Here is a 56,643-nt window from a genome sequence, read left to right as displayed (position 1 = left end):
CGGTGACATCGAGTCGCAGCCGTTCATCGAGTCGGCGCGGCAGATCCGCCACGAGCTCGGCCGCGACAACGTCTTCTTCGTTCACGTCTCGCTCGTGCCCTTCATGGGCGCCTCGGGGGAGCAGAAGACCAAGCCCACGCAGCACTCGGTCGCGATGCTGCGCTCCATCGGCATCCAGCCCGATGCCCTGGTCCTGCGCAGCGACCGCCCGGTGACGGAGTCCAACAAGCGCAAGATCGCGCTCATGTGCGACGTCGACGAGGACGCGGTGATCAACACCGTCGACCTGCCGAGCATCTACGACATCCCCTCGACGCTGAGCGATCAGGGCCTCGACGCCTACATCGTCCGCCGCCTCGGCCTCGGCGCGAAGGCGGGCGACATCGACTGGACCCGCTGGAACAAGGTCCTGAACGCCGTCCACAACCCCAAGCACGAGGTCACCGTCGGCCTCGTCGGCAAGTACATCGACCTGCCCGACGCCTACCTCTCGGTCACCGAGGCGCTGAAGGCCGGCGGTTTCGCGCAGGAGACGAAGGTCCAGATCGTGTGGATCCCCTCGGACCTGTGCGAGACGCCCGAAGGCGCCGCGAAGGCGCTGTCGGCCGTCGACGGCATCGTGATCCCCGGCGGCTTCGGCATCCGCGGCATCGAGGGCAAGCTGGGCGCCCTGAAGTTCGCCCGCGAGCAGGGCCTGCCGACGCTCGGCATCTGCCTCGGCCTGCAGTGCATGGTGATCGAGTACGCCCGCCACGTCGCCGGCATCGAGGGCGCCTCGTCGAGCGAGTTCGACCCCGACACCCCGCACCCGGTCATCGCGACGATGGCCGAGCAGGTCGACATCCTCGACCGCGGCGACATGGGCGGCACCATGCGCCTCGGCCTGTACGAGGCCGCGCTGGCCGAAGGATCGCTCGCGGCCGAGCTGTACGGATCGAACCGCGCCACCGAGCGTCACCGCCACCGCTACGAGGTCAACAACGCCTACCGCCGGCAGATCGCGGATGCGGGCCTGTGGTTCTCGGGCCTCAACCCCGACCTCGACCTCGTCGAGTACGTCGAGCTGCCGCGAGACGTGCACCCGTACTACATCGCGACTCAGGCGCACCCCGAGCTCCGCTCGCGTCCGACCGAGGCCAACCCGCTGTTCCGCGGCCTCATCGCCGCCGCTCTCGAGCGGCACCGCGCGAGCGAGCTGTTCGACGTCGAGAACGAGGACTGACCCGTGACGGATGCCGCCGCCCTCCAGGACGACGCCGTCGCCGTCACGGTGACCCGCAGCGACACGGTCTACGAAGGCCGCGTCTGGAACCTGCGCCGCGACGAGTTCACCTACGGCGACGGGACGATCGTGCGGGAGTACGTCGACCACACCGGCGCGGTCGCCGTGCTCGCTCTCGACGAGGAGGGCCGTGTGCTGCTGATCCGGCAGTACCGGCATCCCGTCGGGTTCCGCGACTGGGAGATCCCGGCGGGCCTCCTCGACGTGCCGGGGGAGGACCCCCTCGAGGCAGCCAAGCGCGAGCTCGCCGAGGAGGCCGATCTCACCGCTCAGCAGTGGAACGTGCTGTCCGACTTCTTCACGAGCCCCGGCGGGAGCGACGAGGCGATCCGCATCTACCTCGCCCGTGGCCTCGCCGACGCGCCCGAGGCGTTCGCCCGCACCGACGAGGAGGCCGACATCGAGGTGCGGTGGGTGCCCCTCGACGAGGTCGTGGACGCGGTCCTCGCGCGCCGGCTGCAGAACCCGTCGCTCGTCGTCGCCGCCCTCGCCGCCGCTGCCGGTCACGCACGCGACTGGACGACGCTCGGTGCGCCGGACGCTCCCTGGCCGGGGCGATCGCGCCCCGTGGGCGCGGACCGACCGCAGGACTGAGAACCCGTGAGGCTCGCGCGCGCCGTCGACGCGTTCCTCCGGCACATCACGATCGAGCGCGGTCTGTCCGCGCACACGGTGGCCGCCTACCGGCGTGACCTCGCGGGTTACCTCGACTGGCTCGCCTCGCACGACGTCGAGGACACCGATGCGGTGACCACCGAGCTCGTCACGAGGTTCGCGTCCGAGCGGGCGGCATCCGATCCGCCCCCGGCATCCACCTCTCTCGCCCGCCTGCAGTCCGCCGTCCGCAGCTTCCATCGTTTCCTCGCCCGCGAGGGGATCGCGACGGAGGATCCGACGAGCCGGCTGCGACCCCCGAAGGCGCCGATGCGCCTGCCGAAGGCGCTGCCGGTCGACGACGTGATCCGGCTGTTGGATGCCGCCGGGCCCGCGCCCGAGGACGCCGCACCGGGCGAGCTCATCGGCCTCCGCGATCGGGCGCTGCTCGAGCTGCTGTACGCGACCGGCGCACGGGTGTCGGAGATCGTCGACCTCGACGTCGACGACCTCCGGAACGGCGAGGTGCTGCGGGTGCGGGGTAAGGGGTCGAAGGAGCGGGTCGTGCCGGTCGGGTCGTACGCGCGGGCGTCGGTCGATGCGTACCTGACCCGGGCGCGACCCGAGCTCTCCCGGCGCGGCCGGGCGACGCCGCGCGCGTTCCTGGGTGCGCGCGGCGCGCCCCTGTCGCGGCAGAGCGCGTGGCTCGTGATCCAGCAGGCGGCGGAACGCGCGAACATCACCGCGCACGTCTCACCGCACACGCTGCGGCACTCGTTCGCGACCCACCTGCTGCAGGGCGGCGCCGACGTCCGAGTCGTGCAGGAGCTGCTCGGCCACGCCTCCGTCGCGACGACGCAGATCTACACCCACGTCACGGTCGACGCGCTGCGCGACGTGTACCTCACGTCGCACCCGCGCGCCCGCTGAACCCGGGTCACGCTCCGCGGGGGAGTCGCTCCCTCGTCGGGGCCGCGGCGGTGACTAGACTCGGGTGAGCACGGCGAAGGCAGGAGATCAGTGGCGAGCAAGCGGAGCACGGCGGAGGCCACCGGCGCATCGACGGCGGCGGGTTCGGCGACCGACACCCCGATGGGGCCGACGGGACGTCCGTACCACGGCTTCCCGACCCCGCCGAAGCTCGACGGCCACGGGCCCGCGCGTATCATCTCGCTGTGCAACCAGAAGGGCGGCGTCGGCAAGACGACGACCACCATCAACCTGGCGGCCGGTCTCGCGTCGTACGGTCGCCGCGTGCTGGCGGTCGACTTCGACCCGCAGGGCGCGCTGTCGGCCGGGCTCGGCGTGCAGACGCACGAGACCGCGACGATCTACGACCTGCTGCTCGACCCGAAGCGCGACCCGAACGAGGTCATCGTCTCGACGTCCGTCGACGGTCTCGACATCCTCCCCGCCAACATCGATCTGTCGGCTGCCGAGGTGCACCTCGTCAACGAGGTCGCCCGCGAGACGATCCTCGCCCGCGTCCTGCGCAAGGTCGCCGGGGACTACGACGTCATCCTCATCGACTGCCAGCCCTCGCTCGGGCTGCTCACCGTCAACGCGCTGACCGCGAGCCACGGCGTGCTCATCCCGCTCGAGTGCGAGTTCTTCGCGCTCCGCGGCGTCGCACTGCTCATCGAGACCATCGACAAGGTGCGTGACCGGCTGAACCCCGCCATCCAGCTCGACGGTGTGCTCGCCACGATGTACGACCCGCGCACGCTGCACTCGCGCGAGGTCCTCGAGCGGGTCGTCGATGCGTTCGGCGACGACGTGCTCGAGACCGTGATCGGCCGCACGGTGAAGTTCCCCGACGCCTCGGTCGCCGGTGTGCCGATCACGAAATTCGCCCCCGAGCACTCCGCCGCCCAGGCGTACCTGCGCCTCGCGCGGGAGCTGGTCGCCCGTGGCGCCGTCGCCTGAGGACGTCCCGGACGCCGACGCCGCGCCCTCCGAGGCGGACACGACCGAGACCGGCGGCGACCGGTTCCGCGTCTCCCTCGGCAACTTCGACGGTCCCTTCGACCTGCTGCTGACCCTGATCTCGAAGCACGAGCTCGACATCACCGAGGTCTCGCTCAGCAAGGTGACCGACGAGTTCATCTCCTACCTGAAGGGCCTCGACGACGACGCCGAGCTCGATCAGGCATCCGAGTTCCTCGTCGTCGCGGCGACGCTGCTCGACATGAAGGTCGCGGGGCTGCTGCCGCAGGGCGAACTGGTGGATGCCGAATCGGTCGCCCTCCTCGAGGCGCGCGACCTGCTGTTCGCGCGTCTGCTGCAGTACCGCGCGTTCAAGGAGGTGTCGGCGTGGTTCGCGCGCTGCCTCGAGCGCGAGGGCAAACGTCACACGCGTGCCGTGCGGCTCGACGAGAAGCACCGCCGGGCGGTTCCCGAACTCGTCTGGACGCTGTCGCCCGAGGACTTCGCCGCCACAGCCATGCTCGCCTTCGCGCCGAAGGAGATCCCGCACGTCGGCCTCGACCACCTGCACGCTCCGCTCGTGTCGATCCGCGAGCAGGCCGCCGTCGTGGTGACGCTGCTGCGCGACGCGGGCCAGCTCAACTTCCGCGACCTCGTCGCCGGGGTGACGCAGACCGGCGTCGTCGTCGCGCGCTTCATCGCCGTCCTCGAGCTCTACCGCCACGCCGCGCTCTCGTTCGAGCAGCTCGAGCCGCTGGGGGAGCTGACCCTGCGCTGGACCGCCGAGCGGTGGTCCGAAGAGAACCTCGCCACCCTGGGAGCCGACTATGACCGATGACACCGCCGGCGTCGACGCCGCCGAGGCCGAGGCGCCGCCCCGTTCGCAGGAGCCCGCCGACATCGCGCGGCGTCTCGAGGCGATCCTCATGATCGTCGACGAGCCGCAGAGCCTCGTCTCGCTCGCGGCGGCCGTCGGTGCGCCCGTCGCTTCGGTCCGCCGGGCGATCGAGGAGCTCGTCGCCGACTACGACGGGGAACGGTCGGGGCCGCGCCGCGGCTTCGAGCTGCGCGAGGTCGGCGGGGGCTGGCGGTTCTACGTCCGCGAGGAGCACGACGACCTGGTCGCCGAGTTCGTCAACGGTCAGGCGCCGTCGCGGCTGTCGCAGGCCGCGCTCGAGACCCTCGCCGTCATCGCCTACAAGCAGCCCGTGTCGCGCAGTCAGGTCGCCTCGATCCGCGCCGTTAACGTCGACTCCGTCGTCCGGACGCTCCTCGCGCGCGGCCTCATCACCGAGGCGTTCACCGACCCCGAGACGGGCGCCATCAACTACCGCACCACCGACGCGCTGCTCGGACACCTGGGGATCAACTCCCTCGACGAGCTGCCCCCCATCTCCCCGCTGCTGGACGACGGCTCCGCGGGATTCGAAGGAGAGACCATCCGATGAACGACCAGTCCGACGAGAACCGGGTCCGGCTGCAGAAGGTGCTCGCGGGCGCGGGCGTCGCCTCGCGGCGCGTCTGCGAGCAGTACATCGTCGAGGGTCGGGTGCGGGTGAACGGCGTCGTCGTGACCGAACTGGGCTCGCGCATCGACCCCGCGCACGACCTGGTCGACGTCGACGGGACCGCGGTCCAGCTCGACACGAGCAAGCGCTACGTCATCCTCAACAAGCCGACCGGCGTCGTCTCCTCGATGAAGGACGACCAGGGTCGCCCCGACCTCCGGCGCTTCACGAAGGACTGGCCCGAGCGCCTCTACAACGTGGGCCGATTGGATGCCGAGACGAGCGGCCTGCTCGTCCTCACCAACGACGGCGAGCTCGCCCATGTCCTCGCGCACCCTTCCTTCGGCGTCACGAAGGTCTACATCGCGAAGGTCACCGGCCGCGTGCTGCCGCAGACGATCGCGCAGCTGACGAAGGGGATCGATCTGGAGGACGGCCCGATCGCCGCCGACAAGGCCCGGCTGCTCGACGCGAGCGGCGACACGAGCCTCGTCGAGCTGACCCTGCACTCGGGCCGCAACCGCATCGTCCGCCGCATGATGGCCGCGGTCGCCCACCCGGTGCAGGAGCTCGTCCGCCGCCAGTTCGGCCCGTTGCACCTGGGCACGCTCCCAGCGGGACGGGCGCGCGAGTTGACTACAGTGGAGCGTGGTGCGCTGTTGACTCTCGCGCGCCAGGCGGACACCCCGCCCGGGGATCCCACTCAGGAGCAGTTGTGACCGACGCCATCGACGCGCGCGCCCGCGCGGTCCGCACGAGCGGTCTCGTCCGCATCGTCGGTGCGGGCCTGCTGGGTTCGAGCATCGGGCACGCGCTGCGCGCCCTCGGCGTCGACGTCGTCCTCGCGGACGCCTCGCCCGCGCAGCTGCGTCTCGCCGTCGATTACGGCGCCGGGCGACTGGCGCGCGACGACGACCGGCCGGACCTCGTCGTCGTGGCGGTGCCGCCGGACGTGACGGCGGACGTCATCGAGCGTGAGCTCGGCGCCTTCCCCGACGCGGTCGTCACCGATGTCGCAAGCGTCAAGCTCGAGCCGCTGCTGACGCTCCGCGAGCGCGGCGTCGACCTCTCGCGCTACATCGGCTCCCACCCGATGGCCGGACGCGAACGGGGCGGCGCGATCGCCGCCCGCGCCGACATCTTCTTCGGCCGGCCGTGGGTCATCTGCCGCGATGAGGAGACCTCCGCGCGCGACCTCGCCGTCGTGGAGGGCCTCGCCCTCGATCTCGGCGCCAGCCTCATCGAGATGACCCCCGAGGAGCACGACCGCTCGGTCGCCCTCGTCTCGCACGTGCCGCAGCTCGTGGCATCCCTCCTCGCCGGCCGATTCGTCGGGGCCGAGGACGCCTCGCTGCGCCTGGCCGGGCAGGGAGTGCGCGACACCACCCGCATCGCGGCATCCGCCCCCGAACTGTGGGTGCAGATCCTGGGCGCCAACGCCGACCCCGTCGTCGAGGTGCTCGACGCCCTCGCCGCCGACCTGGCAGGTGTCGCCCGTGCGCTCCGCGACCCGGATGCGCCCGGCGCCCGCCGCGCAGTCGCCGACACGATCCGTCGCGGCAACGAAGGCGTCGAGCGGCTCCCCGGCAAGCACGGTCAGAACCGCCGTTTCGAGACGGTCGTCGTCATGGTCGACGACACCCCCGGCCAGTTGGGGCGCCTGTTCGGCGACCTCGGCGAACTCGACGTCAACGTCGAGGACTTCCGTCTCGAGCACTCGCCCGGAGCCCAGTTCGGCCTCGGCGAGATCAGTGTCGTCCCGTCCGCCGTGACCGTCGCCACCGATGGACTCGCGGCGCGCGGGTGGAAGATTGCGAGCCTCAATGACTGACCCGATCACGATCGCCATCGACGGACCCGCCGGCAGCGGCAAGTCCAGCGTGTCGAAGGAAGCCGCGCGGCGGCTCGGCTACGGGTACCTCGACACGGGGGCGGCCTACCGCGCGCTCGCCTGGCATGTCCTCGAGCACGGCGCCGACACGTCGGACGCCGCGGCCGTCGTGGACGCCGCCGGCGACTTCGACTACGCGATCTCGCTCGACCCGGATGATTACTGGGTGCGCGTGGGGCAGGCCACGGTGACCGAGGCGATCCGCGAACCGCGCGTCAGCTCCGCCGTCAGCGGTGTCGCGCGGGTGCCGGTCATCCGCGAGCAGGTCAACGTCCTGTTCCGGCGGCTCGTGGCCGAGTCCGGCCGCCCTGGCGTCATCGTCGAGGGCCGCGACATCACGACGGTCGTCGCCCCGGACGCCCCGGTGCGGATCCTGCTGACCGCCGCCCCCGAGGTGCGCGCCGCCCGGCGCAGCGCCGAATTGACCACTCAGGATGCCGCGGCTGTCGCCGCCGCGCTGCACAAGCGCGACGCATCCGACTCCCAGGTCGTCGACTTCCTCACCGCCGCACCCGGCGTGACGGTCGTCGACTCGACCGACCTGGACTTCGCACAGACCGTCGACGCCGTCCTGGCCGTCGTGCGGTCGGGAACGGAAGGCTCACGATGAGCGCCGAAGACGAATACGAAGGCGGCCCCGACCAGATCGAGGAGAAGCTCGCCAACCTCGACGAGGAGCTCGCCGAGCAGCGCGCCGCAGCCCTGCGCGCCTCGCTGGCCGACTACGAGCTCGACGAGGAGGACGACGACCTGCTCGCCGGTTTCACCGCCGGCGGCGAGGTCGTCGAGATGCTGCCGGCACTGCCGGTGGTCGCGATCGTCGGGCGGCCGAACGTCGGCAAGTCGGCGCTCGTGAACCGCATCCTCGGCCGCCGCGAGGCCGTCGTCGAGGACACGCCGGGTGTCACCCGCGACCGCGTCAGCTACAAGGCCGAGTGGATGGACCGCCGGTTCACCCTCGTCGACACCGGCGGGTGGGAGCCCGATGCGAAGGGCATCGATCGTTCCGTCGCCGCGCAGGCCGAGGTCGCGATCGAGCTGTGCGACGTCGTGATGTTCGTCGTCGACGCCATGGTGGGCGCGACCGCGACCGACGAGCAGGTCGTCCGGCTGCTCCGCAAGACCGACAAGCCGGTCTTCCTCGTGGCCAACAAGATCGACGACGCCCGCCAGGAGCCCGAGGCTGCAGCGCTCTGGAACCTCGGCCTCGGTGAGCCGCACCCCGTCTCGGCCATCCACGGCCGCGGCGTCGCGGACCTCCTCGACGAGGTCATGAAGGTGCTCCCCGAGATCTCGGCGGTCGCGAAGAACGAGCTCGGCGGACCCCGCCGGGTCGCGATCCTCGGCCGGCCGAACGTCGGCAAGTCCTCGCTGCTGAACAAGGCCGCGGGGGAGGAGCGCGTCGTCGTCAACGACCTCGCCGGCACCACCCGCGACCCCGTCGACGAGGTCGTGGAACTCGGCGGCAAGCTGTGGCGCCTCGTCGACACCGCCGGCATCCGTCGTCGCGTGCACCTGCAGCAGGGCGCCGACTTCTACGCGTCGCTGCGCACGAGCGCGGCGCTCGAGAAGGCCGAGGTCGCCGTCGTCGTGCTCGACGTGACCGAGTCGATCAGCGTGCAGGACCTCAACATCATCGACCTGGTGCTCGAATCCGGCCGCGCGCTCGTCCTCGCCTTCAACAAGTGGGACCGTCTGAACGACGACGACATGGACAACGCCGACCGCCGTCGGTACCTCGAGCGCGAGATCGAGCAGGACCTCGCGCACGTCACGTGGGCGCCGCGCGTCAACCTGTCGGCGCGCACCGGCCGCCACCTCGACAAGCTGGTCCCGGCCCTCGAGACCGCGCTCGAGTCGTGGGATCAGCGCATCCCGACCGGCAAGTTCAACGCGTTCCTCGCCGAACTCATCGCCGAGCACCCGCATCCGCTGCGCGGCGGCAAGCAGCCCCGCATCCTGTTCGGGACGCAGGCCTCGACCCGTCCGCCGACATTCGTGCTGTTCACGACCGGGTTCCTCGACCCGGGCTACCGCCGGTTCATCCAGCGACGCCTGCGCGAGATCTTCGGTTTCGAGGGCACCCCGATCGTCACGAACATGCGGGTGCGCGAGCGTCGTCAGCGCTGAGCGCCGTCGCTTCAGGTCGCTTGGCCGTCGCTTCGCGAGGAGATGACGCGTTCCGAGGAGGCATCCGTCCGGATCGGTCCTCGGGAACCGTCACCTCCTCGTCCGCGTGCGTCGGCCGGTGACGGATGCCGCGCCGCGCGGCGCGCTGCGTGAGAGGCTGGTCGGGTGACCATCCGCCCGCCCGATCCCGGTGAGCCGCGTCGCCCGCTGGGGCCGCGCGACCCCGGCGACGCGTGGGTGATCGCCGACAGCGGCGAGAAGTACTGGGGCCGGTTCGGGGCGGCGGGACTGCTCGCACACGATCCGGAGCGCGGCATCCTGCTGCAGCACCGGGTGTCGTGGAGTCACTTCGGCGGGACCTGGGGGATTCCCGGGGGAGCGCGCCACGAGGGTGAGAGCGCGACGGATGCCGCGATCCGCGAGTCTCAGGAAGAGGCCGGCGTGCCCGGCGACGCCCTGCGCCCCCTGTTCACGAGTGTCCTCGATCGCGGCGTCTGGTCGTACACGACCCTCGTCGCGACGGTCGTGCACCCGTTCGAACCGGTCATCGCGGACCCCGAGAGCTACGCCCTGGAGTGGGTGGCGGTCGACCGCGTGGACGACATGCCGCTGCATCCGGGGTTCGCGGGATCCTGGCCCGAGCTGCGCGCCGCGCTGTCGACCCGGGTCGCGCTGATCGTGGACGCGGCGAACGTCGTCGGGTCGACGCCGGACGGGTGGTGGCGCGACCGTGCCGGCGCCGCGGGGCGTCTCCTCGACGGACTCGAGCGCGTCGCGGACGACGGTGTGTCCGCGGCCGAGATCGGGCTCGGCGGGGACCGGTGGTTCCCGCGCGTGGTCGCCGTCCTCGAGGGTGCGGCGCGATCCGCGCCCGACGGCCGCGGCCGTGTCGAGGTGGTCCGGGCGCCGGGCTCCGGCGACGACCGGATCGTCGAGTGCGCGGCGGAGGCCGTGTCACGCGGCGAGCGGGCGGTCGTGGTGACGAGCGATCGCGGCCTCGCGGAGCGGGTGACCGGTGTCGGCGGGACCGTGCACTCCGTCTCCTGGCTGCGCGGGCAGCTGCCGTCGTGAGACGGCTGATCGGGCTCGGCGTCGCCGTCGTCGCCGTCGTGGTGGGGCTCGTCGTGCATCTGGCGGCGCCGGACGGCGCGGCATCCGACATCGCGGGCGACGCCCTCTACGTGGTCGCGATCTGGGGCGGGCTGGTGCTGCTCGTCCCGCGGTGGCCGTCCTGGGCGACCGCCGCTGTCGTGCTCGTCTGGAGCGTCGCCGTCGAACTCTTCCAGCTGACCGGACTGCCGCTCCGGTGGGCGGCGGAGTTCCCGCCGATCGTCCTCGTGCTCGGCACCTCCTTCGACCCGAGGGACCTGGTGGTCTACGCGGTGACCGCGATCGCCGTCGGCGGAGCGGATGCCGTCGCCCGCCGCGCGCTTTCCCGTCGCCGGGCGGGGTCAGCGGCCGCGTAGCCGCTCGATGTCGCGCCGCTCGCGCTTGGTGGGGCGGCCGGCGCCGCGGTCGCGCACGGCGATCTGGGCGACGGGTTCCCGCTCGGGCGTGCGGTCCTCGGCGGCGACGGCGGCGAGCGGAGCGCCGACGCGCTTGGTGATCGTCTGGCGCACGACGAGGATGCGGTCGAAGCCGGCGATCCGCACGCGCAGCTCATCGCCGGGACGCACCTGCTGTGCTGCTTTCGCCTTCTCGCCGTTGACGCGGACGTGTCCGGCGCGACAGGCGGTCGTCGCCGCGGAGCGGGTCTTGTAGACACGGACGGCCCACAGCCAGGAGTCCACACGGACGGCATCCGCCATGTCATCCCCCTCTCGGTCGTGGGATCCATCGTAGGCGGGTCAGGATGCCGCGAGCCGCCGTTCGACGCGGTCGAACATGGCCTGGTCGAAGGCGACGATACGCGCCTCGGCGACCTGCGACGGCGTGTCCCGCAGGGTCGAGACGGCAGCGTCGACGGCGTCGTCGAGGGGCCAGCCGTAGATCCCGGCGCTGATGAGCGGGAGGGCGACGGTCGTCGCCCCGAGGTCGTCGGCGACCTCGAGCGCCCGTCGGTAGCAGGACGTCAGGAGGGAGCGGTCGCGTTCGCCGGCGGTGTGGTTCGGCCCGACGACATGGATCACCCAGCGGGCGGGCAGGTCGCCGGCGGTCGTCCACCCGGCATCCCCCGTGGCGAGGCCGTGAGGGAAACGTGCGATGCAGTCGGCGAGGATGCCGGGGCCGCCCGCACGGTGGATGGCACCGTCGACACCGCCCCCGCCGCGCATCGCCCGGTTGGCGGCGTTGACGACGGCGTCGACGTGCTGGCGCGTGATGTCGCCCCGGACGAGGGTGACGCGCGTCACGTGAGGGCCTTCGCGACGATCGGCCGAGCGGCGCCGGGGCGAGCGGTCTCGGTGAAGCCCGCGCCGAGGAAGGCGGAGAGCGTCCCGTGGAAGAGCTCGTTGCTCGAGAACCGCTTGATCTCGGTGTCGAGCGGGTAGCCCTCGACGACGCGGGCGCCATGTGCTCGAGCATGCTCGACGGCGGCGTCGAGCAGTTTCGACGCGATTCCCTTCGAGCGGTGCTCCGTGCGGACGACGAAGCAGGTGATCGCCCAGACCGATGGGTCGTCCATGGGCTCGGGGGACTGCTGCACGTTGCGCGTGCGCGCGAGTCGCGGCTGGGCCGGGCGAGGCGCGACCTTGACCCATCCGGCCGCCTCGCCGTCGACGTAGGCGACGAGGGCCGAGGGGACCGCGGCGGTGAGGTCCTCGCGGAGCCGCTCGCGCCGCTCGGCGTGCGAGGTGGCGTCGAAGTCCTTCGGCGCGAGCATCCACCACTGGCACCAGCAGTCCGCTCCGTCGCCGCCGCCCGTGAGGGCGTGCTCGGCGTCGGCGAAGCGATCGGCCCGCGCCGGTTCGATCGTGATCTGCGTCATCCGGGCAGAGTAGTCCCGTGCTCGGACACGCGGAACCCTGTGGCGGTTCGCGGCGGGGCTGCGGACCGGCTAGGATAGGGGAGTTGTCCGCGAGGGCAACGGACCGGGATGTGGCGCAGCTTGGTAGCGCACTTGACTGGGGGTCAAGGGGTCGCAGGTTCAAATCCTGTCATCCCGACCGGTACGACGAAGGCCCGGAATCTCACCTGAGGTTCCGGGCCTTTCGCTTGCGTGCGTCGCGCCGTCAGCCCGCCGGCCTCACCTGTGACATCAGGGCCAATGGGCGTCCTTCGGGGTCCGTGAAGAACACCATCCACTCCTCGAGCCCATCCTCGTGGCGGTGGATCAGATGCGGCGCGTCGGTGAAGGCGACGCCGCGAGACGACAGCGTCCGATGGGTCCCGTGGATGTCATCGACGCGGAAGTTGAGGACCGATTCGCCGGATGGGCCCGCGCCCTCGTCCGTGGCGGTCAGGAAGAGTCGGATGCCGCCCGCGTCGAAGAAGGCGAGGTCGCCGTACGTGGAGAGATGCGTGAGCCCGAGGATGTCGCGGTACCACCGCCCGGCGGTCTCGATCTCGGGGACCCGACGGGAGATCTGACCGATCGGGCCCACGGCGTGCGTGGCAGGTGTCTCCATCATGGCCACATCCTCCCGGCGGCGCAGGCGCGGGGCAAGCGGAGCGAGCTCAGGGCACTCGCTCGGCCCTAAGCTCGTCCGGTGGGCATCGGAGAGTGGGTCGCGCCGCAGCGGCTCGGACGGGACTTCCGGTGGCTGCTGGCCTCGTCGTGGACGAGCAACGTCGGTGACGGCATCGCGCTCGCCGCCGCGCCGCTTCTGATCGCGTCGATGACCGATTCCCCGATCCTCGTCGCCGCCGGCGCCGTGCTGCAGTTCCTGCCGTGGCTCCTGTTCGGACTGCACGCGGGGGCGATCGCCGACCGGCTCGACCGGCGAAGGCTCATCATGGTCGCCAATGGCGTCCGCTCCCTCGTCCTCGTGGCGCTGTGCGTCTTCCTCGTCACCGGCGTCGCGAGCATCTGGATCGTCCTGATCGTGGCGTTCGTCTACGGGTGCGCGGAGGTCTTCGTCGACACGACCAGCAGCACCCTCCTGCCGATGATGGTCCGCAAAGCCGACCTGGGCGTGGGCAATGCGCGTCTCCAGGCAGGATTCCTCGTCGCCAACCAATTCGGCGGTCCGCCGCTGGGGGCGTTCCTGTTCGCCGTCGGCACGTTCTGGCCGTTCGCCGTCCAAGCGGTCTGCGTCGCGCTCGCCGTCGTCCTCATCTCGCGGATCGCGGCGACGCCGGTGCCGAACAGCAAAGCCGATTCCCCGCGGACCCCGGTGCACACCGACATCGCCGAGGGCATCCGCTGGCTGTGGCGCAACCCGCCGGTGCGGACGCTCGTCCTCATCATCCTGACCTTCAACGTGACGTGGGCGGCGCCCTGGGGCATCCTCGTCCTCTACGCCACGGACCACCTGCAGATGGGTCCCGTCGGCTACGGCGCGCTCACGACCGCGTCGGCGATCGGCGGTCTGCTCGCCACGTTCTCGTTCGGCTGGCTGGAGCGTCGGTTCTCCTTCGCGACCCTCATGCGCGTCTGTCTCAGCGCCGAGGTGGCGATGCACCTCGCCTTCGCCCTGACGACGTCGGGCGCCGTCGCCTTCGTCATCATGATCGCCTTCGGCGCATACGCCTTCGTCTGGGGGACGATCTCCACGACGGTCCGCCAGCGACTCGTCCCGCACGAGCTGCAGGGTCGGATCGCGTCGGTCAACATGGTGGGTGTCTTCGGCGGTCTCGTCATCGGTCAGGCGATCGGCGGGGTGATCGCCCAGTTCTGGGGGCTGACGGCGCCGTGGTGGTTCGCCTTCGCGGGCGCCGCGGTCACCCTGGTGCTCGTCTGGCGCCCCATCAGCCACATCGCTGCGGCGCGCGTCGATGACGGGACGGATGCCGCGGGCTGAGACGCTCGGCGACCCGCGGCATCCGGTCGATCACAGGTCGGCGACCCGGATGAGCACCTTGCCGACGGTCGCGGCTTCGACCGCGTCGTGGGCGGCAGCGGTCTCCGCGAGCGGGAACCACGTCAGCCGCAGGCCCGCCTCCTCGCCGACGGGCAGGGCGCCGTCCTCGAGGGCGCGCGTGATGTCGGCGACGGCGGCATCGAGCGCGGGTTCGCCGACCGTGTAGAGCAGGACGCCCTGGACCCGGATGTTCTTCGCGAAGGTGGGCCGGATCGGCATGCTGAACGTGTCGCCGTTGTCGTCGGCGTAGAAGGCGATGACGGCGTGCCCGGCGGCGATCTCGGCGTCGAGGGCGGCATTGGTCGCGAGAGACACCTCGACGATCTGGTCGACGCCCTCGGGGGCGATCTCCTGCACCCGCGCCGCGACGTCCTCCCGCGTGTAGTCGATGACGTGGTGCGCGCCGGCCGCGCGCGCGAGCTGCGCCTTCGCGTCGGAGCTCACCGTCGTGAGGACGGTCGCACCCGCCCACCGGGCGAGCTGGATCGCGGCGTGGCCGACGGCGCCGGCGCCGCCCTGCACGAGAACGGTGCGTCCGGCGAGCGCGCCGGGCGCCAGGCGGGCGGGGCCGTCCTCGTGCACCGTCAGCGCGCGATGCGCCGTCACGGCCGGCACGCCGAGACTGGCCGCGGTGGCGAAGTCGATGCCCTCCGGAAGACGGATGGCGCGGGATGCCGGGACGACCGTGTACTCCTGCGCGGTGCCCGTGGGGCGCTGGTGCTGGGCGAGGTGCACCCACACGCGGTCGCCGACCGCGAGGTCCTCGACTCCCTCGCCGAGCGCGTCGACGACGCCGGCGCCGTCCTGATTCGGGACGGTCTCGGCGAAGGAGGCTCGCTGGGTGCCTCCGGAGCGGGACTTCCAGTCGGTCGGGTTCACCCCCGAGACGGCGACGCGGACCCGCACCTCACCGGGACCGGGATCCGCGACCTCGCGGTCGACGAGGGACAGGACGTCGGATGCGCCCGGGGAGCTGTAGACGATCGCCTTCATACCGGGCGCAACCCCTCGTGACCCGCGCGCATTCCGACACCGGCCGTTTGCCAGGCGCCGTGTGCGAGGCTCGACGGGCGGCACGAGTTTCGTGTCGCCTGCAGGAAGGGGGCCTCGTGCCCACCTGGCTCGAACACCTCTGTCACGCTCTCATCGGCCGGACGCGATCGCACGACGATCTCCCAGATCTCCGCGTGCTCCCGACGTCCCGCGTGGATCTCGCCCGCACCCACTACCTCGTCGACGATCCCGAACGGCGCACCCGCGACGACCGCCTCTACATCCTTCGCATCGGGCAGCGCGGTCGTCGCGGCGTCGACGTCGCCGTCCACTCGAACGGGCGCGTCGTCGGCTTCCTCCCCGACGCCTCCGCGGCGAAGCTCGCCGAGCCGCTGCTGCGCCTCGGGGGTGCCGCGATCGTGAACGGCGCCGGCCCCCGTCCGGGGACGACGCGGCTGCGGGTCGACCTCCCGACGGCGGAAGCGATGCGCTCCTTCGCTCCGGTGGGCGGACCCACGGCGTACTGATCACCGTCCGCTGAGGTCCTCTGACAGGCTTTCCCTGTGATCGAGACTCTTCTCGGCCTGGTGGTCGCGCTCCTGGTCGTCGCGTCGACGACGGTGATCGGCCGGTGGGCGGGTATCGCCGCGCCGATCCTGATGGTCGCCGTGGGCGTCGGCGGCAGCTTCCTCCCGATGTTCGACGACTTCGTCCTCGACCCGGAGTGGATCCTGCTCGGCATCCTGCCCCCGCTGCTGTACTCGGCAGCGGTCTCGATGCCGGCGATGCACTTCCGACGTGAGTTCGGCGCCATCGCCGGGCTGTCGGTCTTCCTCGTCATCGGGACCGCCCTCGCTCTGGGCCTCTTCTTCATGATCGCGATCCCCGATCTCGGTTTCGCCTGGGGAGTCGCCTTGGGCGCCATTGTGAGCCCGACCGACGCGGTCGCGACCTCGATCATCAAACGCACGCCCGTGTCCAAGCGTGTCGTCGCGATCCTCGAAGGAGAGAGCCTGCTCAACGACGCGACGGCGCTCGTGCTGCTGCGCACCGCGGTCGCCGCGGCCGCGGCATCCTTCTCCTTCTGGGGTGCCGTCGGCACGTTCGCCTACGCCGTCGTCGTCGCGGTCCTGATCGGCGCGGTGCTCGGCTGGCTCAACCTGACGGTGCGCAAGCGTGCGACCGACCCGACCGTCAACACGGTCCTCTCGTTCACCGTGCCGTTCCTCGCGGCCGTCCCGGCGGAACTCCTCGGCGCCTCGGGCCTCGTCGCCGCTGTCGTCGCCGGCATCATCACCGGAGTGGGCGGTCCGCGCGTCTTCTCCGCGCGCAACCGGCTGTCCGACGCGCAGAACTGGCGCACGGTCGAGCTGATCCTCGAGGGGTTCGTGTTCCTCTTCATGGGACTGCAGCTGACCTCGATCCTCAGCGACGTGGAGAAGGCGCACGAGGGCATCGCGCCCGCTCTCCTCATCGCGGCCGGCGCGTGGCTCCTGACGGTGATCGTGCGAGCCGCGTACGTGGCACCGTTGCTCGCACTGCTGTCGATGAGTGCGCGTCGCGTCCGCCGCCTCCAACCCCGCCTCGAGACGATCGCGCAGCGCCTCGAGACCGAGGAGGGCGAGGCGCAGCTCGTCGATGCGTTCGCCCGCCGCGGCCGGCGCGTCTCGCGGGGAACCGTGCGCCGGTTCGGTCCGCGCGTGACGCGCGGACTCGCCGACATCCGCTACTTCCAGGAGGCGCCGCTCGGATGGCGCGAGGGCACCCTGGTCGTCTGGGCGGGGATGCGGGGCGCCATCACGCTCGCTGCGGCGCAGACGCTCCCCGAGGACACCCCGCTGCGCTCCGTGCTCGTCCTCATCGCCTTCGCCGTCGCCGTCGTCTCCCTCGTCGGGCAGGGCGCCTCGGTCGCGCCGCTCGTCGACGCGCTCACCCCCGCCGGTTCGGCGGACGAGTCGCGCGAGCGCGAGAAGGAGGAGCGGCAACACATCCTCGAGCTCCTCCGCGAGCGCGCGGCCGACGTCCCCGCTCCGGATCGCTCGGCCGACCTCGACCGTGCCCGGGCGTTCCAGGTCGAGAGCGACTACCGCCTCGCCGTGATCGACCTCCAGCGCCGCGCGCTGCTCGACGCCCGCGACACCGGCACCTTCGATGCCGACGTGCTCGCGCACGAACTCGCGGTGATCGACGCCGCCCAGATCGCGATCGAGTTGCGCACCGGCCGCGAATGAGGTCCGTCAGCGACCCAGCGCGCGGGCGATGTCCTCGACGTCGCGCTCGTCGTTGAAGACGTGCAGCGCGACGCGCGCGTTGCCGGCGCGGCTCGACGCGACGATCCCCGCGGCGCGCAGCCGGCCGATGTCGGCACCGCTCTCGTCCCGCCAGGTCACGATCGGCGTCGCCCGCGCCGGAGCCGGCAGGTCGAGCCGCTCCCGCAGCGCGGCCGCGAGGCCCGTGACCTCGTCGCTCAGCGCCCGCGGGTCCGCTCCTGCGAAGAGGGCGAGTGCCGGCTCGGCCCCCGTGAACGCCTGCCACGCGGGCGAGACGTCGAACCGTCGAGCGAATGCCGCCAGGGTCGCGTCCGTGCCGTAGCACGACGCCCACGGGTCCGCGCCCGCGTACCAGCCCGCCTGGCGCGGACCGATCGTCGCGCCGAAGTCCTCGCGGAGCGCGAGGAACGCGACGCCGCGAGGCGCGCACAGCCACTTGTAGGCGTGGCAGACCAGCGCATCGAAGGCCCCGGCGGCCACCGGCATCCAGCCGACGGCCTGCGTCGCGTCGCAGAGCGTGCGCGCACCATGGCGCCGCGCCGCCGCGACGATCGCGTCGGCGTCGGCGACGGCACCCGTCGCGGACTGCACGATCGAGAAGGCCACGAGGGTCGTCGCCGCGTCGACCGCGTCGGCGAGCGCGTCGAGCGGTGCCGTCCGCACGGTGATGCCCCGACCGGCGTGGACGAAGGGGAGGACGAGCGAGGAGAACTCGCCCTCGGGGCACAGGACGACGGCGCCGTCGGGCAGGGAGGCCGCGAGGAGGCTCACCATCGCCGAGGTCTGCGCGCCGAGCGCGACGGCGGCCGGGTCCACCCCGACCAGTCGCGCGAACGATGCGCGGCACCGCTCGGCGCTCGCGGCGTACCGGATCGGGTCGGGCCACGCGTCGAGGTCGGCGCGGACCGCGTCGCGGCTGGCGAGGGGCGGGATGCCGGCGGTGCAGGCCGCGACGTACCCCCGCGCGTCGGGGAACGCGTCGCGGACGTCGGTGGGGGAGAGGGCCATGACTCCATCGTCGCGATCCGAGATCGAGTGCACCATGGCAGGCATTGCATCGACTGCATGACATGGCGTTATATGTCTGGATGCCGCAACCCGTTCCCGACCTCTCCGTCGCCGAGCTCCGCATCGTCAAGGCGGTGGGCGACACGGGATCCGTGACCGCCGCTGCGACCGCGCTCGGGTACAGCCAGCCCGCCGTGAGTCAGCAGATCCGCCGCCTCGAGACGCGGCTGGGGATGGCGGTCGTGGAGCGGGTGGGACGGCGGATGCGGCTCACCGAGGCCGGGCGCATCCTCGCCCGCCACGCCACGTCGATCACGACGGCGCTCGGCGCGGTGGCCGGTGAGCTCGCCGATCTCGGCGGCGGCCGGATCGGCACGGTGCGGCTCGTCGGGTTCCCCTCCGCTTCGCCGACGATCCTCCCGCGCCTCATGCGCCGGCTCGCCGCATCCGACCCGGGTCTCTCCCTGACGTACGTCGAGGCGGAACCGCCCGAGGCGGTCGCCGCCGTCCGCTCCGACCGGGCCGACATCGCGTTGACCTTCAGTCACCCGGGCGATGGCACCGACGCGCACGGCGACAGCATCCGGGGGCTCGACGCCCGCCGCATCGGCGCTGAGGACCTCCTCCTCGTGCTGCCCGACGGGCACGCCCGCAGCACCGAGGACGTCGTCGACCTCAGGGCGCTCGCCGACGACGATTGGATCGCGGGATGCCCGCGGTGCCGCAGCCACCTGCTGGACTCGTGCGAACGCGCGGGATTCGCGCCCCGCATCCGCTTCGAGACCGACAACGTCGCCGCCGTCGAGCAGCTGGTCGCGCAGGGTGTGGGGGTTGCGACGCTGCCGCGGCTGGCCGTGGCGTCCTTCCCCCTCGTCGCCGGGGTGATCACCCGTCCGCTCGCGTCGGGGGACCGGCGCGAGCTCCACGCCGTCTCGGCGCGCGGGGCGGCGGGCGTCCCGGCCGTCGCGATCGTGCTGTCGCACCTCGCCGCCGCGGTCGGCGACATGACGGCGCCGGGCCCGGAGGTCGCCGCGGCGAAGTAGGGTGAGCCCCATGCAGCAGCGACCTCTCGCCTCCACCGGCCGTTCCGTCTCCGCCATCGGCCTCGGCACGTGGCAGCTCGGTGCCGACTGGGGGGATGTCTCCGAATCCGATGCGCTCGACGTCCTCGCCGTCTCCGTCGAGGCCGGCGTCACCCTGTTCGACACCGCCGACGTCTACGGCGACGGTCGCAGCGAGACCCTCATCGGCCGCTTCCTGGCGGCGCACCCGGGCCACGGCGTGACCGTGGCGACCAAGATGGGGCGGCGCCTCGCGCAGGAGCCCGAGAACTACACCCCCGAGAACTTCCGCGCGTGGACCGACCGGTCACGGCGCAACCTCGGCGTCGACACGCTCGATCTCGTGCAGCTGCACTGCCCGCCGTCGGCGGTGATCGACGCCGACGAGACGTACGACGCCCTCGACGCCCTCGTCGACAGCGGTGCGATCGCCGCGTACGGCGTCTCGGTCGAGACCTGCGCGCAGGCCCTGTCCGCGATCTCGCGGCCCGGGGTGACCAACGTGCAGATCATCTTCAACCCGTTCCGACTGAAGCCGCTCGACGAGGTGCTGCCGGCCGCCGAGGCCGCCGGCGTCGCGATCTTCGCCCGGGTGCCGCTCGCCTCGGGCCTCCTCAGCGGGCGCTACACCGCGTCGACCTCGTTCGCGGCGAACGACCACCGCACCTTCAACCGGCACGGCGAGGCGTTCGACCGCGGTGAGACGTTCTCGGGCGTCGACTTCGAGACGGGACTCGTCGCGGTGGACGAGCTCAGCGCGGCGCTGCCCGACGGCGTGTCGCTGCCGGCGGCATCCCTCGCCTGGATCGCGTCCCGTCCGGGCGTCACCTCCGTCATCCCGGGGGCGCGCACGACGGCGCAGGCGCAGAGCAACGCCGACGCCGGGGCGATCGACCCCGCTGTCCTCGACACGTTCGCGGCCGCCGTCGTCGACGTGTACGACCGCCGGCTCCGCGCGGACATCCACCCGCAGTGGTGATCGGGGTGGGGATGCCGCGCGCCGCCGTGCGCGCCACATCGCTACCGTGAGGGCATGATCGTCGAGGCCTCCGGGGTGCTGTTCCGCTGGGAGTCGCGGAGGGACGACTGGTACTTCGTCCCCCTCCCGGCGGAGGTGAGTGCGGACATCCGCGAGGTACCGCGACCCGGGCGGGGATTCGGATCCGTCCCGGTGGGCGCGACGGTCGGGTCGTCGTCCTGGCGGACCTCGATCTTCCCCGACGCGGCGCGCGGGGTGTACGTCCTGCCGCTCAAGCGCTCGGTCCGCGAGCGCGAGGGGATCTCCGAGGGGGACACGGTCTCCGTCCGTCTCGACGTCCAGGACGGCTGAGCCGTGTCCGTGCCCTGGGCCGCACTCTCGGACCCGGTCGCGATCGTCGCGGTCGTCATCGCCTACGTCTGGCTGGCCGTCGCCTCGGTCGTCCTCGCGGTCATCGACGTCCGCACGCACCGGCTGCCCAACGCGTGGGTGCTCCCCGGCTACCCCGTGCTCGGCGGGCTGCTGCTCGTCGCGTGCCTCGCGGGAGCCCCGTGGTCGTCCCTCCTGCGCGCCGCCGTCGGAGGCGCCGCGCTGTTCGTCTTCTACCTCCTGCTGCGCGCGGCAGGGGGCGGGATGGGCGGGGGAGACGTGAAACTCGCCGGCGTCCTCGGTATGGCGCTCGGGTGGGCGGGGTGGTCCGCGCTCGCCGTCGGGGCCGTGGCCGGGTTCGTCTTCGGCGGCGTGTACGGCGCGCTGCTGCTCGCGACCCGTCGCGCCTCCCGGCGCACCGCCGTCGCCTTCGGACCGTGGATGCTGCTGGGCGCCTGGACCGGCATCCTCCTCGGCGCCGACGTGGCGGACCGTCTCGGCCTGTGACGTCGCGGGCGGTGCGTGCCAGATCCGCCTCGGCGACGCAAGGGGAGCGGGGTCGGTGCGTCCGCCTCGCTACCGTGAGGACATGGCCGATCGTACGAAGACCCCGCTCGTCCCGCGCCTGATCGCCCGCGCGCTGTCGTGGCGGATCGTGCGGGCTTACCTCCGCTACAGCGAGCGGCGCGGTCCCCTCCTGGCCGACAGCGTGACCTATCGCACGCTCTTCAGCGTGTTCGCCGGCGTCTTGCTCGGCTTCTCCGTCGCAGCGCTCTGGCTGTCGGGCAACCCGCAGGCCTGGCAGAGTCTCATCGACGCGGTCGACGGCGTGATCCCCGGCCTCGTGGGAGAGGGCGGCATCATCGACCCCGAGAAGCTCGGTCAACCGATCGCGTTCTCGCTCGCCGGCGTGTTCTCCCTCGTGGGTCTCGTCCTCGCGGCGATCGGCGCGATCGGGTCGCTGCGCACCTCCCTGCGGGTGATCGCCGACAAGGTCCACGACGACACCCTGTTCATCATCGTCCTCGGCCGCAACCTCGTCCTGGCCGTCGTCATCGGTGCCGGACTCGCCGCCGCGGCGGCCGCGACCGTCCTCGGGACGGCGGGCGTCGGTCTGGTCGCCGACGTCGTCGGGGTCTCCGCCGACAGTCCGGTGACGGTCGGCCTGAGTGCCGCGGTCGGCGTCCTCGTCACCTTCGTCCTCGACACGGCGGTCGTCGCGCTCCTGTTCCGCACGCTCTCGGGTGTTCGCGCTCCGGCGCGAGCGCTCTGGACCGGGGCCCTGCTCGGCGGCGTCGGCCTGACCGTGCTGCAGCAGCTGTCGAGCCTGTTCGTCGGGGGCGCCGGCTCCAACCCCCTGCTCGCCACCTTCGCCTCGCTCATCGCGCTGCTGCTGTGGATCAACCTGTCGTGCCAGGTCATCCTCATCGCCTCGGCGTACATCGTGGCGGCCACGCTCGAGAGCGAGGACCGCGTCCGTCGCGTGCACGGCGCGACGACGCTGATCGAGCGCCGCGTCCAGACCGCCGAGGATCAGGTGAAGGCGGCGGCCGACGAGTTGCAGGCCGCGCGCGAGGCGCTGGCGGCCGAGCGTTCCGCGGACTGACGGGCTCCTTCGTCACCGCCTCGTCACCGCTGTGTGAACTCTGGCGCATCCACTCGATGCGCACGGTCCGGGTGTGTACCGTCGTACCGTGAAGAACCCGCGACTTCAGCCGACCCACCCGATCGCCCTCGCGCCCGTGCAGTCGCCCGAGCCCACCGTCGACGGGTTCGTGACGCAGTACCTGCGCAATCTCAACAACGGCCGCGGCGTGGCCCTGTCGACCTCGACGGCCAACGATCGCTACTTCGCGCTCGCCGCCACCGTGCGCGACTACCTCATGGCGCGGTGGCTCGAGGACGTGCGTCGGCAGCGGTCGACCCAGGCCAAGGGCGTCGCCTACCTCTCGGCGGAATACCTGCTCGGTCGGCAGCTCGACAACAACCTCCTGGCGACGGGACTCACCGACATCGCCGCCGAGGCCCTCGTCGCCTGCGGCCTCGACCTGGAGGACGTCCGCGCGCTCGAGGTCGAGCCGGGTCTCGGCAACGGCGGCCTCGGCCGCCTCGCGGCCTGCTTCATCGACTCGCTCGCGACGCTCGGCGTGCCGAGCATCGGTTACGGCATCCGGTACGAGTACGGCATCTTCCGTCAGACGTTCGTCGACGGACAGCAGGTCGAGCAGGCCGACTCGTGGCTCGCGCTCGGCTCGCCGTGGGAGTTCCCCCACCCCGAAGCCGCGCAGACCATCTCCTTCGGCGGCCACACAGAGCAGTACGACGACGAGGGCGTCACGCGCACGCGTTGGGTGCCGTCGTGGAACGTCCTCGCCGTGCCGTACAACTACATGGTCCCGGGCTACCACAACGGCCGCGTCAACACGCTGCGCCTGTGGAGCGCGCAGGCCACCCAGGGCTTCGACCTGCGCGTCTTCAACGCGGGCGACTACCAGGAGGCCGTGCGCGCGCAGACCTACGCCGAGAACATCTCGAAGGTGCTCTACCCCGAGGACTCCACCCCGCAGGGCAAGGAGCTGCGCCTGCAGCAGCAGTACTTCTTCGTCGCGGCATCCATCAGCGATTTCGTGAACCTCATCCTGCCGAGCGACTTCGACCTCGCGAAGCTGCCGGACCGGGTCATCTTCCAGCTCAACGACACCCACCCCGTCATCGGTGTCCCCGAGTTGATGCGCGTCCTCGTCGACGAGAAGAAGCTCGAATGGGATGCCGCCTGGCAGATCACCCGGCAGTGCTTCGCCTACACGTGCCACACCCTGCTGCCCGAGGCGCTCGAGGTGTGGCCCGCAGACCTGCTCGGCAGGCTCCTGCCGCGCCACCTCGAGATCATCTACCGGATCAACGACGAGTTCCTCGACGAGGTCCGCGAGCGCTTCGGCGACGACGAGGAGCGGATCCGGCGGATGTCGATCATCTCGCCCGACGGCGCGGTGCGGATGGCCTACCTCGCCACGGTCGCCGGCTCCAAGGTCAACGGTGTCGCCGAGCTGCACTCGCAGCTGCTGCGCGAGAAGGTGCTGCCGGACTTCGACGAGTTCTTCCCCGGCAAGTTCACGAACGTCACGAACGGGGTCACGCCGCGCCGGTTCATCCGTCTCGCCAACCCCGGCCTGTCGCGCCTCATCACCGACACGATCGGACCGGGCTGGCTCACCGACCTCGACCGGCTGCGCGAGCTCGAGGACCACGCCGACGACACCGCCTTCCACGCCGCGTTCCGCGCGGTGAAGGCGTCCAACAAGCGCGTGCTCGCCCGCACCCTCGCCGACCGCGACGGGTTCACCGTGGCAGACGACCACCTGCTCGACGTCATGGTGAAGCGTCTGCACGAGTACAAGCGCCAGACGCTCAAGCTCCTCCACATCATCACGGAGTACGACGCCATCGCCTCGGGCCGCGTCACACCCGACCAGGTGACACCCCGCACCTTCGTGTTCGGCGCCAAGGCCGCGCCCGGCTACGCGATGGCCAAGCGCATCATCCACCTCATCAACGCCGTCGGCAGCGTCGTCAACTCCGACCCGCGGGTCGAGGGGCGCCTCGCGGTCCTCTTCCCGCCGAACTACAACGTCACCCTCGCCGAGCGGGTCGTCCCGGCGGCGGACCTCTCCGAGCAGATCTCGCTCGCCGGCAAGGAGGCCTCCGGCACGGGCAACATGAAGTTCGCCCTCAACGGTGCGCTGACCATCGGTACCGACGACGGCGCGAACGTCGAGATCCGCGAGCTCGTGGGCGACGAGAACTTCTTCCTGTTCGGGATGTCCGAGCCCGAGGTCGCCGACCTGCAGACGCGCGGGTACCACCCGATCGACTTCGTGCGCGCCGACGAGAACCTCTCCCGGGCGCTGGACCTCGTCTCGTCGGGTGCGTTCTCGGGCGGAGACGGATCGGTGTTCGAGCCGGTGGTGTCGAACCTGATCCACCACGACCCGTTCATGGCGCTGGCGGACTACACGGACTACATCGCGGCGCAGAAGCGCGTCGATGCGCTCTACGCCGATCAGGATGCCTGGACCCGGGCCGCGATCCTCAACGTGGCGCGCTGCGGGTTCTTCTCCTCCGACCGGTCGATGCGCGACTACATCGATCGCATCTGGCACACGCCGCCCCTCGTCTGACGGCCGCGGATAGCACCGCGGCGACCGGCTGACAAGTCGCGGTGGAGCCGTCGGGGCGCCGGGTTAGAGTCGGTGTCGGAGGTACATCATGGCAATCGCACGACTTCACGGCGGCCCGCTCGACGGCCAGGTCATCCCGCTCGAGGAGGACACGGATCGGCTGATCCTGCCCTATAGCGAGACGCAGATCACCTACGAGCGCGCGGGTGCCGACGAGAACACCGGGGAGGGCGACGGACCCACGTCCGCCGATTTCCACTTCGTCGCCGCGCAGGACGACATCGATCCGTCCGCCGACGAGCGCGACGACCGTTCGACCCTTGACGACTGAGCCCGAGCACTCGCTCGAGATCGAGCGCACGTACGACGTCGACGCCGGGACGCCGCTGCCCGATTGGGCTCGGCTTCCCGGCGTCGCCGCTGTCGGCGCACCCGAACCGCGGGAGCTCGACGCGCACTACCTCGACACCGCCGACGGCGCGCTGGGACGGGCGCGCGTCGCGCTCCGCCGCCGCAGCGGCGGACCCGACGAGGGATGGCACATCAAGCGCGTGACGCCGGAAGGCAAGGCGGAGTCGCGCTGGCCGCTGGATGCCGGGGGCTCCGACGCCATCGTGGTGCCCGCGGCGATCGAGGACGCCCTCGCCCCCGTCGCGTCGCCCCCGTTCGCGCCGCTCGCGCGCATCCGCAACGCCCGCACCGCGTATGCGCTCCTCGATGCGGAGGGGAACCTCCTCGCGGAGTTCGTCGACGACAGGGTCACCGCCACCGACGTCCGCCGGGGTGTCGAGACGTCCTGGCGCGAGTGGGAGCTCGAGCTCGGTCCGGCCGCACCGACGGATGCCGCGGCCCGCGACGCGCTCTTCGCCGCAGCGGACGAGCTCGTCCGCGCCGTCGGGGGAGAGGTGTCGGGGTCGGGCTCCAAGCTCGAGCGCGCCCTCGGTCTCTGACCCCCAGGCCGCAACGCACTGACGCCGCCCCCGGCTTCGTTCGGGGCGGCGTCAGTCGTGATCGTCAGGTTACTGAAGACCCATTCGTTCCGATAGGTCTTCCCTGCCTGATCAGAGGTTGATCATGTGGCCGGCGAGGCCGTGGAAGGCCTCCTGCAGGCCCTCCGACAGCGTCGGGTGCGTGTGGACGTTCCGCGCGGCCTCGAGGGCGGTGAGGTCCCACTTCTGCGCGAGCGTCAGCTCGGGCAGGAGCTCCGACACGTCGGGGCCGATGAGGTGACCACCGAGCAGTTCGAGGTGCTCGGCATCCGCGATCAGCTTCACGAAGCCGACCGGCTCGCCCAGGCCGTTGGCCTTGCCGTTGGCCGAGAAGGGGAACTTCGCGACCTTGACGTCGTAGCCGGCGTCGCGCGCCTGCTGCTCCGTGAGGCCGAACGACGCCACCTGCGGCGAGCAGAACGTGGCACGCGGCATGTTGCGGTAGTCCCCGAGCGTCTGGGTCTCGGCCTTGCCGATCGTCTCGGCGGCGACGACGCCCTGCGCCTCGGCGACGTGCGCGAGCTGCAGCTTGGCGGTCACGTCGCCGATGGCGTAGACGCCCTCGACGTTCGTGCGCATGTAGTCGTCGATCTCGATGGCACCGCGGTCGGTGAGCTTGACACCGGTGTTCTCGAGCCCGAAGCCCTCGACGCGCGGGGCGAACCCGATCGACATGAGGACCTTGTCCGCCTCGATCTGGCCCTTCGCACCGTCGGAGTTCGCGGAGTACGACACGGTGACCTTGTCGCCCGAGTCGACGACGGACTCGACCTTGGTCGAGGTGAGGATCTCGATGCCGTACTTCTTGTACTGCCGCTGGATCTCCTTCGAGACCTCGACGTCCTCGTTGGGGAGGGCGCGGTCGAGGAACTCGATGATCGTGACCTTGACGCCGTAGTTGCTCATCACGAAGGCGAACTCCATGCCGATCGCGCCCGCACCGACGATGACGATCGAGTTCGGCAGGTCGCGCGTGAGGATCTGCTCCTCGTAGGTGACGACGTTCTCGCTGAGGGTGACACCCGGCAGCAGACGCACGGTCGAGCCGGTCGAGATGATCACGTTGTCGGCCGTGACGGTCTCCTTCGAGCCGTCCTCCTTCGTGACCTCGATGGACTTCGCGTCGACGAACGAGCCGCGACCCTGGTACTCGGTCACCTTGTTCTTCTTCATGAGGAAGTGGATGCCCTTGACGTGGGTCTCGGCGACCTTGCGGCTGCGGTCCCATGCGGTGCCGAAGTCGAAGTTCACGTCACCGCTGATGCCGAAGAGGTCGGCCTTGTGGGTGAAGGTGTGCGCGAGGTCCGCGTTCTTCAGGAGCGCCTTGGAGGGGATGCAGCCGACGTTGAGGCAGACACCGCCCCAGTACTTCTCTTCGATGATGGCGGTGGACAGTCCGAGCTGTGCGGAGCGGACGGCCGCGACATAGCCGCCGGGGCCGGCACCGAGGATGACGACGTCGTAGTGAGGCATGCCTCCAGCCTAGTCCGCTGCCGGTGGCCTCACTCCTTCGTCTCGCCCCGTCGACCGCGGACGATCGCGACCGCGATCACGACGCCGACGGCGAGGAAGATGATGCCTCCGCCGACCGCGTACGGGACCGCGTTGAACCCTTCCGACGACCCTTCCGCCTGCTCGCCGGCCGATTCGCCGCACTCTTCGACCGCCGCGACCTTGCCGTCCTCGCCCACCGAGAACGTGAACTCATCCGAGAGGGGGTGCCCGTCGCTCGAGACGATCCGCCACTGGACGAGGACCGCCCCCTCGACCGGTCCGTCGACCGCTTGGGTGACGACGTTGTCCGCGACCTCGGGGTCCCCGGCGGCCAGCGAACGGCACGATTCGTCGTAGACCGCCACGACCGTCGCACCCGGCTCCGTCGAGGGTGTCGCACTGAACGTCAGCGAGATCTCCTCCGGGGTGGTTCCGAGGACGGCGTCGGCGGCCGGATCGGAGCTGAGCAACTCGTCGTGGGCCGCGGCGGGGGAGGCGGGAGCGAGCAGCAGCGCGGCAGCGACCGCTGCGGCGGCGATCGCGCCACCGCGACGGCGCATGCGGGGGTTCGTGGACGTCGACATGGTGGCGACGCTAACCGAACGCACGCCGCCGCTCCCCGGCCCTGTCGTCTGCGCCACGGGCCCGGTACCATGTCGCCTCGGCGTGGACCCGGCCACCGTGAGCGGGAGCGATCGGTTACTGTGGGAGAAGGAGGACATCGTGGACGAGAATCAGCGACCGGGCGGCGACATCCATCGGGGTGCCGAGACGTCGGCGCACCCGCGTCTTGTGGATTCGACGCAGACGTTCGGGCACGACTCGGACCTCTCCTTCGTGCCCTTCGGCGCCGAGTTGACGGCCGCCGAGGTGGAGGCGATCAACGCCCTCCCGGCGCGTGCTGCGCTCCTCATCGTCCGGTCCGGGCCGACCGCGGGTGCGCGGTACCTGCTCGACACCGACGTGACGACCGTGGGTCGCCACCCCGAGGCCGACATCTTCTTCGACGATGTGACCGTCTCCCGGCGTCACGCGGAGATCACCCGCACGGGTGCCACGTTCGAGCTGATCGACCAGCGCTCGCTCAACGGCACCTACGTCAACGGCGAGCGCGTCGACCGCGCGACCCTCACCGACGGGGCCGAGGTGCGCGTCGGCAAGTTCCGCCTCAACTTCTTCGTCGCTCCGGCAGAGCGGGCGATCGGCGCGTGAGCCCGGCCGCCGCCACCCGGGGACGAGCTGCGTCCTCGGGGTCCTTGAGCATCGGCCAGGTCCTCGCCCGTTTGAGCCCGGAGTTCCCCGCCCTCACGGCGAGCAAGCTCCGATTCCTCGAGGTGCAGGGGATCGTCACGCCCGTCCGCACCGAGTCCGGCTACCGCAAGTTCTCCGCCGCCGATGTCGAGCGGCTGCGCACGGCCCTCAGCATGCAGCGCGATTTCGGCATCCCGTTGGCCCGGATCCGCGAGTACCTAGAGGAGCACGGCGACGACGTGGCGCCCGTCCCGCCGGCATCCATCGTCCAGACCTCGCGTCGCTACCGTCGTGACGAACTCCTCAGCACCGCCGGCGCCTCGGCGACGCTGCTCAACGAAGCGGTGTCCGCTGGTCTCATCGCGCCCTCCGACTCGTTCGACGAGCGTGCGCTCGGCGTGCTCCGCTCCCTCGTCGCGCTCGACGCGCACGGGATCCAGCCCCGCCACATCCGCACCATCCGGCAGAGCGCCGAGCGCGAGGTGTCGCTCATCGAGAGCGCCATCGCCCCGCTGCTGCGCCGCGCGGATGCCGGTTCCCGAGCGAAAGCCAATGAGATCGCGCCCGAACTGGCCCGTCGACTCGAAGAGATCCGACAGGTGTTCGTCGCCGCAGCGCTCGATCGTCTGACCCCGTGACCGTCCGCGACACGCCGGACGCGACGAGTCGGATGTCGTTGCCGGAGGCACCTCGGTCCTCTAGCGTGGAATCACCGATCACCCGCAGGAGGCCCCGATGACCGCGCACGATGCGCTGGGCGAGCAGAAGTTCTCGACCGAACTCCTGTTCACCGACGGCCTCCCCGAGATGGACGACGAAGTCGGTTACCGTGGTGCCCAGGCGGCACGCGCTGCCGGCATCACCTACCGGCAGCTCGACTACTGGGCCCGTACCGAGCTCGTCGAGCCCACGGTCCGCGGCGCGAGCGGTTCGGGATCGCAGCGGCTCTACGGGTTCCGCGACATCCTCGTCCTGAAGCTCGTGAAGCGGCTCCTCGACACGGGGATCTCGCTCCAGCAGATCCGCATCGCCGTCGATCAGCTGCGAGCCGCGGGTATCCGCGATCTCGCGGGGACGACCCTCATGAGCGACGGCGCATCGGTGTACCTGTGCACCTCCAACGACGAGGTCATCGACCTCGTCAGCCGCGGGCAGGGCGTCTTCGGCATCGCCGTCGGCAAGGTCCTGCGCGAGGTCGAGACCACCCTGGTCGACTTCGAGGCACAGCAGCCGGAACAGGTCGACGAGCTGGCCGCTCGTCGGGCCGCGCGCTCCGCCTGACGCACGCCGCATTTCCGCACGCGCGGAGGATGCTCTCGCGCGCCCAGGTGGCGGACGGTCAGGCGGGGGAGGCGGCGCCCGAGACGGGGATGCGACCCGTACGGACGATCCGGTCCAGCAACGAGTCGAAGTCGGCGGCGAGTTCCTGCGCGGAGTCGCCGGGCCAGATGTGCAGCGGCTTCGCGGCGCCCTGCGCCTGCTGCAGGGAGGTGCGCTCCGGGAGCTGGGGGGTCAGCACGAGCGGCCCGAACATGTCGCGCAGTTCCTTGATGCGGAACTGGTGCTCGATGGACTGCGGGCGGACGCGGTTGACGACGATGCCGAGGGGCTGCAGGCGGGGGGACAGGCCGCGGCGGATCTCCTCGATGGCGCGCAGCGCACGGTCCGCCGCCGCGACGGAGAACAGGCCGGGTTCGGTCACGACGACGACGCGGTCGGATGCCGCCCACGCGGTGCGCGTGAGGGCGTTCAGCGACGGCGCGCAGTCGATCAGCACCAGGTCGTAGTCGGCCTCGATGGTCGCGAGGGCCTCCTCGAGCTTCCACACGTCGCGGACGCTCGGGTGCGGACCGTCGAAGTTGATCGCGGAGGGGCTGCCGATCATGACGTCGATCGTGCCGGGGTGCACCTTCGCCCAGCCGCTCGAGGTGATGGCCTGACGGACCACCTTCTCCTTGGGGTTGGCGAGGACATCGGCGACGTTGAGCCGACCCGCCACCTGGATGTCCATGCCCGTCGACACGTCGGACTGCGGGTCCAGGTCGACGACAAGGGTCCGCACCCCGCGCGCGAACGCCGCGGAGGCGAGGCCCAGGGTCACGGTCGTCTTGCCGACGCCACCTTTGAGGGAGCTGACGGAGAGTACGTGCACAAGCGACCACGTTACCGTCCCCTAGGCTGTGAGGGTACTCAGCCCGTACCTCGGCGGCCCCGACGGAGTGGCCCCGCACCCAGTGAGGTGAAGAGCATGTTTCGCAAGATTCTGGTCGCCAATCGCGGAGAGATCGCCATCCGCGCATTCCGCGCCGCGTATGAGCTCGGGGCGCGGACGGTCGCCGTCTTCCCGTACGAGGACCGCTACTCGCTGCACCGGCTGAAAGCCGACGAGGCGTACCAGATCGGCGAGGTGGGCCACCCCGTCCGCGCGTACCTCGACGTCGACGAGATCATCCGCGTCGCGCTCGAGAGCGGCGCCGATGCGATCTACCCGGGCTACGGATTCCTGTCCGAGAATCCCGAGCTCTCCGCGAAGGCCGCCGCCCACGGGATCGCCTTCATCGGTCCGTCCTCGACCGTGCTCGAGATGGCCGGCAACAAAGTCACCGCCAAGCAGCACGCGATCGCCGCGGGCGTGCCGGTGCTGCGTTCGACCGAGGCGTCGGACGACATCGACGCGCTGGTCGCGCAGGCATCCGACATCGGCTTCCCCATCTTCGTGAAGGCCGTCGCCGGTGGCGGCGGACGCGGGATGCGGCGGGTCGAGCACCCCGACGCCCTCCCGCCCGCGCTGTCGGAGGCGATGCGCGAGGCGGGGAGCGCGTTCGGGGATCCGCGTGTCTTCCTCGAGCAGGCCGTGCAGCGGCCGCGTCACGTCGAGGTGCAGATCCTCGCGGATGCGGCGGGGAACACGGTCCACCTGTTCGAGCGCGACTGCTCCGTGCAGCGTCGTCACCAGAAGGTGGTCGAGATCGCACCCGCGCCGGGCCTCTCGGACGAGATCCGCCGCGACCTCTACGCGTACGCCGTCGCGTTCGCGAAGTCCATCTCGTACGTGAACGCGGGAACCGTCGAGTTCCTCCTGGAGACCGCAGGTCCTCGTGCGGGCGAAGTCGTGTTCATCGAGATGAACCCCCGCATCCAGGTCGAGCACACCGTCACCGAAGAGGTCACCGACGTCGACCTCGTGCAGTCGCAGATGCGCATCGCCGCGGGCGCGACCCTCGAGGACCTGGGCCTGCGCCAGGACCAGATCCACCTGCGCGGCGCCGCCCTGCAGTGCCGCATCACGACGGAGGATCCGGCGCACGGCTTCCGCCCCGACACCGGCAAGATCACGACCTACCGCTCGCCGGGCGGTGCCGGCATCCGTCTGGACGGCGGGACGACCGCGGCCGGCTCGCAGATCAGCCCGCACTTCGACTCCATGCTGGCCAAACTGACGTGCCGGGGGCGCGACTTCGAGGCCGCGGTCGTCCGCTCCCGTCGCGCGCTGGCGGAGTTCCGCATCCGCGGTGTGTCGACGAACATCCCGTTCCTGCAGCGGGTGCTCGACGACCCGGCGTTCGCCGCCGGCGACCTGAGCACGGCGTTCATCGACGAGCGGCCCGAGCTCGTGCAGGGTCGTGAGTCGAAGGACCGCGGCTCGAAGATCGTGTCCTGGCTCGCGGACGTGACGGTCAACCGCCCGAACGGCGACAGCCCGGTCCACACCGACCCCGCCGCGAAGCTGCCGGCCGTCGACCTGAACGCAGCGCCTGCCCCCGGGTCGCGGCAGCGTCTGCTCGAGCTCGGCCCGAAGGGCTTCGCCGAGGCGCTCCGCGCGCAGGACGGACTCGCCGTCACGGAGACGACCTTCCGCGACGCGCACCAGTCCCTGCTCGCGACCCGCGTGCGCACGAAGGACCTCGTCCGCGTCGCCCCGCACCTCGCCCGGCTCACCCCGCAGCTGCTGTCGGTCGAGGCGTGGGGAGGTGCGACCTACGATGTCGCCCTCCGCTTCCTCGGCGAGGACCCGTGGGAGCGTCTCGACGCCCTCCGCTTCGCCCTGCCGAACGTCGCGATCCAGATGCTGCTGCGCGGTCGCAACACGGTCGGCTACACGCCGTACCCGACGAAGGTGACGGATGCGTTCGTCGCGGAGGCCGCGGCATCCGGTGTCGACATCTTCCGCATCTTCGACGCGCTCAACGACGTCAGCCAGATGCGGCCCGCGATCGAGGCGGTCCTCGCCACCGACACCGCCGTCGCCGAGGCGGCGATCTGCTACACCGGCAACCTGCTCGATCCCGCCGAGGACCTGTACACGCTCGACTACTACCTGCGCCTCGCGGAGCAGGTCGTGGACGCCGGCGCCCACATCCTCGCGATCAAGGACATGGCGGGGCTGCTGCGTCCGGCTGCTGCGGCGCGGCTTGTGTCGGCCCTGCGGGAGCGCTTCGACCTGCCGGTCCACGTCCACACCCACGACACGGCCGGCGGTCAGCTGGCGACCCTCCTCGCGGCCAGCGCGGCCGGAGCGGATGCCGTCGACGCGGCCGCCGCGCCGATGTCGGGCACGACGAGCCAGCCCTCGCTGTCGGCGCTGGTCGCCGCCCTGGCGGACACGGAGCGCGACACCGGACTCGACCTGCAGGCGGTCTCGGACCTCGAGCCGTACTGGGAGGCGGTCCGCAACCTCTACGCACCGTTCGAGTCGGGTCTGCCCGGCCCCACCGGGCGCGTCTACCACCACGAGATCCCCGGCGGCCAGCTCTCGAACCTGCGTCAGCAGGCGATCGCCCTCGGACTGTCGGAGGACTTCGAGCTCATCGAGGACATGTACGCCGCGGCCAACCGGATCCTCGGCCGTGTCCCGAAGGTCACGCCCTCGTCGAAGGTCGTGGGCGACCTCGCCCTGCACCTCGCGGCCGTGAAGGCCGACCCGGCTGACTTCGAAGCGAACCCGGAGAAGTACGACGTGCCGGACTCGGTCGTCGGCTTCATGGCCGGCGAGCTCGGCGACCTGCCCGGCGGCTGGCCGGAGCCCTTCCGGTCGAAGGTGCTCGCGGGACGCTCCGTGAAGGTGGGTGTGACCGACATCTCCGCAGAGGATGCCGCGGCTCTCGACGCGGACTCGGCGACGCGACGCGAGAAGCTCAACCGGCTGCTCTTCCCCGCTCCGACGAAGGCGTTCCACGAGGTCCGTGACACGTTCGGCGATCTCAGCGTCCTCGACACCATCGACTACCTGTACGGGATGAAGCCGGGCCAGGAGCACGTGGTCGAGATCGAGCGGGGCGTGCAGCTCTACGTCGGTCTCGAGGCGATCGGCGAGGTCGACGACAAGGGGATGCGGACGGTCATGGCGACCCTGAACGGTCAGCTGCGCCCGGTCACCGTCCGCGATCGCTCGGTCGCCGTCGAGGCACGCCAGGCCGAGAAGGCCGACACGTCGAAGCCTGGTCAGGTCGCCGCACCGTTCTCGGGTGTCGTCACCGTGAAGGCCGACGAGGGCGCGAAGGTGCGGGCGGGGGAGCCCGTGGCATCCATCGAGGCGATGAAGATGGAGGCGGCCATCACCGCCCCCATCGACGGCGTCGTCGAGCGCATCGTGATCGCCCCCACCGCGCAGGTGGAGGCGGGCGACCTTTTGCTCGTGGTCCGTCCCGCGGACTAACCTGGTGCGTCGGGCTTTCCGAGGCCCCAGATCCACCAGGAGTGACCCCCGTGATGCGTGAGCGCGACAACGAGATGTCCGAGGACGTCGACAACGGTGTGCTCGAGCGCACCGACAACCTCGAGACGACCGGCATCGGCATCGTCGACGGGACGACGGCCCAGATCGACCTGACGCTCCCGGCGCTCGCGGACGATGACGACGACTACGTCGACGACGAGGACATCGCCCCGGTCGGGAATGACGAGGCCGAGCGGACCTCGGACGACGGCCACGACGAGGCATCCGTCGTCTCCGCATCCCGGAGCGAGGACGAGTCTCCTGCGCCGACAGCCGACACCCAGGGCGACATCGTCGACGCGGAGGTCGTCGCGGCGACGGTCCCGCCGGCGACGGGGGCGACCCGGCGTGCGATCCACCATCCCGCGGGAGCCGACAAGCACGCCCTCGAGCGTGTGCGCGGGGTCCGCGTCGACGAGGAACCCCTGCAGTCCCGCCGTCTCGACCAGCTCTCGGCCGACCGCGAGAGCCCCGACCTGCTCACCGCCGATCGGCTCATCGACCGGTCCCGCGTCGCCGCGCCCGAGCCCGAAGGCGCCTGGCAGCGTCTCGTCTACGCCGCGAGCTTCCGTCGGGTCCTCCTCGCGGAGAGCCCGAAGGTTCGCGCACGCAAGGAGCTCGACCGCCGCATCGCCGCGCCGCTCACCGGCGGAGCGAAGTTCGTGCCCGTGCTCTCGCGCAAGGGCGGCGTCGGGAAGACGAGTGTCACCACTTTGCTCGGGATGGCCCTCGCCGACGCGCGCGAGGACCGCATCATCGCTGTCGACGCGAACCCCGACCGCGGCACCCTCGCCGAGCGGATCGAGCGCACGAGCGGCAAGACCGTGCGCGACCTCGTCCGTGCGCGCGCCGACGTGACCGGGTTCAACGACCTCTCCGGGATCGTCGCGCGGGACGAGACGCGCCTCGACATCCTGGCCTCCGATGCCGACCCGCACCTGTCCGAGGCGTTCAGCGACCGCGATTACCACGACGTCGCCGCCATCGCCGCCCACTACTACTCGATCGTCCTCACCGACAGCGGCACCGGCATCGTGCACTCCGTCATGGACGCGACCCTCGAGCTCGCCGACCAGATCCTCATCGTCGCCGGACGCAGCGTCGACGAGGCCAAGCTGGCCTCCGAGACGCTGTCGTGGCTCGAGACGAACGGGTACGGCGAGCTCGCCCGCAACGCCGTGGTCGTGCTCAACACCTCCCGGCCGGGGGCGAGCCTCATCAAGCCGAGCGAACTCGAATCCCACTTCCGCAGCCGCGTGCGCGCGGTCGTCACCATTCCATACGACGCGCACATCGCGACCGGCGGTCCGATCTCGTTCCGCGAGCTGGCCGGCGCGACCCGCCTCGCCGCCCGCGAGCTGGCGGCCGTCGTCGTCGAGGGGCTGCGCGCGGCGGGAGCGGTGCGCTGATGGCGGTCCGTCCCATCCGCCTGTTCGGCGACCCCGTCCTGCGGTCGGTGTGCGCACCCATCGACGACATCGACGAGGGCGTCATCAGCCTGGTCTCGGATCTCGTCGACTCCGTGGCCGAACCGGGCCGTGCCGGCGTCGCGGCGCCGCAGATCGGTGTCGGCGTCCGCGCCTTCAGCTACAACGTCGACGGCGTCATCGGGTACATCCTGAACCCCACCCTTGAGGTCGCGGGCGATCCGGTGCCGACGGGGGAGGGATGCCTCTCGGTCCCCGGTCTCTGGCACGACGCCCTCCGTCACCCCTGGGCGCGCGTCACCGGCATCGACCTGCACGGTGACGAGCTCGTCATCGAGGGGGAGGGGCTGCTCGCACAGGCGCTGCAGCACGAATGCGACCACCTCGACGGGATGCTGTACCTCGACCGCCTGCCGAAGGACGTCCGGCGTCAGGCGATGCGCGAAGTGCGCGAGTCCGACTGGTTCTGACCAGATCATGACGAAGGGCCCCGGATCGCCGGGGCCCTTCGTCGCGTGAGGGGGTGCGGATCAGTTCCCGAGGGAGATGTTCGTGGTGGACACGTTCGCCTGATACAGCTCCTCGATGTCGCCGGCGAAGTCCGAGAGGATCACGTTCCGCTTGATGCTCATCTTCGGCGTCAGGTGACCGGATGCCTCGGTCCACTCGGTGTCGAGGATCACGAACTTGCGGATCGACTCCGCACGCGAGACCGCCTTGTTGGCGCGGTCCACCGCGGACTGCACCTCGGCGAGCACCTTCGGATGCGTGATCACCTGCGACATGGGCATGTCGGCGGCGAGTCCGTTGTTGGACATCCAGGTCGGCAGCATCTCGCGGTCGAGCGTGACGAGGGCGCCGATGAACGGCTTCTGGTCGCCCACGACGACCACCTGCCCGACGATGGGGTTCGCGCGGATGGGGTCCTCGAGGACGGCGGGGGCGACGTTCTTGCCCCCGGCCGTCACGATGATCTCCTTCTTGCGCCCCGTGATGGTGAGGTAGCCCTCGGAGTCGAAGGTCCCGATGTCGCCCGTGCGGAACCAGCCGTCGTGGAAGGCCTCCGCGGTCGCCTCGGGGTTGCGCCAGTACTCCTTGAAGACGTTGATGCCGCGGACCTCGATCTCGCCGTCCTCGCCCAGCCGGACGCCGACGCCGGGGAGCGCGGGGCCCACCGTGCCGATCTTGGACTTCGTGGCGAGGTTCACGGTCGCCGGCGCGGTGGTCTCGGTGAGCCCGTAGCCTTCGAGGATCTGCACGCCGAGGCTGTGGAAGAAGTGACCGAGGCGCGGCCCGAGTGGCGCCGATCCCGAGACGGCGTGCTTCACACGCCCGCCCATCGCGGTGCGCAGCTTGCTGTAGACGAGGCGGTCGAAGAGCGCGAACTTGATCTTCATCCCGAGCGGGATCTTCTCGCCGTCCTGCAGGCGGCGGGAGTGCTCGACGGCGACGGCCGCCGCGGCCCGGAAGATCTTGCCCTTGCCGCCGGCCTCCGCCTTCTGCTCGGCCGAGTTGTAGACCTTCTCGAACACGCGCGGCACCGCGAGCAGATACGTCGGCTTGAACGAGCCGAGTCCGGCGAGCAGCTTCGTCGTGTCGGGCTCGTGGCCCGTCTTCACCCCGGCGTGGATGTTGAGGATCGAGATGAACCGTGCGAACACGTGCGCGAGGGGGAGGAAGAGGAGGGTCGCGGCCCCGGGCTGCTCGACGACCTCGTGGAGCGCCTTGGCGGAGTTGCGGGAGAGCTCGACGAAGTTCTTGTGGGTAAGGACGCAGCCCTTGGGTCGGCCGGTCGAACCCGACGTGTAGATGAGGGTCGCGATGTCGTCGGCGTTGGCCAGCGAACGGCGGCGCTCGATCTCGTCGTCGGTGATCTCGGTGCCCCGTGCGCGCAGGCTGTCGAGGTCCCCGGTGCCCATCGTCCACACCTCGCGCACGAGCGGGACCTCCGCACGGATCTCCGCGACACGCTCGGCGTGGGTCGAGTTCTCGACCACCATCGCCACGGCGCCCGAGTCGGTGAGGATCCAGTTGATCTGCGACGCGGAGCTGGTCTCGTACACCGGCACCATGACGGCCCCTGCGAAGAAGAGCGCGAAGTCGACGAGGGTCCAGTCGTAAGTCGTCCGTGCGAGGAAGGCGACCTTGTCGCCGGGCTGGATGCCGCTGGCCGCGAATCCCTTCGCGAGCGCGATCACCTCGCGGTGGAACTCCGCGGCGGTGACGTCTCGCCATCCGTCCCCGTCCGGAACGGCGAACAGGGCCAGCGACGGCGTCGCCTTCACCCGCTCGACGAGGATGTCCGAGGTGTTCGCGGTCGGGTCGGCGGGCACGACGGCGGGGACGTCGAATTGTACGGCGCTCATGGGCGGCAACTCCTTCGGTACCGGGTGGCGTCAGGTGCGACCGAGTCTAGGCCATCGTGATCCTCGATCCCACGGCCGCGGCGGCCCGTCGCGCCCCGTTAGACTCACGGATGCCGTGCGCCCGCACGCGCGGAGGGGAGTGGTGTGCTCAACGTCGGCATCGACATCGGTGGGACCAAGATCGCCGGAGGCATCGTCGACCCGGAGGGCACGATCGTCGACCGGCGCCGTGTCCCCACCCCCGCCGATCCCCACGCGCTGGCGGACGCCGTCGCCGCCATGGTGGACGACCTCGTCACCGACCGGGTGGTGCACGCCGTGGGCGTGGCCGCGGCCGGCTTCATCGATGCGAGCCGGTCCGTCATCCTGCACGCCCCCAACATCGACTGGACCGACGAGCCGCTCCGCGACGAGCTGGAGCGACGCATCGGACGTCCCGTCACCCTCGAGAACGATGCCAACGCGGCCGGCTGGGGCGAGTTCCGTTTTGGTGCCGGCCGGGACGTCCGCGACATGGTGATGATCACTCTGGGCACGGGCGTGGGCGGCGCCGCGATCATCGACGGCGAGCTGCTCGTCGGCGGCAACGGCATCGGCGGCGAGCTGGGCCACATCCGCTTCGAGCGCGGCGGCCGCCCCTGCGGCTGCGGCCAGAACGGATGCCTCGAGCAGTACGCCTCCGGGCGCGCCCTGCAGCGCGAAGCGGCGGACATCGCGGCATCCGGCGCCCTCGGCGCGGGCCTCGCCGCCGCGCGGACCGCCGACGGGATCGTGCCGGCAGCGGCCATGGAGCGACTCATCGCGGACGGCGACGCCGGCGCCCTCGAGGCGGTCCACCGCGTCGCGACGGCCCTCGGTGAGGCGTGCGGCGGCTTCCAGGCGGTCCTCGACCCGGCCCTGTTCGTCATCGGCGGCGGTGTCGCCGACCTGGGGGAGCGGCTCCTCCACCCGGTGCGCGAGGCCTACGCGACGGCGCTGCCGGGCTACGGCGAGCGGCCGGTCGCATCCTTCGCCATCGCCACCCTCGGCAACGACGCCGGCCTGATCGGCGTCGCCGACCTCGCGGGAGGCCGGGTCTGAGATGGTCTACTGGGTCCTGAAGTACCTCATCATCGGACCGATCGTGAAGGCGATCTTCCGTCCGTGGATCGTGGGTCGGAGCAACATCCCGGCGACCGGGGCCGCCATCATCGCCAGCAATCACCTGTCGGTCAGCGACTCGATCTTCCTGCCGCTGATGATCGACAGGCCGATGTCCTTCCTCGCCAAGAGCGACTACTTCACGGGCAAGGGGCTGAAGGGCTGGGCCACGCGCGTCTTCATGCAGGGGACCGGCCAGATCCCGATCGACCGCACCGGGGGCAAGGCCTCCGAGGCATCCCTGAACACCGGACTCCAGGTGCTCGGTCGCGGCGACCTGCTCGGGATCTACCCCGAGGGCACCCGCAGCCCCGACGGCAAGCTGTACCGCGGTCGCACGGGCCTCGCACGGATGGCGCTGACGGCGCGCGTCCCGGTGATCCCGGTCGTCATGATCGGCACCGACGACGTCATGCCGATCGGCCGATCGATCCCGCGGGTCGGCCGGGTCGGCATGGTCATCGGCGAGCCCCTCGACTTCAGCCGCTTCCACGGCATGGAGTCCGACCGCTTCGTCCTGCGCTCGGTGACCGACGAGATCATGGTGGCCCTCCAGCGCATGGGGGAGCAGGAGTACGAGGACGTCTACGCCTCCACCGTGAAGCACCGGCGCCCGGCATCCGCTTCCTGAGCTCTCGCTGCGCCGTCGCGGCCCCCCGTCACACGGCCGGGGGCGCCGTCCGCCGCCGCTAGAATTGGCGGATGCCCACTCCTCTCGACCACTGGCGCTCGCTCCCGATCAAGCAGCAGCCGTTGTGGCCCGACGCGGATGCGGTCGCCGCCGTCTCCGCCGAGATCGCGACCCTTCCGCCCCTCGTCTTCGCCGGCGAGGTCGACAACCTCCGCGCCCGCCTGGCGAACGCCGCCGCCGGTCAGGCCTTCCTGCTGCAGGGCGGCGACTGCGCCGAGACCTTCGCGGGGGCCACGGCGCAGCAGATCCGCAACCGCATCAAGACGGTCCTGCAGATGGCCGTCGTCCTCACCTACGGCGCGTCGATGCCGGTCGTGAAGATGGGGCGCATGGCGGGCCAGTTCGCCAAGCCGCGCTCGAGCGACACCGAGACGCGCGGCGACGTCACCCTGCCCGCGTACCGCGGCGACATCGTCAACGGCTACGACTTCACCGAGGCCTCGCGCACCGCCGACCCGCAGCGGCTCCTGAAGGGGTACCACACGGCGGCGTCGACGCTGAACCTCATCCGCGCCTTCACGCAGGGCGGGTTCGCGGACCTCCGCGAGGTGCACAGCTGGAACCAGGGCTTCGCGAAGAACCCCGCGAACCAGCGTTACGAGCGTCTCGCGGGCGAGATCGACCGGGCCATCAAGTTCATGGAGGCCGCCGGGGCGAACTTCGACGAGCTGCGCGGTGTGGAGTTCTACACCGGTCACGAGGGTCTGCTCATGGACTACGAGCACCCGATGACGCGCATCGACTCGCGCACGGACACGCCGTACAACACGTCGGCGCACTTCCTGTGGATCGGGGAGCGCACCCGCGACCTCGACGGCGCCCACGTCGACTACTTCTCGAAGATCCGCAACCCCATCGGGGTCAAGCTCGGACCGAGCACGTCGCCCGAGACCGCCTTGGCCCTCATCGACAAGCTCGACCCCGAGCGCGAGCCGGGGCGGCTCACTTTCATCACGCGGATGGGCGCCGGCAAGATCCGCGACGCGCTCCCGCCGCTGCTCGAAGCGGTGAAGGATGCCGGTGCCACGCCGCTCTGGGTGACCGACCCGATGCACGGCAACGGCATCACGACGCCGACCGGCTACAAGACGCGTCGCTTCGACGACGTCGTCGACGAGGTGCGCGGCTTCTTCGAGGCGCATCGCGCGGTCGGTACGTTCCCGGGTGGCATCCACGTCGAGCTCACGGGCGACGACGTGACCGAGTGCCTAGGCGGTTCCGAAATGATCGACGAGGCGACCCTCGCGACGCGTTACGAGTCGCTGTGCGACCCGCGGCTGAACCACATGCAGTCGCTCGAGCTCGCCTTCCTCGTCGCCGAGGAGCTCGGCAACCGCTGACGAGGCGACACGAGGGCCCGGCGGGGATCGACCGCCGGGCCCTCGTCGTCTGCGAAGAACGGATGCCGGAGATCAGCCGAAGGGCTGGAATTGCGGTGTGAGGCTGACGGTCGTCCCGGGGCGCTGCAGCGTCCCGCCGTCCGGGGTCATGGCCTGCACCCGGTAGACGTCCCAGTAGCGTCCGCCGAGCGGGAGTTCGAGGTCCTCGATGTTCGGGTTGACCTCGAATCCGGCCGACTGCAACCGGTCGACGGCGGTACGCACCGTCTCGCCGACGACGTTGGGCACCTCGACGGGGCGCGGGCCGTCGGAGACGACGAGCGTCAGCTTCTCGCCCTGCTGCCAAGAGCCGCCGCCGGGTCGATCGTCGACGCGGATGACGAGGTCGTCGGCGACGTCGTTGCTGTACTCGCGGGTCTCCTCGACCTCCATTCCCACGTCCCGCAGGGTCTTCGCGGCCTCGTCCGCCGGCGTTCCGGCGACGTCGGGAAGCGGGCCGAGCGAGACGCGGAGTTCCGCCGTCGAGCCCTGCAGGACCGAGCAGCCCTCAGTGCATTCGACCGGATCCGGCGATCCCGCCTGCGTGACGTAGACGCGGACGACCCGGTCCGCGGCGAAGCTCGTGAAGTAGTTCTTGGTCTCGGCGACCGTGATGCTGTTCTCCGCCAGGAGCGATTCGACCTCGGCGCGTGCCCGGTCCTGCAGAGCCGGCAGCTCGGCGGTGGCGGGACCGGCGGAGATCTGCACGGTCACCGGGGAGTCGCGGTCGACGAACTCGCCGGTGCCGGGGTCCGTCCCGATCGCCTCCCCGGCGGGGACCTCCAGGCTGTGGACGTCATCGCGGCGCGCGACGAGGGTGTTCTCGGCCAGCAGGTCCTCGGCGTCGTCGAAACTCATCCCGGCCACCGTCGGGACGGCGACGAGCGATCCGGGACCGCTGCCGAACCACCACCCCGCCAGGCCGGCACCGGCGGCCAGCACGAGGACCACGGCGAGCAGCCAGCCGCCCCTGACCGCGTTGCGGTGCGTGCGTCGCCGCAGGCGGGTCGCGTTGTCGACCTCCGTCGTGACGCTCGGCGCCGTGAAGGTGCCGGGCATGACGCGGGTCACCTCGTCGGAGTCGAGCGAGTCGTCGACGACGACCTTCGTCCCGGTGGGGGTGGAGCGCACCACCTGCGGGAACACGCCCAGCTGCTTCTCGATCTCGCGCAGGCGCTCGAGCATCTCGCGCGCGTCGTTCGGGCGGTCCTCGGGGGAGCGCTCGGTGGCCCACAGCACGAGCTCGTCGAGCTGCTCCGGAACCGAGGGGTTCTTCACGCTCGGGCGCGGAACCGAGTGGGTCGCGTGCTGGTAGGCGATCTGCATCGGCTGCTCGCCCTTGTAAGGCTGTTCGCCCGCGAGCATCTCGTAGAGCATGATGCCGAGCGCGTAGATGTCGCTGCGGGCGTCCGCCGTCCCCCGCGTCACCAGCTCGGGCGCCAGGTAGGCGATCGTCCCGAGCAGCATCTGTCCGGTGGCGGTGTTCGCGCTCGTCGCACGGGCGAGGCCGAAGTCGCCGATCTTGATGCGGCCGTCCTCGGCCAGCAGGACGTTCTCGGGTTTCACGTCGCGGTGCACGATCCCCGCGCGGTGCGCCGCCGAGAGACCGGACAGGATCGCATCCATGATCGTGATCGTCTGCGGGAGCGTGAGGCGCTTCTGCTCGCGCAGCAGCTCCCGCAGGGTGATCCCGGGGAGGTACTCCATGACGAGATACGCCATCTCGCCGTCCTGGCCCTGATCGAAGACGTTGACGACGTGGGGGTCGGCGAGCCGCGCGGCCGACCGTGCTTCCTGGATGAAGCGATTCTGGAAGACGGTGTCGTCGGAGAGGTGGCCGTGCATCACCTTGAGCGCGACGCGCCGCTCGAGCCTCAGGTCCGTCGCGACGTACACGGTGGCCATGCCGCCCCGGGCGATGCGCCCGCGGACCCGGTACCGGCTGTCGACCAGGCGGCCGATCAGCGGGTCGGTCTGCGGGGTGGCGTTCACGTCAGAAGTCTACGGAGCTGACCCTGCGAGCCCGGGTAACGCCTCACCCCCGGAGCCGGTCGGCCGAGGAAATCACCCGTACGTCTCGAGCCAGCGATACGCCTGCGCCTCCCAGGGGCCGTACCGCTCGGGGTAGGCGGAGATCTGCACGGCCTGGGCGGCGTCGCCGAAGGCCATGTCCTCCCACCCTTCGATGTCGAGCAGGCCGCGGGTCCGGTCGCCGTTGGGGTCTGCGGAGCCGCCGTAGAACGCGGCCGCGGACCGTCGCGGGTCGCGGATCTCGGCCACCGAGCCCCAGCCCGCGCTCGGGCGCTGCTGGAAGAGGCCGACCGAGTCGCGGTCGCCGCCGTCGAGGTTGCGGATCCAGGACTCCACCATCGCCGTCGCCAGGGCGATCGCGATGCCGTCCCGCGAGACGCCGCGCTCGCGTCCGACCGCGATGATCGTCTTGACGTTGGCGATCTGCTCGGCGTCCAGGGCGACGGGCGCCGCGCCACTCGATGCGGGGGAGGGCGCCGCGGCGGTCGGGATGCGGAGCTTCTGCCCCGGATAGATGATCGAGCCCTCGTCCAGGCCGTTGGCCGCGAGAAGGCGCCCGAGGCTGACCCCGCTGCGCTTCGCGATCGCCCAGAGCGTCTCGCCCGCGGACACCTCATGCACGGGGCCAGCCTTCTCGGGTCGGGGTGCGCTGGGGCGGGAGGCGGCGGCAGGAGTGACGGCCACCGACCTGATCGTCAGCTTCTGCCCCGGGTGGATCATCGTCGACGATCCCAGTCCGTTGGCCCGAGCGAGGGCGGCGACGCCCATGCCGTGGCGGGTGGCGATGGACCAGAGGGTGTCGCCGCGTTTCACCGTGTAGGTGGATGCCGGAGCCGCCGCTGCCGGTGTGCGCCCGGCATCCCGCCCCGAGCTCTTCGGGCCGAGACGGAGGACGTCACCGGGTCGGATGATCGACCGCCAGCTCAGGCCGTTCCAGGCCAGGACATCGGCGGTGCGCACGCCGTTCGCCGCGGCGATGGCGCTGACCGTGTCGCCCCGGGCGACGACGTGGGTCTTCACGGCCTTCCGCGCCGCCGGGCTGCCGACGACGGTGGCCGCGGTGGCGGACTCGGTCGCGGATCTGGACGCGACGGGTTCCGGGGTATTCCGCCGGTGCTCCTCGGCCTGTGCGGCGTCCATCGGCAGGAGCGACATCGAGAGTGCTATCGAGCCGATGACGGCAGGGGTGCGCTTGTCGCGCAGGGCGGTGGACAGGAGGTCGTTACGGCGCACAGGTGTTCCTTCGTTCGGTCCTAGCTCGTCGATCCCCCCGCAGAACCGTGCCACGGCCGTGTTGCTGGTGTCAATGGATGAGGCGCATGTGACTGGTGTGATAAACGCTGCGGCGGCGCGGATGCGATAGTGGAGAGGTGAGTTCTGACGCGACCGTGTCCACTGATTGGCTGAGTCTTCCCGAGCTGGTCGAGCTGACCGGCGAACCCCTCGGGCGCGTGCGCCGGATGCTCGACGAGCACCAGCTGATCGCGTCGCGGCGATTCGGGGCGCCCCGGGTCCCATCCGTCTTCCTCATGGACGGATCTCCGATCTCCGCACTCCGGGGGACGATCATCGTCCTGCAGGACGCGGGGTTCTCGGACGACGAGGCGATCGATTGGCTGCTGGCGCCCGAGGACTCGATCGGCGTCGCTCCGATCGATGCCCTCCGACAGGGACGTAAGAGCGAAGTCCGTCGCGTCGCACAGTCCTTGGCCTGACCCCTCGCGGGGTCGCACGCCGGGGCGGTCGTCGCTCAGGCGGTGCGAACGGTCGCCGCGCGCGCCAGGTCGCGGAGTTCGCTGACCGCTGCGTGGCCCAGGCGTTCGCCGCGGAGGGCGCGGTCGGCCTCGGCCGCCCATCCCGTGATCCGATCCTCGACGCGCGCGAGCGCACCGGTGTCGACGATGGTCTGCTGCAGGTGCGACACCTGTTCGGGCGTCAGGTCCCGGTCGCCGATCAGCTCGTCGAAGACGGCGAGGGCCCCCGGTGCCAGGGCGGCCCGGGTGTAGGCGACGAGCAGCGTCCGTTTGCCTTCGCGCAGGTCGTCTCCGACGGGCTTGCCCGTGACGGTCGTGTCGCCGAAGACGCCGAGCACGTCGTCCCGTAGCTGGAAGGCGAGGCCGACGGGGTGACCGAACGCGGCGAGGGCGGCGTACTGGTCGTCGTCCGCGCCCGCGAGTACCGCGCCGAGCTGGAGGGGATGCTGCACGCTGTAGCGCGCGGATTTCAGAGACGCCACGCGCAGGGCGCGGTCGGGGTGCGTGTCGACGGGCACGACCACATGGACCGACTCCTCGGCGATGTCGAGGAACTGACCCACGGTGACCTCCCGCCGCATGCGGGCGAACTCGGCGCGCGCGCGGGCGGCGGCGGTCGGTTCGGCGGCCAGCAGGCCCTCTTCGAGGAGGTCGTCGCTCCACGCCACGAGGAGGTCGCCCAGGAGAATGGCCGCCGACGTGCCGAAGCCCGCCGCGTCGCCCGCCCAGCGGCCTGCGCGGTGCGCCGCCTCCCAGGCGCGGTGGGCGGCGGGGCGCCCTCGACGGGTGTCGGAACGGTCGATGACGTCGTCGTGCACGAGGGCGGCGGCGTGGAAGACCTCCAATGCCGCGGATGCAGCGGTCACGACCTCCGGCACGTGGCCGGGCGCGGGCGCCTCGGCCGTGGCCACCGCGCGCCATCCGGCGAGGCAGAAGCGGGCGCGGAAGCCCTTCCCGCCAGTGGCGGCGGCGGCGCCGGAATCCACGAACGACCGGGCCTCCTCGCCGAAATCCGCGACCGCATCGCGCTGCGCCTGCAGGAACCTCTCGACTCGCTGGGAAACGGCCACGATCGGGTCGGGGGAAGAGGACACGGGCCTAGCCTAGTGATCGCGCGCACGCGTACACTTGATGGACCGACCCAAGGGGGATGCATGCCACTGTCAGAGCAGGAGCAGCGTCTGCTGGACGAGATGGAACGCCATCTCATGCGCAACGACGCCGATGTTGTCAGCGCGGACCGGGGCGCGGCCCCCCTCAGCTATCGCAACATCGTCTACGGGTCCGTCATCGTCCTCCTCGGTATCGCCGGGCTCGTCGTCGGCGTGGCCACGTCCCTCATCGTCATCGGCGTCATCGCCTTCGTCGTGATGGTGGGCGGTGTCGTCCTGGCCTTCACTCCGGCCAAGGGTGCCGCAGCCGCCCGCGCGGCGTCGGGGTCGCGAAAGCCGCGCGCCGCGAAGGCGCCGGCATCCGCCTCCTTCATGGACCGCATGAACGACCGGTGGGATCGACGCAACGACGATCGATGATCTGAGTCCTCCACACCCCTCCACTCCTGAAGCACCGACCTCCGGGTCGGTGCTTTTTTTGTGCCCTCGCAGGGTGCCCGGGCGGGGGCGCCCGGCGCGGCCGACACCGGCGAGGGCAGACCGGAGCGCATCGGGGGCGGGAATCTATCGCGGAGTGGAGGAAAGTGGAGTAAAGTGGCGTCATCCTGGAGCGGGCCGGACGAAGGGGGTGACCGAACGATGTTGTTGGGCACCCACACCCCGAAGCTGGACGACAAAGGCCGGGTCATCCTGCCGGCGAAGTTCCGCGACGACCTCGGCCCCGGCGTCGTGATCACCCGCGGCCAGGAGCGCTGCCTCTACGTCTTCAGCTCGGCGGAGTTCGAGCGGGTGTACGAGCGCATCCGCGAAGCACCCCTGACCAACAAGCAGGCGCGCGACTTCCAGCGCATGTTCCTCTCCGGCGCGAGTGCGGAGAAGCCCGATTCGCAGAACCGGATCACGATCCCGCCGCACCTGCGGACCTACGCGGCTCTGGAGCGCGAACTCGTCGTGACGGGTGTCGGCGCGCACGCCGAGATCTGGAACGCCGACGCCTGGAACGCCTACGCGGACAGCAACGAAGACACGTACTCGGACATGGAGCAGGAGGTGATCCCGGGACTCTTCTGATCCTCGACCGCGACTCCCAGCCGCTCGCCCTGACGCACTTCCCCGGCGCCAGGTCGGAGCGGATGGGGATCGGGGCCGAGGGCCTCTGCAGAACCGAACGCACCATGGCCTACGACGACATCCACACCCCCGTCCTCCTCGACCGCTGCGTCGAGCTGCTCGCACCCGCGCTCCAGCGCGACGGCGCCGTCGTCGTCGACGCCACCGAGGGCATGGGCGGCCACTCCGAAGCGCTCCTGGAGCGCTTCCCCCAGGCGCGGTTGATCGGCCTCGACCGCGACACCGACGCCCTTCGGATCGCGGGGGAGCGGCTCGCCCGGTTCGGGGATCGCGTGACCCTCGTCCACACCGTGTACGACGACATCGCCGAGGCGGTGCGCAGCGCCGGCGCGACGAAGGTCGATGGCATCCTGTTCGACCTGGGGGTGTCCTCCCTCCAGCTCGACGAGGCGGAGCGCGGGTTCGCCTACGCGAAGGATGCCCCGCTCGACATGCGGATGGACCAGACCGCCGCGACCACGGCGGCCGACATCGTCGCCACCTACGGTGAGGGCGACCTCCGGCGCATCTTCGAGCGGTACGGCGAGGAGAAGCTCGCGGGCCGGTACGCCCGCGCCATCATCGCCGCGCGCCAGGAGGCGCCCATCGATCGCTCCGCGCGCCTCGTCGAGATCCTCATCGCCGCGACGCCCGTGGCCGTGCAGCGCGAGCGCAGCGGTCACCCCGCAAAGCGTGTGTTCCAGGCGCTGCGCATCGAGGTCAACGGCGAGCTCGCGGTCCTCGAGCGCGCACTGCCCGCGGCCCTCGGCATCCTGCCCGTCGGCGGTCGCATCGTCGTCATGTCGTACCAGTCCCTCGAGGACCGCCTCGTCAAGCGGGTGTTCGCCGAGGCGACGCGGTCCACGGCGCCGGCGGGCCTCCCGATCGAACCGCCCGAGCACGCCCCCCGCTTCCGCCTCCTCACCAAGGGCGCCGAAGTGGCATCAGACGAAGAGAAGTCCCGCAACCCGCGCGCCACACCGGTGCGTCTGCGTGCGGCAGAGCGAGTGAAGGAGGCGTCATGACCGTTCCGGCCCTGGCCACCACTGCCATCGACAGCGCACGCGATGAGGTCGTCCTCGGGTCGGCGGCACCGGTCCTCCGTCCGCTGGGTCGCCCCGGCGTCGGCATCGCACCGCAGCCGCGACGCCGTCCGCGGCTCGTGTTCGGCCTCGTCGCGGTCGCCGGCGCCCTCGCCATCGCCGGTGTGCAGATGGGGCTGTCGATCGTCACGACGCAGGGCGCCTACGAGGTCAAGGACCTCACGGCGCAGCAGCGGGAGACGAACTACCAGAAGCAGATCCTCGAGGAGGAGATCGCGGGGCTCAGCTCGCCGCAGTTCCTCGCCGCCAACGCCGCCGCCCTCGGCCTCGTCGCCGGCGGCGAGCCCAACTACCTGCGCCTGAGCGACGGCGCGACCCTCGGTCCGCAGAAGGGTGCATCGGATGCCTCCTCGATCGAGGCGTTGTCGCGGGCGGCGGTCTCGAACGCCCTCGTCGCCGGTGTCCCGCTCGTGACGGACCCCGAGGCGAGCCTGGACTCAGGTGTGTCCATCGACGAGGACCTGCTGGCCAATACGCCGACACCCCCCTCGATCACCGACGGACTGCCGACCCCCAGCACACACTGAGAACATGACGACACGAGCAACCCGAGGCCCGCGCCGTCGCACCGTCGTCGCCCTCGCCGTCGTCCTGGTGGTCCTGGTCTCCTTCGTCGTCCGCCTGGTCGACATCCAGATCGTCAACGCGAGCCAGCACGTCGGCGATGCCTTCAGCAAGGGGATGCGGGTCACCTCGAAGCTCGAGGGTGCGCGGGGAACGATCGTCGACACGAATGGCACTCCGCTCGCGACGAGCCTGCTGCGCTATCACGTCGTCGTGAACCCGAAGCTCGCCGAGAAGGGGATGTCCCTGCGGGACGAGAACGGCTCGCTCGTCAAGGACGAGAACGACAAGACGGTGCTGGTGACGTGGCCCGAGATCGCCGCGCAGATCGCCGAGGTGACGGGTCAGGATGCCGCCGAGGTCCAGGCCATCGCCGACGACGCGTTCGCGAAGGACCCGGCCGACCAGTTCGAGTACGTGAAGAAGTTCGTCTCGACGGCGGAGTTCCGCAAGCTCGCCGATCTGCAGATCCCTTTCATCTCCTTCGAACCGATCGCCTCGCGCTCGTACCCGAACGGTGCGGTCGCGGGCAACATCCTCGGTTTCGTCGGTTCCGACGGCAAGCCCCTCGAGGGTGTCGAGTCGCTGCAGAACTCCTGCCTCGCGCCCACCGACGGCAGCATCCGCTATCAGAAGGGCGCCGACGGGGTGGTCATCCCCGGGACGGCGGTCGAGCAGCCGGCGAAGAACGGCGGCACCCTCGCCCTCACGATCGACGCCGACCTGCAGTGGTACATGCAGCAGCTCATCGCCGAGGAGACCTCGCGCTACCAGGCGGACTGGGGCGGGATCATCGTGATGGAGGTCGCGACGGGCAAGATCCGTGCGCTCGCGGAGACCCCCACGGTCGACCCCAACGATCCCGGCGCCAGCGAGCCCGAGGACCGCGGATCGCGGCTGCTCCGGTTCTCCTTCGAGCCGGGTTCCACCTTCAAGCCGGTCACCGCGGCGACGGCGATCGAGCAGGCCGGCGTGACGCCGGAGTCGACGGTCAGGGTGCCCGACCGGATGGTGTTCGACAACGGCGCGGTCGTCAACGACTCCGAGAACCACGCGACCGAGAACCTGACGCTCAACGGCGGTCTGGTCACCTCGTCGAACGTCGCGATGTCGCAGTTCGGCGGCATGGTCGACCCGCAGACGCGGTACGAGTACCTGACCAAGTTCGGCGCCGGTCAGCCGACCGGTCTGGACTGGTCGGGTGAGCCGAAGACGACGATCGCCCCCGCGGACACGTGGGACAACCAGACGAAGTACGCGACCACCTTCGGGCAGGCCTTCACCGTCACCGCCGTCCAGGTCGCCAGCGCGTACCAGACGTTCGCCAACCACGGTCTGCGGATGCCGGCATCCCTCGTCGAGTCCTGCACGAAGCCCGACGGCACCGTCGTCGAGCCGAAGCTCGCCGCACCGGAGCAGGTCATCAAGAAGGAGACCGCCGACGAAGTCTCGCTCATGCTCGAGAACGTCTTCGCGCAGGGGACGCTCGCCGACGACATCGCCCTTCCCGGCTACCGGATGGGCGGCAAGACCGGGACGGCGCAGATCTCCGACGGCAAGGGCGGCTACAAGCCGAACCTGTACTTCACGTCCCTCGTCGGCTTCGCTCCCGCCGAGGATCCGAAGTATGTTGTCCTGACGGTCTTCGACGAGCCCAAGAAGCAGCGCATGTCGTCGGCCAACCGCTCGGTGTTCAAGAAGGCGATGGCGCAGGTGCTCACGCACTACCGCGTCATGCCGTCGGGTTCGGAGACCCCCCTCCTGCCCGTCACAGGCTGAACCCGAGCGCACGAGGAGACACCCCAGCATGATCCGGATGACGCTCGCCGAGGTGACGCACGCCGTCGGCGGCACCCTTCAGCTCCATGGCACCGACACCCCGGAGACGGTCGTCTCGGGCACGGTCGACACCGATTCCCGCGAGATGGGGCCCGGCTCCGTCTTCGTCGCCAAGCCCGGCGACGCGACCGACGGCCATCTGTTTGTCGACGCTGCCGTCGCGGCGGGGGCATCCCTCGCGATCGTGCAGCGCCCCGTTGACGCGCCGGTCTCGCAGATCGTGGTGCCAGACGCCGTCGCCGCCCTCGGCGCCCTCGCCCGTGAGGTGGTCGCCCGCGTCCGCGCGCACGGCGGCCTGCAGGTGGTCGGGATCACCGGCTCGAACGGCAAGACGACGACGAAGAACCTGCTCGCCCGCATCCTCCAGGACGAAGGCCCCACCGTCGCCCCCCGGGCGTCGTTCAACAACGAGGTCGGCGCTCCGGTGACGATGCTCCGCGTCACGGAGGACACCCGCTTCCTGGTGAGCGAACTCGGGGCGTCCCGTCCCGGGCGCATCGCCGAACTGGCCGGGCTCATCACGCCCGACATCGGTGCCGTCCTGATGGTGGGCCTCGCCCATGCCGGTGGGTTCGGCGGTGTCGAGGCTACGCAGAAGGCGAAGACCGAACTCGTCCAGGCGCTCCGTCCCGGCGGCACGGCCGTCCTCAACGCCGACGACGCCCGCGTCGCGGCGATGGCCGCCGTCGCCGAGGAGCGCGGCGTCGCCGTCCGCTGGTTCGGGCGGGGTCCGTCGGCCGACGTGCGCGCCGAGGATGTCGACGTCACGGCATCCGGCACGACCGCGACGATCGTCGTCGACGGTCGACGCCTGCCGCTGCACCTGCGGGTGCTGGGCGAGCACCACGTCATGAACGCGCTGGCCGCCATCACCGTCGCCCAGCTGCTGGGAGTGGACCCCGCCGACGCCATCGAGCGGATCGGCACGGTCGAGATCGCCGAGCGCTGGCGGATGCAGCCGCTCGGGAGCGAGCGCGTGCGTGTGATCAACGACGCCTACAACGCCAGTCCGGACTCCATGGCCGCCGCCCTCCGCACCGTCGCGCAGATCACCGCGCCCGGGCAGCGCAAGGTCGCCGTCCTCGGGGCGATGACCGAGCTCGGCGAGCAGGCGGGGGAGGAGCACGACCGCATCGGGCTCCAGGCCGTCCGCCTCCGCTACGAGCGCATCGTCGTGGTCGGTTCCGCCGCCCGGCGCCTGTACCTCGCCGCCATCAGCGAGGGCTCCTGGGACGGCGAGGCCGTGTTCTTCGAGACCGCCGATGAGGCCTACGACTACCTGATGACCGAGCTCCGCGACGGCGACCGCGTGCTCGTGAAGTCCTCGAACGCGGCGGGGCTCAGGTTCCTGGGCGATCGTCTGGGAGAATCGTTCTCGTGAGATCCCTGCTGGCCGCTGCGACGATCTCGCTGGCATTCACCCTGTTCCTCACGCCCTTGTTCATCCGGGTCTTCCGGAAGATCGGGTGGGGCCAGGTCATCCGCACGCCGGAGGACATCAACAACCCGAGCCACCACACCAAGCGCGGGACGCCCACGATGGGCGGCATCGTCTTCATCGTGGGGACGATGGTCGGCTTCTTCGTCGGCAGCTACACGGGGGGTACGGAACCCACCGTGTCCGGCCTGCTCGTCCTCTGGATGATGGTGGGTCTCGGCATCATCGGCTTCATCGACGACTACATGAAGGTCCGGTCGCAGCGCAGCCTCGGACTCTCGGGCTGGCGCAAGATCGTCGGACAGGTGGCCGTTGCCGTCCCGTTCGGCGTGATGGCACTGAACTTCCCGAACCAGTACGGCGAGACCCCGGGCTCCGCCTACATCTCCTTCTTCCGCGACATCCCGACGCTCTCCTTCATGGCGCTCGGGGCGGTCGCCGGCTGGATCCTCTACCTGTTGTGGATCTCGTTCATGTCGGTGGCATGGTCCAACGCATCGAACCTCACCGACGGCCTCGACGGTCTGGCGACCGGTGCGGGGATCTTCACCGTCTCGGCGTACAGCCTGGTCACGTTCTGGCAGCTGCAGCAGCGCTGCCACTCCGCCGCGCTCGCCACCGAGTACACCGCCGCCTGCTACGACACGCGCGACCCCATGGGCCTGACGATCGTCGCGGCGTCCTTCGTCGGAGCCCTGGTCGGCTTCCTCTGGTGGAACGCGCCCAAGGCGAAGCTGTTCATGGGCGACACGGGCTCGATGGCGATCGGCGGCGTGATCGTCGCGATGGCCGTCCTGAGCCGCACCGAGATCCTCTCCGTCATCCTCGCGGGTGTCTTCATCATCGCCCCGGCCTCGGTGATCCTGCAGCGGTACTACTTCAAGGCGACGGGCGGCAAACGCCTCTTCCTCATGAGTCCGTTCCACCACCACCTCGAGATGCGCGGATGGCCTGAGATCACGATCGTCGTCCGGATGTGGGTCATCGCGGGCATCTTCGCGATCTTCGGGGTCGCGCTCTTCTACGTCGGCTGGCTGGCCGCCGTATGAGCGCCGACCTCGCCCGCCTGACGAGCTGGCACGCCGACTGGTCGGGTCTCCGGGTCGTCGTCCTCGGGCTGTCGATGACGGGATTCTCCGTCGCCGACACGCTCGCCGAGCTCGGCGCCGACGTCCTGGTCGTGACCGAGGACGCCGCCGAGGAGTACGCCCGACTCGTCCCCGTCATCGGGGCGCGGCTGTGGCAGGGCCCCCTCGACACCATCCCCGAGGAGCTCACGGCGCACCGTCCCGACGTCGTCGTGGCCTCGCCGGGATTCCCGCCGCACCACCCCGTCGTCGCGTGGGCCCGCGAGGCGGGTGTCGATGTCTGGGGCGACATCGAGCTCGCCTGGCGCGTCCGCGACAAGGTGCTGCGCGCCGACGGGTCGCCCGCGGACTGGGTGCTCATCACGGGGACGAACGGCAAGACCACGACGACACAACTGACGGCCACGATGCTCGTCGCCGGCGGCCTGCGGGCGGCGCCGTGCGGCAACATCGGCGTCCCGGTGCTCGACGCGGTGCGCGACCCGGCCGGGTTCGACGTGCTCGTCATTGAGGTCTCGAGCCACCAGCTCTGGTACCTCGGCCTCCAGGACAGCGACGACCGCGTCTCGCCGTACGCCAGCGTCTGCCTGAACCTCGCCGCCGACCATCTCGAATGGCACGGGTCCTTCGACGCGTACCGCGACGCGAAGGCCGTCGTCTACCAGCTCACCCGGGTCGCCTGCGTCTACAACAAGAGCGACGTTGCGACCCGCGAGATGGTCGAGGAGGCGGAGGTGATCGAAGGATGCCGCGCCATCGGCTTCGATCTCGGCGTCCCGGGGCCGAGCGATCTCGGCGTCGTGGACGGCATCCTCGTCGACCGAGCGTTCCTCGAGGAGCGGCGCACCAACGCGCTCGAGCTCACGACCGTGGCGGAACTCGCCGACGCCGGGCTCGCCGCTCCGCACGTCGTCGCGAACATCCTCGCTGCCGCCGCGCTGGCCCGGTCGCTCGACGTTCCTCCCGCGGCGATCCGCGACGCGCTCCGTGGCTTCCGCCTCGACCCGCACCGGATCGAGGTCGTGGGCGTCGCCGACGGTGTCACCTGGATCGACGACTCCAAGGCGACGAACCCGCACGCCGCGGCATCCTCCCTCCAGGCGTACCCCGGCGCGGTCTGGGTCCTCGGCGGGCTGCTGAAGGGCGTCGACATCGACGACCTCGTCGCCGCGCGCGGTCCCGGGGTGAAGGCCGCGATCGTCATCGGCGTCGAACGGTCCACGATCGTCGCGGCATTCGCGCGACACGCGCCGGCGGTGCCGCTGTTCGAGGTCGACCACGCTCAGACTGAGGACGTCATGACCGAGGTCGTCGCGTTGGCGTCGGACGTCGCGCAGGACGGAGACGTGGTCCTCCTCGCTCCGGCTGCGGCATCGTTCGACCAGTTCGCCTCGTACTCGGATCGCGGCCGGCGCTTCGCCGACGCGGTGAACGCTCGGATGGGAAAGGACGCCGGTGACGACAACAACCGACCGTCCGGCCCCGTCGGATCCGGCTGACCGCGGCTCCTCCGCCTTCACGGCGCGCGTCGCCCTCGGCAAGGTCTTCGCGCCGGTCCCGAGCGAGTTCCTGCTCATCGCCTCGACGGCGCTGATCCTCACGATCTTCGGACTCGTCATGGTGCTGTCGGCGACGATGGCCACGTCCGGCGAGGGCGGGCCCTTCCAGACCGTCATGCGGCAGGCCATGTTCGCGATCCTCGGCGTGCCGCTGATGTTCGTGTTCAGTCGCTTGCCGGTGCTCTTCTGGAAGCGGATCTCCTGGATCGCGCTCGGCCTCGCTCAGGCGTTCCAGCTGCTCGTGTTCACCGGACTCGGTTACGACTTCGACGGAAACCGCAACTGGATCTCGATCGCGGGTGTCCAGGCGCAGCCGTCGGAGTTCCTGAAGCTGGCCTTCGCGCTCTGGCTCGGTTACGTCCTGTACCGCAAGCACACCCTCCTCGGCCTGTGGCGTCACGTCTTCATCCCGGTCGTCCCGGTCTCGATCATGGTCATCGGCTCAGTGCTGGCAGGTAAAGACCTCGGTACGGCGATGATCCTCGTGCTGATCCTGCTGGGGGCGTTGTTCTTCTCGGGGGTGAAGCTCCGGGTGTTCATCATTCCGGTCGTCGTCGCCGTGGTGGTCGTCGCGGTCCTGGCGCTCACGAGCGCGAATCGCATGGCGCGCATCACGAGCTTCCTCGACCCGAACTGTATCGACGACTACTACGACGGCTGTTACCAGCCTCTCCACGGGATCTGGGGTCTGGCGAGCGGCGGTGTCTTCGGCCTCGGCCTCGGGAATTCGCGGGAGAAGTATGCGTGGCTGCCCGCGGCATCCCACGACTACATCTTCGCGATCGTCGGCGAGGAACTCGGCCTCATCGGGTGCATCGTGGTGCTCGCGCTGTTCACGCTGTTCGCGGTCGGCGCCTTCCACGTCATCCGCAAGACCCACGACCCCTTCATCCGCATCGCCGCCGGCGGCATCACCGTCTGGATCGTCGGTCAGGCCCTCATCAACATCGGGGTCGTGCTGCGGGTGTTCCCCGTGCTGGGTGTGCCGCTGCCGTTCATGTCGCAGGGCGGCACGTCGCTCGTCTCGGTGCTGATGGCGTGCGGGGTGCTCCTCGCCTTCGCGCGGACGCTGCCCACCTCGGCGCCGGGCACCGCTCCGACCCGCCGGTAGGCTCGATCCGGTGACCACGTACCTCCTGGCCGGCGGTGGCACCGCGGGCCACGTCAATCCGCTGCTCGCCGTCGCCGACACCCTGATGGCCCGTGACCCGGGCGCGACCGTCCTCGTCCTCGGCACCCGTGAGGGCCTCGAAGCCCGACTGGTGCCGCAGCGGGGATACGAGCTGCTGTTCGTCGACAAGGTCCCCTTCCCGCGTCGACCGGATGCCGCGGCGCTCCGCTTTCCGGCAAGGTTCGCCCGCGCCGTGCGCCAGGTCCGGCACCACATCCGTGAGCGCGCCGTCGACGTCGTCGTCGGCTTCGGCGGGTACGCCTCGGCGCCC

At 70.8% G+C, this 56,643-nt stretch carries 56 protein-coding genes and 1 tRNA gene (2 of these 57 only partly in view); 44 read left to right on the top strand and 13 right to left on the bottom strand.

Going from position 1 to position 56,643, the window contains the following annotated elements; genetic code table 11:
- The 12 genes from AYL44_RS06585 to AYL44_RS06530 all read left to right on the top strand — a co-directional run.
- Positions 1-1,222, top strand: the 3' portion of a protein-coding gene (locus AYL44_RS06585; protein WP_064002387.1) for a CTP synthase. It extends 479 nt beyond the left edge of the window; only the last 1,222 of its 1,701 coding nucleotides appear in the window; its start codon lies off the left edge, out of view; it ends in the stop codon at positions 1,220-1,222.
- 3 nt (positions 1,223-1,225) lie between these two features.
- Positions 1,226-1,876: an NUDIX domain-containing protein gene (locus tag AYL44_RS06580; protein WP_064002386.1), complete on the top strand. Its 651-nt coding sequence runs from the start codon at positions 1,226-1,228 to the stop codon at positions 1,874-1,876.
- Between the two features lie 6 nt (positions 1,877-1,882).
- Complete coding sequence (gene xerD, locus AYL44_RS06575) at positions 1,883-2,806, top strand: site-specific tyrosine recombinase XerD (protein ID WP_064002385.1); 924 nt, start codon at positions 1,883-1,885, stop codon at positions 2,804-2,806.
- A 162-nt stretch (positions 2,807-2,968) separates the two neighbouring features.
- Positions 2,969-3,802, top strand: coding sequence for a ParA family protein (locus AYL44_RS06570; RefSeq protein WP_064002506.1), 834 nt, complete (start codon positions 2,969-2,971; stop codon positions 3,800-3,802).
- Positions 3,786-4,640, top strand: coding sequence for a segregation and condensation protein A (locus AYL44_RS06565; protein ID WP_064002384.1), 855 nt, complete (start codon positions 3,786-3,788; stop codon positions 4,638-4,640). The genes AYL44_RS06570 and AYL44_RS06565 overlap by 17 nt, the downstream gene beginning before the upstream one ends.
- Complete coding sequence (gene scpB / locus AYL44_RS06560; protein WP_064002383.1) at positions 4,630-5,250, top strand: SMC-Scp complex subunit ScpB; 621 nt, start codon at positions 4,630-4,632, stop codon at positions 5,248-5,250. Before AYL44_RS06565 ends, scpB begins: the two co-directional genes overlap by 11 nt.
- Positions 5,247-6,029, top strand: a complete 783-nt coding sequence (locus AYL44_RS06555; RefSeq protein ID WP_064002382.1) for a pseudouridine synthase — start codon at positions 5,247-5,249, stop codon at positions 6,027-6,029. The genes scpB and AYL44_RS06555 overlap by 4 nt, the downstream gene beginning before the upstream one ends.
- Entirely contained in the window at positions 6,026-7,141 is a 1,116-nt protein-coding gene (locus AYL44_RS06550) for a prephenate dehydrogenase (protein ID WP_064002381.1), read from the top strand. Before AYL44_RS06555 ends, AYL44_RS06550 begins: the two co-directional genes overlap by 4 nt.
- Positions 7,134-7,811, top strand: a complete 678-nt coding sequence (gene cmk, locus AYL44_RS06545) for a (d)CMP kinase (protein ID WP_064002380.1) — start codon at positions 7,134-7,136, stop codon at positions 7,809-7,811. Before AYL44_RS06550 ends, cmk begins: the two co-directional genes overlap by 8 nt.
- Complete coding sequence (der, locus tag AYL44_RS06540) at positions 7,808-9,331, top strand: ribosome biogenesis GTPase Der (protein ID WP_064002379.1); 1,524 nt, start codon at positions 7,808-7,810, stop codon at positions 9,329-9,331. Before cmk ends, der begins: the two co-directional genes overlap by 4 nt.
- A 165-nt stretch (positions 9,332-9,496) precedes the next feature.
- On the top strand, positions 9,497-10,402 hold the full coding sequence (locus AYL44_RS06535) for an NUDIX domain-containing protein (protein WP_064002378.1): 906 nt from the start codon (positions 9,497-9,499) through the stop codon (positions 10,400-10,402).
- Positions 10,399-10,797: a DUF2809 domain-containing protein gene (locus AYL44_RS06530; RefSeq protein ID WP_231872738.1), complete on the top strand. Its 399-nt coding sequence runs from the start codon at positions 10,399-10,401 to the stop codon at positions 10,795-10,797. Before AYL44_RS06535 ends, AYL44_RS06530 begins: the two co-directional genes overlap by 4 nt.
- Here AYL44_RS06530 and AYL44_RS06525 read toward each other — a convergent pair.
- From AYL44_RS06525 to AYL44_RS06515, 3 genes are read right to left on the bottom strand one after another with little or no spacing between them, the layout of a single operon-like run.
- Positions 10,783-11,139 (bottom strand): RNA-binding S4 domain-containing protein, encoded by a 357-nt coding sequence (locus AYL44_RS06525; protein WP_064002377.1) that lies wholly within the window; start codon positions 11,137-11,139, stop codon positions 10,783-10,785. The genes AYL44_RS06530 and AYL44_RS06525 overlap by 15 nt on opposite strands.
- A gap of 39 nt (positions 11,140-11,178) precedes the next feature.
- Entirely contained in the window at positions 11,179-11,682 is a 504-nt protein-coding gene (locus AYL44_RS06520; RefSeq protein WP_064002376.1) for an O-acetyl-ADP-ribose deacetylase, read from the bottom strand.
- Positions 11,679-12,257 (bottom strand): GNAT family N-acetyltransferase, encoded by a 579-nt coding sequence (locus AYL44_RS06515; RefSeq protein WP_064002375.1) that lies wholly within the window; start codon positions 12,255-12,257, stop codon positions 11,679-11,681. The genes AYL44_RS06520 and AYL44_RS06515 overlap by 4 nt, the downstream gene beginning before the upstream one ends.
- 104 nt (positions 12,258-12,361) lie before the next feature.
- Here AYL44_RS06515 and AYL44_RS06510 point away from each other — a divergent pair.
- Positions 12,362-12,435, top strand: a tRNA-Pro gene (locus tag AYL44_RS06510).
- Positions 12,436-12,501: 66 nt separating this feature from the next.
- Here the strand turns inward: AYL44_RS06510 and AYL44_RS06505 are convergent.
- The gene (locus AYL44_RS06505; protein ID WP_082886109.1) at positions 12,502-12,900 is read right to left on the bottom strand and encodes a VOC family protein; all 399 of its coding nucleotides are present in this window, start codon (positions 12,898-12,900) and stop codon (positions 12,502-12,504) included.
- 78 nt (positions 12,901-12,978) lie between these two features.
- On the opposite strand from AYL44_RS06505, the gene AYL44_RS06500 reads away from it, so the two are divergent.
- A complete protein-coding gene (locus AYL44_RS06500; RefSeq protein ID WP_064002374.1) occupies positions 12,979-14,232 on the top strand; it encodes an MFS transporter in 1,254 nt (417 codons plus the stop codon).
- A 30-nt stretch (positions 14,233-14,262) separates the two neighbouring features.
- On the opposite strand, the gene AYL44_RS06495 is transcribed toward AYL44_RS06500, so the two are convergent.
- The gene (locus AYL44_RS06495; protein ID WP_064002373.1) at positions 14,263-15,285 is read right to left on the bottom strand and encodes an NADPH:quinone reductase; all 1,023 of its coding nucleotides are present in this window, start codon (positions 15,283-15,285) and stop codon (positions 14,263-14,265) included.
- A gap of 194 nt (positions 15,286-15,479) precedes the next feature.
- Between AYL44_RS06495 and AYL44_RS06490 the strand changes: the two genes are divergently transcribed.
- Both AYL44_RS06490 and AYL44_RS06485 read left to right on the top strand, forming a co-directional pair.
- A complete protein-coding gene (locus tag AYL44_RS06490) occupies positions 15,480-15,812 on the top strand; it encodes a hypothetical protein (protein ID WP_231872737.1) in 333 nt (110 codons plus the stop codon).
- Between the two features lie 36 nt (positions 15,813-15,848).
- The gene (locus AYL44_RS06485) at positions 15,849-17,516 is read left to right on the top strand and encodes a cation:proton antiporter (RefSeq protein ID WP_064002371.1); all 1,668 of its coding nucleotides are present in this window, start codon (positions 15,849-15,851) and stop codon (positions 17,514-17,516) included.
- 6 nt (positions 17,517-17,522) lie between these two features.
- Here AYL44_RS06485 and AYL44_RS06480 read toward each other — a convergent pair whose 3' ends face one another.
- A complete protein-coding gene (locus tag AYL44_RS06480; RefSeq protein WP_064002503.1) occupies positions 17,523-18,563 on the bottom strand; it encodes an aminotransferase class V-fold PLP-dependent enzyme in 1,041 nt (346 codons plus the stop codon).
- 62 nt (positions 18,564-18,625) lie between these two features.
- Here AYL44_RS06480 and AYL44_RS06475 point away from each other — a divergent pair, with 62 nt between their 5' ends.
- The 8 genes from AYL44_RS06475 (at position 18,626) to AYL44_RS06440 (ending at position 26,100) form a co-directional block, all read left to right on the top strand.
- Positions 18,626-19,606 (top strand): LysR family transcriptional regulator, encoded by a 981-nt coding sequence (locus AYL44_RS06475; protein WP_231872736.1) that lies wholly within the window; start codon positions 18,626-18,628, stop codon positions 19,604-19,606.
- Positions 19,607-19,616: 10 nt separating this feature from the next.
- Positions 19,617-20,603: an aldo/keto reductase gene (locus tag AYL44_RS06470; RefSeq protein ID WP_064002502.1), complete on the top strand. Its 987-nt coding sequence runs from the start codon at positions 19,617-19,619 to the stop codon at positions 20,601-20,603.
- A 54-nt stretch (positions 20,604-20,657) separates the two neighbouring features.
- Complete coding sequence (locus tag AYL44_RS06465) at positions 20,658-20,954, top strand: DUF1905 domain-containing protein (protein WP_064002369.1); 297 nt, start codon at positions 20,658-20,660, stop codon at positions 20,952-20,954.
- Between the two features lie 9 nt (positions 20,955-20,963).
- Positions 20,964-21,479 (top strand): prepilin peptidase, encoded by a 516-nt coding sequence (locus AYL44_RS06460; protein ID WP_064002501.1) that lies wholly within the window; start codon positions 20,964-20,966, stop codon positions 21,477-21,479.
- A gap of 82 nt (positions 21,480-21,561) precedes the next feature.
- Positions 21,562-22,578 (top strand): YihY/virulence factor BrkB family protein, encoded by a 1,017-nt coding sequence (locus tag AYL44_RS06455; RefSeq protein ID WP_064002368.1) that lies wholly within the window; start codon positions 21,562-21,564, stop codon positions 22,576-22,578.
- A gap of 88 nt (positions 22,579-22,666) precedes the next feature.
- Positions 22,667-25,150, top strand: coding sequence for a glycogen/starch/alpha-glucan phosphorylase (locus AYL44_RS06450; RefSeq protein WP_197471588.1), 2,484 nt, complete (start codon positions 22,667-22,669; stop codon positions 25,148-25,150).
- Between the two features lie 88 nt (positions 25,151-25,238).
- Entirely contained in the window at positions 25,239-25,481 is a 243-nt protein-coding gene (locus AYL44_RS06445; protein WP_064002366.1) for a hypothetical protein, read from the top strand.
- Positions 25,471-26,100 carry a CYTH domain-containing protein gene (locus AYL44_RS06440; RefSeq protein ID WP_064002365.1) on the top strand — a complete coding sequence of 210 codons (630 nt, stop codon included), beginning with the start codon at positions 25,471-25,473 and terminating at the stop codon, positions 26,098-26,100. Before AYL44_RS06445 ends, AYL44_RS06440 begins: the two co-directional genes overlap by 11 nt.
- A 111-nt stretch (positions 26,101-26,211) precedes the next feature.
- Here the strand turns inward: AYL44_RS06440 and lpdA are convergent, their stop codons facing one another.
- Positions 26,212-27,612 (bottom strand): dihydrolipoyl dehydrogenase, encoded by a 1,401-nt coding sequence (gene lpdA, locus AYL44_RS06435; RefSeq protein WP_064002364.1) that lies wholly within the window; start codon positions 27,610-27,612, stop codon positions 26,212-26,214.
- A 29-nt stretch (positions 27,613-27,641) separates the two neighbouring features.
- On the bottom strand, positions 27,642-28,217 hold the full coding sequence (locus tag AYL44_RS06430; protein ID WP_197471587.1) for a copper resistance CopC family protein: 576 nt from the start codon (positions 28,215-28,217) through the stop codon (positions 27,642-27,644).
- A 139-nt stretch (positions 28,218-28,356) separates the two neighbouring features.
- On the opposite strand from AYL44_RS06430, the gene AYL44_RS06425 reads away from it, so the two are divergent.
- The 3 genes from AYL44_RS06425 (at position 28,357) to AYL44_RS06415 (ending at position 30,165) form a co-directional block, all read left to right on the top strand.
- Entirely contained in the window at positions 28,357-28,845 is a 489-nt protein-coding gene (locus AYL44_RS06425) for an FHA domain-containing protein (RefSeq protein WP_064002362.1), read from the top strand.
- Positions 28,846-28,889: 44 nt separating this feature from the next.
- Complete coding sequence (locus AYL44_RS06420; RefSeq protein WP_064002361.1) at positions 28,890-29,522, top strand: MerR family transcriptional regulator; 633 nt, start codon at positions 28,890-28,892, stop codon at positions 29,520-29,522.
- A gap of 97 nt (positions 29,523-29,619) precedes the next feature.
- Entirely contained in the window at positions 29,620-30,165 is a 546-nt protein-coding gene (locus AYL44_RS06415) for a MerR family transcriptional regulator (protein WP_064002360.1), read from the top strand.
- 58 nt (positions 30,166-30,223) lie between these two features.
- Here the strand turns inward: AYL44_RS06415 and AYL44_RS06410 are convergent, their stop codons facing one another.
- Positions 30,224-31,036 (bottom strand): ParA family protein, encoded by an 813-nt coding sequence (locus AYL44_RS06410; protein ID WP_064002359.1) that lies wholly within the window; start codon positions 31,034-31,036, stop codon positions 30,224-30,226.
- A gap of 96 nt (positions 31,037-31,132) precedes the next feature.
- Here AYL44_RS06410 and AYL44_RS06405 point away from each other — a divergent pair, with 96 nt between their 5' ends.
- The 3 genes from AYL44_RS06405 to AYL44_RS06395 are packed head-to-tail and all read left to right on the top strand — an operon-like array spanning position 31,133 to position 36,497.
- Positions 31,133-34,540 (top strand): pyruvate carboxylase, encoded by a 3,408-nt coding sequence (locus AYL44_RS06405; protein WP_064002500.1) that lies wholly within the window; start codon positions 31,133-31,135, stop codon positions 34,538-34,540.
- A gap of 53 nt (positions 34,541-34,593) precedes the next feature.
- A complete protein-coding gene (locus AYL44_RS06400; protein ID WP_064002358.1) occupies positions 34,594-36,009 on the top strand; it encodes a MinD/ParA family ATP-binding protein in 1,416 nt (471 codons plus the stop codon).
- Positions 36,009-36,497, top strand: a complete 489-nt coding sequence (locus AYL44_RS06395; protein ID WP_064002357.1) for a peptide deformylase — start codon at positions 36,009-36,011, stop codon at positions 36,495-36,497. Before AYL44_RS06400 ends, AYL44_RS06395 begins: the two co-directional genes overlap by 1 nt.
- Before the next feature lie 60 nt (positions 36,498-36,557).
- Here AYL44_RS06395 and AYL44_RS06390 read toward each other — a convergent pair whose 3' ends face one another.
- Positions 36,558-38,393: an AMP-dependent synthetase/ligase gene (locus AYL44_RS06390; RefSeq protein WP_064002356.1), complete on the bottom strand. Its 1,836-nt coding sequence runs from the start codon at positions 38,391-38,393 to the stop codon at positions 36,558-36,560.
- Between the two features lie 144 nt (positions 38,394-38,537).
- Between AYL44_RS06390 and AYL44_RS06385 the strand changes: the two genes are divergently transcribed.
- The 3 genes from AYL44_RS06385 (at position 38,538) to AYL44_RS06375 (ending at position 41,564) form a co-directional block, all read left to right on the top strand.
- Positions 38,538-39,473 (top strand): ROK family glucokinase, encoded by a 936-nt coding sequence (locus AYL44_RS06385; protein WP_064002355.1) that lies wholly within the window; start codon positions 38,538-38,540, stop codon positions 39,471-39,473.
- Between the two features lies 1 nt (position 39,474).
- Positions 39,475-40,164 (top strand): lysophospholipid acyltransferase family protein, encoded by a 690-nt coding sequence (locus tag AYL44_RS06380; RefSeq protein WP_064002354.1) that lies wholly within the window; start codon positions 39,475-39,477, stop codon positions 40,162-40,164.
- 71 nt (positions 40,165-40,235) lie between these two features.
- Positions 40,236-41,564, top strand: coding sequence for a class II 3-deoxy-7-phosphoheptulonate synthase (locus AYL44_RS06375; RefSeq protein WP_064002353.1), 1,329 nt, complete (start codon positions 40,236-40,238; stop codon positions 41,562-41,564).
- Between the two features lie 72 nt (positions 41,565-41,636).
- On the opposite strand, the gene pknB is transcribed toward AYL44_RS06375, so the two are convergent.
- Positions 41,637-43,595 (bottom strand): Stk1 family PASTA domain-containing Ser/Thr kinase, encoded by a 1,959-nt coding sequence (gene pknB, locus AYL44_RS06370; RefSeq protein WP_064002352.1) that lies wholly within the window; start codon positions 43,593-43,595, stop codon positions 41,637-41,639.
- A 72-nt stretch (positions 43,596-43,667) separates the two neighbouring features.
- Positions 43,668-44,867 carry a LysM peptidoglycan-binding domain-containing protein gene (locus tag AYL44_RS06365; protein WP_231872735.1) on the bottom strand — a complete coding sequence of 400 codons (1,200 nt, stop codon included), beginning with the start codon at positions 44,865-44,867 and terminating at the stop codon, positions 43,668-43,670.
- A 155-nt stretch (positions 44,868-45,022) separates the two neighbouring features.
- Between AYL44_RS06365 and AYL44_RS06360 the strand changes: the two genes are divergently transcribed.
- Positions 45,023-45,349, top strand: a complete 327-nt coding sequence (locus tag AYL44_RS06360) for an Rv2175c family DNA-binding protein (RefSeq protein ID WP_064002351.1) — start codon at positions 45,023-45,025, stop codon at positions 45,347-45,349.
- Between the two features lie 35 nt (positions 45,350-45,384).
- Here the strand turns inward: AYL44_RS06360 and AYL44_RS06355 are convergent, their stop codons facing one another.
- Positions 45,385-46,482: a polyprenyl synthetase family protein gene (locus AYL44_RS06355; protein ID WP_064002350.1), complete on the bottom strand. Its 1,098-nt coding sequence runs from the start codon at positions 46,480-46,482 to the stop codon at positions 45,385-45,387.
- A 60-nt stretch (positions 46,483-46,542) separates the two neighbouring features.
- Between AYL44_RS06355 and AYL44_RS06350 the strand changes: the two genes are divergently transcribed.
- The 10 genes from AYL44_RS06350 to AYL44_RS06305 all read left to right on the top strand — a co-directional run.
- Positions 46,543-46,920: a DUF3040 domain-containing protein gene (locus tag AYL44_RS06350; RefSeq protein WP_064002349.1), complete on the top strand. Its 378-nt coding sequence runs from the start codon at positions 46,543-46,545 to the stop codon at positions 46,918-46,920.
- Between the two features lie 219 nt (positions 46,921-47,139).
- Entirely contained in the window at positions 47,140-47,571 is a 432-nt protein-coding gene (gene mraZ, locus AYL44_RS06345; RefSeq protein ID WP_064002348.1) for a division/cell wall cluster transcriptional repressor MraZ, read from the top strand.
- Between the two features lie 62 nt (positions 47,572-47,633).
- Positions 47,634-48,635, top strand: coding sequence for a 16S rRNA (cytosine(1402)-N(4))-methyltransferase RsmH (gene rsmH / locus AYL44_RS06340; RefSeq protein ID WP_064002347.1), 1,002 nt, complete (start codon positions 47,634-47,636; stop codon positions 48,633-48,635).
- The gene (locus tag AYL44_RS06335) at positions 48,632-49,240 is read left to right on the top strand and encodes a hypothetical protein (protein WP_064002346.1); all 609 of its coding nucleotides are present in this window, start codon (positions 48,632-48,634) and stop codon (positions 49,238-49,240) included. The genes rsmH and AYL44_RS06335 overlap by 4 nt, the downstream gene beginning before the upstream one ends.
- Before the next feature lie 4 nt (positions 49,241-49,244).
- Positions 49,245-51,056, top strand: a complete 1,812-nt coding sequence (locus AYL44_RS06330) for a peptidoglycan D,D-transpeptidase FtsI family protein (RefSeq protein ID WP_064002345.1) — start codon at positions 49,245-49,247, stop codon at positions 51,054-51,056.
- Positions 51,057-51,084: 28 nt separating this feature from the next.
- Positions 51,085-52,497, top strand: a complete 1,413-nt coding sequence (locus tag AYL44_RS06325) for a UDP-N-acetylmuramoyl-tripeptide--D-alanyl-D-alanine ligase (RefSeq protein WP_064002344.1) — start codon at positions 51,085-51,087, stop codon at positions 52,495-52,497.
- Positions 52,494-53,603: a phospho-N-acetylmuramoyl-pentapeptide-transferase gene (mraY, locus tag AYL44_RS06320; RefSeq protein WP_064002343.1), complete on the top strand. Its 1,110-nt coding sequence runs from the start codon at positions 52,494-52,496 to the stop codon at positions 53,601-53,603. The genes AYL44_RS06325 and mraY overlap by 4 nt, the downstream gene beginning before the upstream one ends.
- Positions 53,600-55,141, top strand: coding sequence for a UDP-N-acetylmuramoyl-L-alanine--D-glutamate ligase (gene murD / locus AYL44_RS06315; RefSeq protein WP_064002342.1), 1,542 nt, complete (start codon positions 53,600-53,602; stop codon positions 55,139-55,141). The genes mraY and murD overlap by 4 nt, the downstream gene beginning before the upstream one ends.
- A complete protein-coding gene (ftsW, locus tag AYL44_RS06310) occupies positions 55,098-56,312 on the top strand; it encodes a putative lipid II flippase FtsW (protein ID WP_064002341.1) in 1,215 nt (404 codons plus the stop codon). Before murD ends, ftsW begins: the two co-directional genes overlap by 44 nt.
- A gap of 10 nt (positions 56,313-56,322) precedes the next feature.
- Positions 56,323-56,643, top strand: the start of a protein-coding gene (locus tag AYL44_RS06305; RefSeq protein WP_064002340.1) for a UDP-N-acetylglucosamine--N-acetylmuramyl-(pentapeptide) pyrophosphoryl-undecaprenol N-acetylglucosamine transferase. 753 nt of this gene lie beyond the right edge of the window; only the first 321 of its 1,074 coding nucleotides appear in the window; its start codon is at positions 56,323-56,325; its stop codon lies off the right edge, out of view.

It is taken from the genome of Microbacterium oleivorans (assembly GCF_001644225.1).
In the GTDB taxonomy this organism is placed as follows: domain Bacteria; phylum Actinomycetota; class Actinomycetes; order Actinomycetales; family Microbacteriaceae; genus Microbacterium; species Microbacterium gawkjiense.
The sequence above is the reverse complement of the archived record's forward strand: the minus strand, read 5'-3'. Positions and strand labels throughout refer to the sequence as shown.

Bases quoted from the DNA above. Each gene is read 5' to 3' on its own strand.
- der (WP_064002379.1), top strand. From the start codon at position 7,808: ATGAGCGCCGAAGACGAATACGAAGGCGGCCCCGACCAGATCGAGGAG.
- AYL44_RS06430 (WP_197471587.1), bottom strand. From the start codon at position 28,217: ATGTCGACGTCCACGAACCCCCGCATGCGCCGTCGCGGTGGCGCGATC.
- AYL44_RS06495 (WP_064002373.1), bottom strand. From the start codon at position 15,285: ATGAAGGCGATCGTCTACAGCTCCCCGGGCGCATCCGACGTCCTGTCC.
- AYL44_RS06400 (WP_064002358.1), top strand. From the start codon at position 34,594: ATGCGTGAGCGCGACAACGAGATGTCCGAGGACGTCGACAACGGTGTG.
- rsmH (WP_064002347.1), top strand. From the start codon at position 47,634: ATGGGGATCGGGGCCGAGGGCCTCTGCAGAACCGAACGCACCATGGCC.
- AYL44_RS06405 (WP_064002500.1), top strand. From the start codon at position 31,133: ATGTTTCGCAAGATTCTGGTCGCCAATCGCGGAGAGATCGCCATCCGC.
- mraZ (WP_064002348.1), top strand. From the start codon at position 47,140: ATGTTGTTGGGCACCCACACCCCGAAGCTGGACGACAAAGGCCGGGTC.
- AYL44_RS06465 (WP_064002369.1), top strand. From the start codon at position 20,658: ATGATCGTCGAGGCCTCCGGGGTGCTGTTCCGCTGGGAGTCGCGGAGG.
- AYL44_RS06525 (WP_064002377.1), bottom strand. From the start codon at position 11,139: ATGGCGGATGCCGTCCGTGTGGACTCCTGGCTGTGGGCCGTCCGTGTC.
- AYL44_RS06350 (WP_064002349.1), top strand. From the start codon at position 46,543: ATGCCACTGTCAGAGCAGGAGCAGCGTCTGCTGGACGAGATGGAACGC.
- cmk (WP_064002380.1), top strand. From the start codon at position 7,134: ATGACTGACCCGATCACGATCGCCATCGACGGACCCGCCGGCAGCGGC.
- AYL44_RS06570 (WP_064002506.1), top strand. From the start codon at position 2,969: ATGGGGCCGACGGGACGTCCGTACCACGGCTTCCCGACCCCGCCGAAG.
- scpB (WP_064002383.1), top strand. From the start codon at position 4,630: ATGACCGATGACACCGCCGGCGTCGACGCCGCCGAGGCCGAGGCGCCG.
- lpdA (WP_064002364.1), bottom strand. From the start codon at position 27,612: ATGCCTCACTACGACGTCGTCATCCTCGGTGCCGGCCCCGGCGGCTAT.
- AYL44_RS06335 (WP_064002346.1), top strand. From the start codon at position 48,632: ATGACCGTTCCGGCCCTGGCCACCACTGCCATCGACAGCGCACGCGAT.
- AYL44_RS06390 (WP_064002356.1), bottom strand. From the start codon at position 38,393: ATGAGCGCCGTACAATTCGACGTCCCCGCCGTCGTGCCCGCCGACCCG.
- murD (WP_064002342.1), top strand. From the start codon at position 53,600: ATGAGCGCCGACCTCGCCCGCCTGACGAGCTGGCACGCCGACTGGTCG.
- AYL44_RS06455 (WP_064002368.1), top strand. From the start codon at position 21,562: ATGGCCGATCGTACGAAGACCCCGCTCGTCCCGCGCCTGATCGCCCGC.
- AYL44_RS06480 (WP_064002503.1), bottom strand. From the start codon at position 18,563: ATGGCCCTCTCCCCCACCGACGTCCGCGACGCGTTCCCCGACGCGCGG.
- AYL44_RS06470 (WP_064002502.1), top strand. From the start codon at position 19,617: ATGCAGCAGCGACCTCTCGCCTCCACCGGCCGTTCCGTCTCCGCCATC.
- AYL44_RS06380 (WP_064002354.1), top strand. From the start codon at position 39,475: ATGGTCTACTGGGTCCTGAAGTACCTCATCATCGGACCGATCGTGAAG.
- AYL44_RS06505 (WP_082886109.1), bottom strand. From the start codon at position 12,900: ATGATGGAGACACCTGCCACGCACGCCGTGGGCCCGATCGGTCAGATC.
- AYL44_RS06375 (WP_064002353.1), top strand. From the start codon at position 40,236: ATGCCCACTCCTCTCGACCACTGGCGCTCGCTCCCGATCAAGCAGCAG.
- AYL44_RS06395 (WP_064002357.1), top strand. From the start codon at position 36,009: ATGGCGGTCCGTCCCATCCGCCTGTTCGGCGACCCCGTCCTGCGGTCG.
- AYL44_RS06325 (WP_064002344.1), top strand. From the start codon at position 51,085: ATGATCCGGATGACGCTCGCCGAGGTGACGCACGCCGTCGGCGGCACC.
- AYL44_RS06445 (WP_064002366.1), top strand. From the start codon at position 25,239: ATGGCAATCGCACGACTTCACGGCGGCCCGCTCGACGGCCAGGTCATC.
- AYL44_RS06330 (WP_064002345.1), top strand. From the start codon at position 49,245: ATGACGACACGAGCAACCCGAGGCCCGCGCCGTCGCACCGTCGTCGCC.
- AYL44_RS06515 (WP_064002375.1), bottom strand. From the start codon at position 12,257: ATGACGCAGATCACGATCGAACCGGCGCGGGCCGATCGCTTCGCCGAC.
- AYL44_RS06415 (WP_064002360.1), top strand. From the start codon at position 29,620: ATGACCGCGCACGATGCGCTGGGCGAGCAGAAGTTCTCGACCGAACTC.
- AYL44_RS06475 (WP_231872736.1), top strand. From the start codon at position 18,626: ATGGCGTTATATGTCTGGATGCCGCAACCCGTTCCCGACCTCTCCGTC.
- AYL44_RS06555 (WP_064002382.1), top strand. From the start codon at position 5,247: ATGAACGACCAGTCCGACGAGAACCGGGTCCGGCTGCAGAAGGTGCTC.